This window comes from Sorangiineae bacterium MSr11367, assembly GCA_037157805.1.
GTDB classification, from domain to species: Bacteria; Myxococcota_A; Polyangia; order Polyangiales; family Polyangiaceae; genus Pendulispora; species Pendulispora rubella.
Genome location: CP089983.1, coordinates 1,038,089 through 1,094,843, shown reverse-complemented (window position 1 = coordinate 1,094,843; position 56,755 = coordinate 1,038,089). Strand labels below are relative to the sequence as shown.

The following is a 56,755-nucleotide window of genomic DNA, read 5'->3' as shown; positions in this document are numbered from 1 at the left end:
GCGATAAGGGCACCGATGCTCCCGAACGCGTCGGCCCAGCCCGGTGCGGGGGCACCCGCCATGGAGGCCAGCACGAGGCCGAGCGCCCACTCCACGAGGGCCGCATTCGTATCGGTGCGCCATGCGGCGTGCACGGCGAGGCCGATGGCCGTGAAGGCCATGCACCAGCCGCTGAAGTCGAGCCCGGACCGGGTGGTGCCGTAGGCATCGAGCATCTCGCCGCGGTGGGCGGCCGAAATGCCGTAGAGAATCGTGGCGAGAAAGGGAAAGAGGGCCCGCCGCGCGAGAACGCGCCGCCACCAAGACAACTGCGGCGGAGGTGAGTTCATCATCGGGAGGGTCGTCTTTCTCCCGGCAAGCTTGCCCTAGATCAAGTCTTTTCGCGTAGTATTCGAGCGAAATCGCGAACATGCCGGCGCCGATACGCAATTACCTGGGCCAAAAGCCCGATCGAAGCCTGGTGGCGCTGGGGACCGTGCTCGCGCTCGGTGGGACGGTGCCGCGGCTGGCCCTCGGCGTCGCGGGGGTGACGACCTTGACCGCGGTCGTCCTGACCCTCGTGCTGGCCCGTCTGGAGAGCCACCCACCGCTGGAGCTCATGGCATCGCTGACGGCGAGTGCACTGGCCTGGGGTGCCGGGGTGCTGCTCTCCTTCGCCAGCGCCCTGCAGGCTCTGCGTCGGGACCGCGACGAAGGGATTCGGCAGCTGGCGGGCGCACGGACCGGGGAACGCGCGACGGCGTCGTACCTTTGGGCGCGGGTCGCGGGGCTCGCGGCGGCGCTGTTCGCCATGATTGGCGGCGGGGTGGCGCTCGCGGGCCTGGTGGCGATGCTGGCCGCGCGACACGCGGGGCTCGTGTTCCAATGCGCGCAGTCCACGGTGGCATCGCTCGTGTACGCCGCGGGCTTTGCGGTGACGATGGCCCCCATCGCGATGGCGGTGCTGGGGGCGCGCTCGCGCGCGGGTGGGTACTTCGGGGTGCTCGTTTTGGTGTTCTTGCCCGAGCTGCTCCTCGAGTGGAGCCGCAAGATCCTTCCCGAGCCCTGGGGTGAGCTGGCATCGTTGCCGTCGGCCCTCGCCTCGCTGCGGGGGGCGCTCATGCCGGAGCACGTCGATGCGCTGCGCTTCGTGCGCGCCGCCGTCGTTCTGGGGATCGCCGCGGCCATCGCGCTGGGCTGGCTCGCCTACCAGCTTTCCCGCTTGGACGAGGAGCGTCGATGATCGAGCTCGAGCACGTCCGAGCGCGGGTCGCGCCCATTGGCCTCGGGCCCGTTTCGTTGCGCCTTCCCGCCGGAATTACCGCGCTGCAGGGCACCGCGCAGGACGGGGTCGCGCTGCTCCTCGCCGTGCTCGCGGCGCGCGTGCCCGCGCAGGGCCGCGTGAGCCTGTTCGGGCTGACGCCGCACGACGCACGCCGCGCGATCGCGCACGTGCCGCTCGACGCGGTGTTGCCCGATGCGCTGAGCGTGACGGAAACGCTGGAGCTCGCGCGCACGGTGCGCGGCGATGCGGAGGCCGCACCGGCAGCCGCACGCCTCGCGGAGATGGGACTCGAGGCCCTCGCCCCGCGCCGCGTGCGCAGCTTGGACGCGCGGGAGGTTCGCGCGGTCGCACTGACCGAGGCGCTCACCTCGAAGGTGGTGCGCGTGATCCTCATCGAGGAGCCGTTCGCCACGATGGATGCGCGCACGCTCGCGGTTCTTCCGGGGCTGCTGCGGCGGCGCGCCAAAGAGGGCGCGTGCATCGTCATCGCGACCGCATCGGCACGCGATGCCCGCGACATGGCGGACCAACGGTTCGTCGTTCAGCACGGCGTCGTGGTGGGCGACGCCAGCCTGCGCCAGCCTGCGGAGCTCCACGTCGTCTCGAGCGATGCGCGCATCCTCGCGGGCGCACTCGCACGGGAGACCGCGGTCGCGGAGGTGGTGGCCAGCGATCAGCGGATCATCGTCCGCGGGAGCGATCCCTTGGCATTGGCCCATGCGGTGGCGCAAGCCGTTCTCGCGTCGGGCGTGGAGCTCGATTCGATGCGGCTCGAGCCTTCGCCGCCGGAGGTTGCACCCTGATGCAGGCACTCGCGCAGGTCCCGTTGGCGCGCCTCACGCGCTCGCCGTGGGCGTGGCTTCCCGTGGTCTTTTGGAGCGCCGTGGCCATCGTCGTCGCCTTCGGCGCACGAAGCATGGGTGGAAGCGGCGGTGTCGATCGTGCCCTTCTCGGTGGCTTCGGCAGCGTGGCCGTGCCGCTCCTTTCGTTCGCCATCGTGGGTACCACCGTTTCGAGCGACAGCCTCAAAACGGCCATCCGCCCCGTCGTGGCCTTCGGCGCCTCCCCTGCCCACGCCGTCCTCGCCACCGTGCTCACGAGCATGCTCGCCAGCGCGGTCCTCAGCAGCATCCTGGGCATCGTGGTGGTCCTCGTCGCCGGCAGCGCCCACACGGCCTCCGACCTCGTGTCGGCCTTCTGGATCGGCGCCCTCGGCGGCGCGTGCTACGCGTCGTGGTTCTCCTTCGGCGCCACCTTCGGCCAACGCGGCACCGGCCGCGCCACACTCCTCGTCCTCGACTACGTCTTCGGCGCGAGCTCCGGCGGCACCGTCAGCGCCATCGCACTCGTCACCCCACGCGGCAACGTCCAGAGCCTCCTCGGCGGCGTCTCCCCCAGCGAGGTCTCCCAGCGCACCAGCTCCGTCGCCCTCGTCCTTCTCACCGCCGCCTGCCTACTCTTCACCCTGCGCCGCACCCGCAACGTGTGAACGGAGAGAGAATTCACAGGAAGACGGGAAGACGGGAAGGTTTTTTTGGGATTCCAATTTGCCCAATGGGCGAACTGGAACCCCCCCAAAAAAGTGTTCCGTGATGTCCGTGCCGTAAGTCCTTCCCGTCTTCCCGTCTTCCTGTAAATCCTCTGAGGTCTCTAGCCGGCGAGGGACTTCAAATGCTCGCGGGTTTCGCGGGTGGCGTCGATGAGGCGGCCCTCCAGGACGAAGGAGCCGTCTTCCTGCCGCTTCGAGCCGTGGATCTTCACGCGCACCTTGCCCGTGTCGCCCACCAAGATATCTCCATCGATGCGCGAGCCGGGGGGCGACGGGATGCTCGAGCGAAGCGAGATGGACTCGCCCTCGACGCGGGTGACGCGGGCTTCGCCGCCCTTGGCCCAACGAATGTGCGCGCTCATACGTTTCCTTTGCGGCCGCGGCCAATGGCGGCGCGCGCCTCGCGGTCTGCCGTTTTGCGCGCCATGTCCTGCCGCTTGTCGAGGGTCTTTTTGCCCTTGCCGAGCCCCAGTTCGACCTTCACGAACCCATTCTTGAAGTACAGACGAATGGGCACCAACGTGTACCCGTCGCGCTGGATGCGCTTGCCGATCTGGTCGATCTCGCGCGCGTGCAGCAGCACCTTGCGCGGACGGCGTGGCTCGTGGGGGAAGGCGCTCGCTTGCTCGGTGGGCGCGATGGTCAGCTGCTTCAACCAGAGTTCGCCCCGGTCGACGCTGGCGAAGGCGTCCACCATTTCGACACGGCCGCTGCGGAGTGATTTCACCTCGCCGCCGAGAAGCACGAGCCCGCCTTCGTAGTGGTCCTCGATGGAGTAGTCGAAGAACACTTTCTTGTTCTTCACGATCAGCTTTTCGCCTTTGATTTCGGCGGCTTCTTTTTTCTTGGCCATGACGGGTCATCCACCATCGACGGGCGGAAGTTCGTCTCCCTCATAAGGCAAATGGACGTTGTTGTCGCGCTCGTCGTTGTCGATGTCGAGGCGCGCTTCCACCTTGGCAAGGCGCTCGCGCAGCCGCTCGTTCTGCGCGGCAAGGGCGCGGATCATGTCGCTGATGGGGTCGGGCAGGTTCGCGTGGTCGAGCGCTGCATCGAAGCGATGCTTCGCCGGTACGATGACCCGCGCGGGAACGCCCACCACCGTGGCATCGGCCGGAACGGGGCGGATGACCACGCTGCCCGAGCCAATGCGCGCGAAATCGCCGATCTCGATGGCGCCGAGGATGCACGCGTTCGACCCGACGACGACGTTCTTGCCCAAGGTAGGGTGGCGCTTCTCGTGCGTCAGCATGGTCCCGCCGAGGACCACGCCCTTGTAGAGAAGACAGCCATCGCCGACGACCGCCGTCTCGCCGATGACGACGCCCATCCCATGGTCGATGACCACGCGCCGGCCGATGCGCGCGCCGGGGTGAATCTCGATGCCCGTCATGAAGCGGTTCACGTGGCTGACCGCGCGGCCGCCGAAGTAAAAGCCCGAATCCCAGAGATTGTGCGCGACCCGGTGGAACCACAAAGCGTGGAGCCCCGGGTAGACGAGGATGACCTCGAGCGCCGAGCGGGCGGCCGGATCGTTGTCGCACACGGCCTGGACGTCTTCCCGAATGACGGAAAGCTTGCGCGGAAGGTCTTTCATCCAGCGAACGGCGCGTCGCAGCATCGTGGGAAACATATAGGGCCTTGGCGAGCGCTTCGCACGGGGGAAAAAGCAGCGATCTCTGGCAAAAAGCACGTACTACAGTCTGGCCGGCCCATGAAAACACCGCCCTTCACCTTGCCCGCCCCCCGCCTGAGGAAGTGGACCCTCTCCAACACGCGCTCCGAAGGCAGCTTCCGCGTGTTCGACGTCCTGCACCACGACGTCACCGATGGCAACGGGGCGTCGCGACGCGATGTGTACACGATGGCGTGCCCCGATTGGAGCAACGTCGTGGCCATCACGCCCGACGATCACGTCGTGCTGCTCTGGCAGTACCGCTTTGGAAGCGACGCGCTCGGGCTGGAGGTCCCCGGCGGGGTGATCGAGGCGGACGAAACGCCGGAGGCTGGCGCCCGCCGCGAGCTCCTCGAGGAGACGGGCTACACCGCGAAAGATTGGGCGCTGCTCACCACCGTCGAGCCGAACCCCGCGCTATCGAACAACCGGTGCCACATGTTCGTGGCCCGAGGGGCCGAGCTCACGCACCCCACGGCGTGGGACGAACAAGAGGAGTGCGAGGTGTCCCTCGCGCCGGTCTCGCACATCGCGCAGCTGCTCGACGAAGGCGCAATCACGCACTCCCTCGTCGTGGTCGCACTCGAGCGCTTCCTGCGGTCGCTGCGCTAACTCGATGACGCCAACTCAACGACGACTATGGCGCGCCGGTGCGGTCTTGTCCGGCTCGATCTCGGTGTCATCGTCCGAGGTGAAGATGTCCCGCATCGCGTGCTGCAAGAAGATCCGATTGTCGCCGACACCGAGCGGCAAGCTCGCGCGCCGCAGCTCGAAGGCCAGCGCACCCGCATGCGGGAAGCGGTTGGCCGGCTCCACCTCCAGCGCGCGCGTGAGAATCGCCGCGATGGGCTCGTAGAGCCTCGGCGCTAGCACGTCCATATCCATGTCGCCGGCGCGGACGCGGGCAAAGGCATCTTGGTCGTTGATCGACTCCGGCCAGCGCGGGCCCACGAGCATCTCGCGCAGGATCATCCCGACGGCGAACACGTCGGAGCGCGCATCGGGGCGGCGGCCCTTGGCCACCTCGGGAGAGAGCGTGGCCGCGCGGCGAGCGAACGAGCGGATGTTGCGCACGCCCGATGCGATGCGCGTGGCCTGCGCGAGCCCGAAGTCGGTGATCTTCACTTCACCGTTCCACGAAATGAGAACGTCCCGCGCCGACGGCTCGCCATGGATCAAATTGAGGAGCGCGCCCTCGAGGGTGCGCGCATCGCGGGCGCCGGCGAGGCCTTCGGCGATCTCGGTGACGATGAACAGCGCGAGATCCGGCGGGATTTTCCGCCCGACGCGCGCATACGCATCGATGAAGGCCTCCAACGTGCGACCTTCGATGAGTTCGCTGAGGACCACGGGCGCGTGCCCCTCCATCGTGACCTCGTAGATCGTGGCCACATTGGGATGATTCACCTGCGCCGACTGCTGCAAGGCCTCCAAGATGTCCGGCAGCACCTGCTCTTGCTCGTCGTGCGCCACCGCGTCGATGACCTTCACCGCGACCCGCCGGCGGATGCCCTGCGCCGATTCCAGGACGCCCGAGAGCACGACCGAAGCGTTGCCCCGCCCGAGGCGCTCCCCGAGGAAGACCTGCCGCTCCCCCGGAAGCGCGATCGTGGGCCGGCGCGGCGGATCGCTCTTGGCGTCGGCAGAAGATTTGGCGGGGGGCGAATTCGACCAGGCCATGACGTTCTTTGGAAGGGGCGGCAATTAGGAGGTCGAGAGCGTGGAAAGGTTCGCGGAGGTCGTTTCCTCATGTGGGATGCAACGAGCGAACCGCCGAACGTGCCTGTAGTGTCACATGGTCGTCACGCACAGCCGTTGTGTCTCATTCCAAGGCTCGATGCGGAAACGGCACGAAAGGCTCTGTTTTCGAGAATGGGGGCTGCAGGGAACACGCAATCGTGCGCGTGTTCGCGAGAATGCGCGAGGTGGACCCACGGTGCATCCGGATCCTTTATGATCCGGATTCGGTGATCCAGCGTGAAAGCGGCCACGTTTCGTCCCAGAGTTCATTTCTTCGTGTGCTGCAACCGCCGGGAGAATTCCCCCCTCGGCCCGGGTTGCAGCGCACGGGGCGACGCCGTCTATGCCGCGCTCAAACGACGCGTGCAGCAAGACGGACGGATTCAATCGGTTTGGGTCACACAAACCGGTTGCCTAGGCATCTGTCCGGCCAAAGGGGCCACCGTGGCCGTCTACCCCGAGCAAGCGATCGCGACGGAGGTCGAGCCGGCCGACGTCGATGAGCTTTACGCGGCGGCGGTCGGAAACGGTCGCGTCTGAGCGGCGTTCTTGGAAGAATTGGCCCATGCCCCCTTCGTTGACGCTTCACTTCGACGAGCTCGAGCTCTTGCTGAGCGAGATGGAGAACCTCCAGCGCAAGAAAGTGCTCGACCTCGCGCGCCGACTCAAGCCAGGCGTCGTGTTCGAAGATTTGCAAAATCCGCATGATTTTCCCGAGCTTCAGGACACGGACTGGCACTACGAAGACGGAGTTTTGACGGGCATCAAGAGCGTGCAGACGGCCATTTCGAGGCTGCGAAAGGAGCGCGACGATGGCGAAAAAGCCTAAGGCGCCCGACGGGCCCTTCTCCGGACTGCGCGAACTTCGCGACAAGATGGTGCAGGAGGAGAAGCAAGCGAAGGAGGAGAAGCAGAAAAAGGCCGCGCCAAAGGCCGCGCCGCGCCCGGCATCCTCTTCTTCCGCTTCGGGGCGCTCCAAAGCCCCCTCGAACAACCCCGAGGAGGACGCGCTCGCGTTCCACCGGCTGGTCGCCGGGGTCACGCCGCTCGATCAAACGCGCGGCCGGGTTGCTCGGGCGGCCCACGGCCGCGACGAGCCGAAACAGCCGCGCCCCGACCCGCGCGAAGCCATCCGCCAGGAGGTGGACGAGGTGCACGAGCACTTACGCGCCCTGGTCGAAGGCGGAACGCGCTTCGAGGTGTCCGACGACGGCCGGCACGTGGAAGGACGGCGCATCGACGTGCCCGCGGATTGGGTCCGCCGCCTCCGGCGCGGGTCGCTGCCCATCGATGCGACCCTCGACCTGCACGGCCAGCGGGCGGGTGAAGCGAAAAGCACCCTGGAAGCCTTCCTCCAGACGATGCGCGAGCGCGGCGAGCGGTGCGTGCTCGTCGTACACGGCAAGGGCGAGCACTCACCGGGCGGGCTCGGCGTGCTGCGCGGCGAGATCGGCGCGTGGCTTTCGCAGGGAAGCTCGAGCACGCATGTCGCGGCCTTTGCCAGCGCCCATGAAGAGGATGGTGGCACGGGCGCCGTCTATGTTCTCCTACGCCGGTGAATTTTCATCTACGACATGGCGCAGCGGTGATCTTGGGTGCGGTAGTGCTCTTGGCCGGCTGCGCAGAGACCACGCCCGCCAACGTCGAGCGGCCGACGGTGGCCGAGCCGGGCTCGGACGGCGATACGTTGCTGAGCTTCGACACGAACCATTGGGGTGCGTTCCACTCGAAGCGCTTCGGGCTGACCCTGCCGGTACCCGAGCCCAAAAATTGGGCGGTGGACGATCACTCGCAGCGCGACCTCATGGTGCGGCACCCGAAGACGCGCTCCTTCGTCCAGGTGTACGCCACGACGGAACCGAGCCTGGTCAATCGACAGCGATGCGAGGAGCGGGCGCGCGCGCTCGGCATCGTACCGGAGACGGCGGCGAGCAAAGTCACGGCGCTCAAGACCGTGGAGGACGAGGCGACGGTCGGTCCAGGTGCCTACGACACGCGGATCTGGGTCGCGATCGCGCCCGGTGCCACGGACAAAGATCCCATCGTCGGCCATGTCTTCGCCTTTGGCGGGTATGTGCGAAAATGCCTCTTCTTCCACTTCCAGACCGAGGTGGCCTCGGCCCGTGACGAATCGGCCCTTTCCGCGCGGCTCGCGCTGGTGAGGACCCGCGTGCTCGGCTCCGTTGCGCTGGACGATTTCGACAGTGTTCCGAAGGAGAACGTCCGAAACGTAAAGTAGTGTTTATGATGGGGGAAGTCGTGCACGCACCGCTCGATACCGACGTGGCCATCGAAACGCCCGAACACATCGTTTTTCGGCATCGGGTGGCAGGTCCAGCGCGGCGCGGCCTGGCGTATTTGATCGACGTCTTCGTCTGCTATTTCACGCTGTTCGTCGTGGGCATCGTGGTGCTCTTGGCGTCGGGCGCCGGCGACATCGTCGATCGCATGCAGCATGCACCGCAGACCACCACGGGCATGGGCGTTGGCTTGATGCTCGTGCTCCTGTTCGTGGTGCAGTGGGTCTACTTCGTCGTGTGGGAAGCGTGGAAGGGCACGAGCCTCGGCAAAATGGCCCTGGGGCTGCGCGTGGTCACCACCACGGGGCGGCCCATCGGCTTTGGCGGCGCGGCCTTGCGGAACATCTTGCGCGGGGCCGACGTGCTTCCCATCGGCTACCTCGTGGGCTTCGTCACCATGCTGCTCACATCGCGCTTTCAGCGGCTCGGGGACCTGACGGCGAACACGATGGTCGTCATGGTCGATCGCGCACGCGCCACCGCGCCGGTGCGACTCTGGCCGCCCGCCGAGCCATACGAATTGGCGAGCATTCCCGATCGCGTGGTGCTCGATGCCGAGGAGCGCACGGCCATCGAGCTCTTTCTGCGGCGGCGCGGAACGCTGGGGCCTGCACGCGAGGAGGAACTCGCGGCGATGATGATGGACCCGCTGGCCCGCCGGCACGGGCTCCACCCGCAGGCGCCGGCCGCGGCGGTGCATGGCAGGCCGCCGCCGAGGGCTTCGCGGCTTCTCGCGTTGCTCTACGAGCGCGCGGCCAATGCGGGACGCGGCGAGGCGCCGCCATCGTCACGGCACGAGACGGCCGGAGGGCGGCTTTCGTGGCGCTGACGTCGCACGTCACGGAGGCCGCGTTCGTCGAACGGCGCAACCAAGATTGGGCCGAACTCGAGCGCCTCACCCAGCGCGCCGCGAACAAGAACGTCAGCGCGCTCGAGGTGCAGGAGGTCACGCGCATCTCGCCGCTGTACCGCGACATCTGCGCCGATCTGGCACGCGCCCAAGCTGCCCGCTACAGCGCGCCGCTGGTCGACTACCTGCACGCGCTCACGGCGAGTGCGCACTCGGTGCTGTACGCCCTGCCGCCGCGCCCCCGCTTCACATTTTCGCTACGTGGCAAGAAAAGCGCGCTCCTCGCCTTCCCGCGCGCGGTGCGAGCCCATTGGCCGACCATGCTCTTGGCGGCGTTCCTCTTTTTCGGGCCGTTCCTCTTCGGGGCCATCGCCTCCATCGCGGAGCCGAGCTTCGCCTTCCGCGTGGTGCCCGAGTCGCAGCTTCGCCCGCTGGTCGACGGCTACGCCAAGGGATTTTCCGCCGGGCGCCAGGCCGGCGAAGGCGCCATGATGGCGGGCTTCTACGTGAACAACAACGTGGGCATCGCCCTGCGGTGCTTTGCCACGGGCATCTTCGGGGGCCTGGGGTCCGCTTTTTACTTGGTGCAGAACGGCCTCGCCATTGGCGCCATCCTTGGATACGTGGCCTCGCAAGGCGCCGGCGGCAATCTGCTTCTGTTCATCATCGGCCATAGCGCGTTCGAGCTCGGGGCCATCGTCATCGCCGGCGGGGCGGGCATGTCGCTCGGCTGGTCCATCATCGCGCCGGGCACCAAGACGAGGCTCGCCTCGCTGCAATCGGCGGGGCGCGACGTCGCCGTCATCGTGAGCGGCGCGGCGGTGATGCTCCTCATTGCGGCGGCCATCGAGGCCTTCTGGTCGGCGTCGAGCATGCCAGCCGGCGTCAAAGTGGCCTTCGGCGTGCTCTGGCTCCTGGTGGTGCTCTCGTACATCTTTCTCGCGGGCCAGGGCGAGCCTTGGGAGCGCACATGAGCGATCTCAACGTCCGCGGCGCGCGCGTGGTGTTGCGGCAACGGCAATTCATCGACGTGGTGGACCTGGCCGTGCGCTTCGTCGCGCTTCACGGAAAGCCCTACGCGTGGCTCTCGCTGATGGTGGTGCTGCCATCGTTCCTCGTGACGTGGGCCATCGGCCAGGGCGTCGATTGGGCATGGGCCTGGGTGGCGGTGCTCGGGCTTCTGCCGCTGGCCGGCGCCCCCTTCACCGTGCTTGCATCGCGCCTGATGTTCACCGAGCAGGTGCGCCTGCGCGAGGTGCTCCTGGTCACATTGCACAGCCTGCCGCGGCTCGTGCTCGCGCGCATCCTGCAGACCTTGGCCGTGGGAGCGGCCCTCGTCGTTCTGGTGTTGCCCGCGATCTGGGCGCAGGCGCTCCTGCTCTTTCTTCCCGAGGTCATCCTGCTCGAGCAAAGCGCCTTCTTTTCCGCCGTCACACGCGCCGGGCGCATTGCGCATGCGCAGGTGGGCAACGTGGCGCTGGCGGTGATTCTCCTGGCCCTGTTCGTCGGAGGGACGCCCTTCCTCGCCGACGCCGCGGGCCGCATGGTCCTGGACAACTTGCTCGAGGTGCGTCCCCCCGATCCGCTCACCGTCGCGGGTGGAAGCGCGCTGTCGCTGTTCGGACTCTGGGCAGCGCTGCCCTTCGTCACCACGATCCGTTTCCTCTTTTACATCGACCTGCGCACCCGCACCGAGGGTTGGGACATTCAGACGCGCTTCGCCGCCATCGCCGCGCGCTCGCATCAACAGGAGCAAGGAGTCTCCGTGTGAAGGTGCCCCCCCTCGCCGCGACCCTCGCGTTGCTCGCGTTGCTCGGGGCACCTGCCCACGCAGCGCGTCCTCGCGCGGTGGGCTCCTCGGGCCTGTTGGATCCCGCACGCGCCGAAAAAGACGCGCCCAACGTCCTGCGCGAAAACAATGCATTCTGCAAGGAACCGAGCCGCCCGCTCTCGTTTCGTGCGCGGGCGCTCTGCACCGTGGCCGATCGCATCCCCAATTGCGAGGGATTCACCGCGGCCTGCGCAGCGGAGCATCACGCGGCCATGCCGGAGAAGCCGCCCGAGGACGAGAGCCACTTCCTCGAAGCGCTGAAGAAGATACTCGGGCAAGTGGCCACCGTGGTCATCTGGATCCTGATCGCCGCGGTGATGCTCGCCCTTCTCTTTCCATTGCTGCGCGTGGTGATCCGTTCGCGGAAGGACAAAGCGCTCGCCGACCAGGTGGAGGCACCAAAGCCCACGACGGCCGTGGGGACTCGTCCGCAAGCCGATCTGCTCTCGGAGGACGACGCCGAGGTTCTGCTCCGCCGCGCCGAGGGGCACGCGCAGCAAGGCAACTTCGAGGCGGCGCTGTTCACGTACTTGAACGCGTCGCTGCGCGCCTTGGACAAGCGGGGTGCCATCCGCATCGCGCGCCACCGCACCAACGGCGAGTACGTGCGCGCGTGCAGCGAGACCGAGACGAAGGAGCCGCTCTACGCCATCGTGCGCGACGTCGATCGCGTGCAGTTCGGCGGGGCGCATCCCACACCGGACGTCGTTGCGCGCACGGCCTCGCGGGCCACCGCCATCGTGCGCACCGCCGCGGTCGTCGCATCGACCTTGATGCTCGCGTTGCTCATCGGAGGGTGCAGCCTGCCGCACCACGGCGGGCGCGCGAGCGACCCCGCAGGGCACGAAATTTTGGGCGACCTGCTGCAGCGGCAAGGGGTGACCGTGCGGCCGCTGGGGAGCTCGCTGGCCAGCGTGCCACTTCCAGATCAGGCGCAAGCCGTGCCGCAGACGTACGCGATCCTCGTCGACACGGACCGCACGCCCCTCGAGACGACGACCGAGTTGCACTTGATGCACTGGGTACGCGCCGGCGGGTTTCTCGTGCTCGCGGGCACGCCGCTTCGATGGCCCGACGAGCTGGGCGCGGAGATGGAGACCTCCACGTCGTCCGACATCGAGGTGGATTCGGTGAGCGGGGACGGCGAGGCCCGCACCGATCGCGGGCGGCTCGTTCACCCGGCCGCGATTCGCTTCAAGGAGGCGCTTCCCGTTCGCGTGCAGGTTGCACGCACCGGCGACGGCAAGTGGTACGCCGGCTACCAATCGCTGGACCGCGGACAGATCCTCACCATCGCCAGCAGCGATCTCCTGATGAACGCGCAGCTCGCGCAGCCGGCGAACGCTGCGACCATGGTGTCCATTCTGCGCCACTTGGACCGCGCGGAGCTGCGCCTGGCGCTTCCCCAGGATGGCATCTCACCGCCGTCGAATCCGATCACGGCGCTCGAGCGCTCGGGGCTCGGGCTGGCGCTGTACCATGCGCTCGCGGCGACGTTGGTGCTCTTCGTCGCCGTGGGAATACGCCTTTCCCGCGCGCGTCCGACCCCGCCGCAAACGCGGCGAGCCTTCACGGAGCACATCGAAGCGACAGGCACCTTCTACCACCGCCGTCGTGCGGCGAGCCATGCCCTCGCGGCCTACGCGCGCTACGCGGAGGAGCGCGTGCGTCAACGCCTACCGCGCGGAACGCAGGACGTGGGAGCCTGGCTCGGTCAGCGCTCCGGTGTGAGCGTGGAAGAGTGCACGCAGATCTGGCAGCGCGCCACGAGCGCCCAAACCGCCGCCGTGCCGCACGGCGACGAGCTATTCGTACTCAAGAGACTGAGCGCCATCGTATCTCTCGCGCTGCGACTGGACTAAACAAAGACGGAACCGAATGGACGCCGAGCAATTTCGAAGCACGTACGACCGCATCAGGCAGCAGATGTCCAAGGTCATCGTCGGCCAGGAGGAGCTCGTCCATGGCGTGCTCGTGGCGACGCTCGCGCAAGGGCACGCGCTGGTGGAAGGCGCGCCCGGGCTGGGCAAAACCCTGGTCGCGCGTACCTTGGGGGTGGTGTCGCGATGCGTGTTCAAGCGCATTCAGTTCACGCCCGACTTGATGCCCAGCGACGTGACCGGCTCCTCGGTGTTCGACCGCACCACGGGCAGCTTCACCTTCGTGGCCGGCCCGATTTTCACGCAGCTTCTCCTCGCCGACGAGATCAACCGCGCGCCGGCGAAGACGCAGTCGGCGTTGCTCGAGGCCATGCAGGACCGGCAGGTCACCGTCGATGGACATTCGCGGCCGCTCCCCCTGCCCTTCGTGGTGGTGGCCACGCAGAACCCCGTGGAGTCGCAGGGCACGTACCCGCTCCCCGAGGCGCAGCTCGATCGCTTTCTGGTGAAGCTCACCGTGCTCGATCCGCCGCGTGAGGTGGAGGAGAAGATCGTGCTCTTTCACGCGCGCGGCTTCGACCCGACGGATCTGTCGCGCCTGGAGCCGGTGACCTCGCCCGACGAGCTGCTGAACATGCAGCGCTACGCCGCGCAGGTGCGCGTGGACGAGGCCATCATCGCGTACATCGTCGATCTCGTGCGGCGCACGCGCGAGGATCGGGCCATCGAGCTGGGAGCATCGCCGCGAGCCTCCATCGCGCTGCTCAAGACGGCCCAGGTCATCGCGGCGAGCTCGGGGCGCGACTTCGTGACGCCCGACGACGTGAAGCCCATGATCGCCCCGGTGCTGCGCCACCGCGTGATGCTGCACCCCGATGCGCAGCTCCAAGGTGTGACGGCCGACGATCGCATTCTGGACATCGTGCGCAGTGCACCCGTGCCGCGGGTCGGCTAGACCGCGAGCGCCCGGTGGTTCCGACCCAACGACTCACCGCGCTTCTCTTTTTCATCGCCGCCGTGGCGTTGGTGGCGGGGTTCGTGTCCCAGGTTCGCCCCGCGCTGATGGCGCTGGATGCCGTCGCGGTGGTGGCGGCGCTGCTCGATGCCGCGCTCGCCTTCGGGCGGCGCGTGCAGGCCGAGCGCCAGACGGCGGCGATTTTCTCGGTGGGACGTGCCAACCCGGTGACCATCACCTTGCGCAACCGCAGCGGGCGCACGTTGAGCGGCACCGTGTCCGACGATCCGCTGGACGACTGCGAGACGAAGGATCTGCCGTCGCGGTTTCTTCTGCCGCCGCACGCCGAGGTGCACCTGCGCTACGAGGTGCACCCCACGCGGCGTGGCCCGCGTGACTTTCGCGGGGTGACCGTGCGCTATGGCTCCATCCTCGGCTTGGTGGCGCGCCAAGAGCGCATCGAGCTGCCGGCGCACGTCGATATTTTCCCCGACGTGCACGCGGCGCGTTCGCTGGAGCTCTTGCGCCGCCAAGGTCGGCAGGACGCGCGACTCGGTTCGCTGCGCGTGCGCGGCGGCGACACGGAGTTCGAGCGGCTGCGTCCCTATCAGCGCGGCGACGAGGCGCGGCACATCGACTGGCGCGCCTTCGCGCGGCGCGACGATCCGACGGTGCGGCAGTACCAGGCCGAGTCGAACCAAAACGTGGTCTTCGCGTTGGACGTAGGCCGTGCGATGCGCGGCACGTCGAAGGGTCTCAGCAGCGTCGACCACGCCCTCAACGCGGCGCTTCTCGCGGCGGATGTTGCGCTGCGCGGCGGCGACAAGGCCGGGATGATCGCCTTCGACGATGCGCCGCGCACCTTCGTTCCACCCATGGGAGGCCGCGCAGGGGGCCGAAAGCTCACGCGCGCAACCTATGCGCTGGAGGCGGGCTTCGCGGCCACGGACTACCACGCGGCCATCTCGTTTCTGCAGACGCAGGTGCGGGCGCGTTCGCTGTTCATCCTTTTCACGAACCTGCTCGACCCGCGTTCGGCGAAGGAGCTCGCCTCCGCGGTCCGAGGCCTGCTCCCGCGCCACCTGCCGCTCTGCGTGCTCATGCGCGATCGCGACGTGGAAGATCTCGCGACCGCGCCCGCCGACACGGCGCACGACCTCTATGTGCGCGCCGCCGCCGCCGAAGCCCTCGCGTGGCGCGATGGCCTCATCCGCACCTTGCGAAACTCGGGGGTGCTCGTGCTCGACGTCTTCCCCGACGACGTCACCCCCGAGCTCGTGAAAGGCTACCTAGAAATCAAGGCGCGCCGCCTTCTCTAGCCTTACCTGGGTCCGGGTCGGGCGGCATCTCGCGTGGGTACGACTGGTCGAAGCGTGGAAGCCCGTCCTCGGGGACGTCTTCCCAGGCCGCCTTGTCGACGAAGAAGATGTGGACCGACGGTTTCGCCTCGGGCTCGTCGTCCAAGGTGCCCAAGGTCACGTCGATGAGATCGGGCGCCTTGTCGTCTTCGAAGAAGAGCGACGAGCCACAACGCGAACAGAACGAGCGCCGCACGTGCTCGCTCGAGGCGTACGCGGTGATCGCGTCCGCGCCCGCCACGATGCGCAGGCGTTCCCGCTTCATGCTGGCGTACGTGCCGCAGGCTGCGCCATGGAACTTCCGGCACATGCTGCAATGACAATGTGAACTGCGGCGAATGGGGCCGTCGACTTCATACCGGACGGCGCGGCAAAGACAGCTTCCTAAGTGCATGAAGCCATCTTACCGCGCCTTCGGCGCGAGCTACTTTTGCTACTTCTGCGTGGGCCCGCGCTTGGCCAACAGATCCGCGAAGGTGCCGAACTTGGCCTCTCGCTTCACCTGCTGCCGGTACTGCTGGTAAGCGCTGCGCTCGCTCTCTTCCTGCATCGCGCGGATCGAGAGTTTGATCTCGGAGCGCTTCGGGTCCATCTCGATGACCTTGGCATCGAGCGTGTGACCCGGCGGGAACTGCTTGCGCAGATCGGTACCGCGCGGGGTGCCGGTGCCGCCGGCCGGGATGAAGCCGCGGGCATGACGACCCGTGGCGCCCAGCACGCGCACCGTGAGGCCGCCCGTCTCGATCGAGACGACCTGCACTTTGACGACCTTGTGCAGCTGCACGCGCTGCGGAGCTTCGTCCGCGGCGGGCCCGGTCGGAGCCGGATGCAGGCCGATGCGGTGTGAGCCCGGATCGAGCGAGGCAACCACCACCTCGATCGCATCGCCGACCTTCACCACCTCGCTCGGATGCTCGATGCGCTGAATCGCGAGATCCGCCGTGTGAATGAGGCCGTCGACACCCGGCTCGAGCTCCACGAAGGCGCCGAACGGCTGCAGACGCACCACCTTGCCCGTGTGCCGTGTGCCGAAGGCGTACTTCTCGGCCACTGCGCCCCACGGATCGGGAATGGTCGCGCGGCGCGAGAGCCACACTTTGTGCTTTTCGTCGATGCGAAGGATCTTCACCTCGACCTGGGCACCGACCTTGAAGACGTCCGAAGGCGTGTCACCTCGGTTGTGGCTCATCTCGGTGAGCGGCACCAAGCCTTCGACGCCGCCGATGTCGATGAACGCACCGAATTGAACGACGCTGCGGACCGTACCGGTCACCGTCGTGCCGGGCTGGATCTTCGCGAGGGCTGCCTCGCGCGTGACCTTCGCCTCGGCCTCGAGCAACGCGCGGCGCGAAAGCACCACGTCGCGCCCGCGCTTGCCGTATTGCGTGACGAAGAACGCCAGGCGACGCCCGACCAGCGGATGCAGGTCGGCACCGAGACGCAGGTCCATGTGCGAACCCGGCGCGAAGGCACGAACGCCGTCCACGTCGACCTCGACACCGCCCTTGATGACGCCGGTGACGAGACCGAAAATCTCGTTCTTCTGCTTGAACGCCGCGGCCACCTGCGGCTTGGCCTTGGAGGCGCGCTTCGGATGGTGCGTGAGCACCACGAGCCCGCCGCGGCCGCCGTCGTTGTGCACGACGCCGACGAACGGTGCGCCCGCTTCGAGCACCACGCGCGGTAGCTGAACGACACCCGGCGTACCCGGCTCGCCGCCGCCCTCTCCAGGATCGGCCGATTCGGCCGTGCCGGAAGACTCCGAGGCTGCAGCAGCCTCGCCGCCTTCGACAACGTCGCTTTCCGCAGCAGCAGCCGGCGCTTCCGCACCTTCTGCAACCGGGGCAGCTTCCGCCTCGACCGCGGCAGGAGCGTCGCCTTCCGGCGGACGCGACTGCACGATGCGGCGATGCTCCGCATGGTTTTCACCCGCGCCGTTGGTCAGCGCAGGCTCGGAAGCCTCGGCGCCCGGCTCGGCGGCAGGGGCCGCCTCGGTCCCGGTCGCCTCGCCAGTGGCCTTCGCAGCTTCCTTGGCGGCGTGGTTCGCGGCAGCGGCCGCCTCGGCGGCGTCGGGATCGCGACCGGAGATGATCGCCTCGGCGCGCGCTTCCGCACGACGGGCCTCGTCTTCGATTTGATCGGCCACGTCCTCGGGCAGCAGCAACTCGAGCTTGTCGAAGACGGCCCGGCCCTTCCCGGAGAGGTCGACGAAGATGGCGTCGTCGCTGACCTCGAGGATCTTGCCGAAGACGACGTCGCCCACGTTGAACGCAGGACGCTCGCGCGCTTCTTTGGCAGGGCGATCCTTCTTCGCCTTCTTTTTCTTGTTGTTGTCCTTCTTGGCCCTGTCGCCACCGGGCTTGGCCTCGGCGCCGCCCTCACCGGACTTCGCCTCTTTCGCTTCCACGGCCTCGCCACCTTCGGCGCCTGCCTCGGCGGCTTCGCCATCGGACTCTCCGTCGTCCGCGCCCTCTTCATGGCCTTCGGTGCCGGCAGCGCCGCCACCTGCGGCGGCTTGCCCGCCTGCGGCAGCACCAGGCTTCTTCCGACGACGGCGACGGCGCTTCTTCTTCTCCGGGTTCGAGGCAGCGCCCCCCTCGGGCGATTGCCCGGTGGAAGCACCCTCGCCCGAAGACGAAGCTTCGCTCGCAGAAGCCTCGGGAGCTTCAGCCCCAGGCGAGGCTTCGGAAGCCGCTCCTGAAGAGGGGGTCGAAACAGACGGTGCATCGTTCGGCGAAGCCGATGACGATTCGATAGACGGCGTGCTCGCGTTCACTTTGGGTGCGCTCGAGATATCAGTTTGGGTCTTTCCCGTCGACGACGGGTCAGGCGAATCGATCGGGTTCACAGCGAAGCCTCTGTCCAGAAGGGCGAGCACCATAGCGCACGGACACGCATCGGCCTAGTACCGTCGGCGGTGATCATGCGACAATCGTGCGATTCGTACCGGCGCTCACACCTGAAAGCGTTTCGCCGCTCGCGCCGGAGGCCAATATTGGCTCCGCAGGTCTTACGCCGGGCGGCGCGATGAGGTCGGCGGCGAGCCCGTGGGCAGCTAGCCGATTCTGATAATAAAAGAGCAAACGTGTATCCGCCAAGACGAGATCGCTTCCGCGTGGGGTGATGACTTCGTTCGCGTGGTACCCAGAAAACGCCCGAAGCGCCTCGGCCAGGATAGCCTCTCCTTTCGCCGCACGCACCGTAGGTGCCAGCACTATTTCGCCGCGATCGGCCATTTTTCGAACTTCTCCAACGAGGCGGTCGATATCGTTCGCCATTTCCGCCCGCGGAACGACGACGTCGTCACGATGGCGCAGCAGAGCAAAAATGTCTGCCTTCCCCGACGTCGACCGGAGCTTTTCGAACGCGACGGCCGCGACCAGATGCGTCGCCATCACGACCGTGTCGCGTTTGTAGGCCTCGCAAATGGCTTCGCCAAGCTCGCGCGTGTACTCCGCGTCGCGCGCCACGTCGTGCACCGGGCGATCTTTCACATCGTAGACGTACGTTTTCGCGTCGACGACGCGTCCGCGTGCGTCGAGGCTGCGGCCTAGCTCATCCACGGTATTTCCAAAACAGTCCATGGGGCGGGAAAATCGAATGACGCAGCTCGCATCCATTTTGAGCAGCTTCTGCATGAACGCCGCAATGCGGCCAAAGCGCGTCGACTCGTCGTCGTCGATGATGTAGCGCGATTTTCCTTCTTCCTGAAGGAAGTCGTCGATGAGCGTCTCCGCCTCGAGCGTGAGCAAGTAATTGATGGTCGCTGGCACGAAAAAGACCGGCTGAAGCCTTCCTCGCTCGGCCGAGCGCGCAAAGGCCTCGATGCCCGTGCCGGCCAGGCCGAGCTTCAGTTTTCGCTCCACACCGCCCGAGCGCGAACGGGTGCCGCCAGGAAAGAAAAGACTATGGTAGCCGCGCTCGAGGAGCACACAGGAGTACGTCTTGAGCACGTCTTTGTAGAGCGAGTGCTTTAGCCGTCGGTCGACGCGGTACGCGCCGAGATTGTGCATGAAGAAGCTGAGCACCGGATTGGTGAACAGGTTCTTCCCCGCACCGTAGGTTGCCGGCGGAAGCTGCGAGCGCTCCAGTGCAAAGCCGAACACCACCGAATCGAGGTTCGAGAGGTGCGTGGGGACGTAGACCAACGTTCCAATCGAGGAGAGCGTGCGAATCTGCGCGACGGGCCCCTCGACCAGAATGCGCCCATCGAGCGCGCTCATGTCGCCGACGTGGGCCAATTGGCGAAGCGTGTGCCGCGGCTTGAGCATGGCGCCGAGCACGGGCACCGTCGCGCGCGAGACGACCTTGTACACGCGCGGATCGAAGTTGCCTGCGACGTCCCACGCATAGCGCCGCGCGAGCTCCTCGAGCCGCACGTGCTGCTGATCCTGCGTCCACCGCCCGAGCGACCTGGCCAGCGCGCGCCACTCCACCAGCTCGTCCCCGCCGTTGACACTGAGGCGACGGATCTCGTGGTAGGCCGCGTCGTTGAGCAGGAAAAGCGGATCCTTGGCCGAATCGCACACACGCTTCACCACCTCGTCGACGATGGTCGAGCGCGCGGCGTTGAACCCCATCAGCGGCGTCTGCATGCGTGCAACTCTAGCGTCAATCGAGAGGTACCTTTCGAGTGAATGCGCGGGTCTCACGTTTTTGCCGTGCAAGCACCGCGGCAGCGAGAGGAAACCGGCGGGACCAGAGCGATGTGTGGTCCAGAAAGTCTGGATCGCCATATCTCCTGGCGATCCTGCCGCTGGGGACGGACTAAGGCGCCGGTCTCGCCGGGATAGTCTCGCTGCCGCTGCTCGCCTGCAAACCACGCGCGGGTCCGCCACCATCCATCGACTTTTGCGCTAGGTGATTCTTTCCGTCGGCGCCAACGCAGAGAGCCCCTCTTGTACCTCGGCTACAATCATGGCGGTGAGTTTCGCGTACAGCGCATCGCCTTCTTCGGCTGTGGCCTCGCGGGGCGCGCCGGTGTACGCGCGGTCGATGCCCATTTCGGCGAAGGACGATTTTCCGGCGCGAATGCCGTCGGCCAAGCTAATCGGCACCGCGGGCAGGGTCTTGGCGGCGGGTCGAACGGTCGCAGGCTCCGCGGCCAAGACCAAGGACGTTTCGTAGCGCCCCGCATGGCAGTCGCCGCGCTGGAACTCCTCCGAGAGGGTGCGGGCCCAGCGGCGCGTGAGCGGACACGCCACCGATGCGCGGCCTTGCGGCAGGGCAACGATGGCCGCCCGCACCGCCGCATCGTGCGCGGGCTCGAGGTGGTTGTTCACGAGGCAAACATGCGAGAACCCCTCGCCGAGGAGGCCCTTCGCGATGGCCTCGAGGTACGCCGTGAGCACGGGCGCGGGAATGGACAGGGCGCCGGCAAAGCCATGCGCGTAATCGGTGACGCCGTACGAAACGGGCGGCGCCACGTACGTCGCGATGCCTGCCTGGCGTAGAGCATCCGCCGCGCGACGGGCAGCTTCCTCGCTGATCACCGTGTCGGTGGCGAGCGGCAGGTGCGGGCCGTGCGGCTCGACGCTCCCCACCGGGACGAGAACGCAGGTGGGCGGGCGCGACGTGATGGCGGCCACGTCCTCCGTGGTAAGATCGGCGAGACGCGTGCTCACGAGTCTCCCGGGGACGCCGCGGATCGCTTGGCCGCCTCCATGGCGCGCAAGGCTTTGCGGTCGACCTTGCCGCGATCGTTCTTGGGGACATCGGCGACGAACTCGATGAGGCGCGGGTATTTGTGCTTCGAGAGCCGTCCCTTGGCAAAGTCCTGGAGCTCGTCGGCCAGCGCCTTGGAGGGAGGCGTGCCGTCGCGGACGATGATGAAGGCCTTCGTCTTGAGCAGCCCGTCTTCTTCGACGCCGATGACGGCGGCCAACACGACGGCGGGATGGTGCATGAGGCACTCCTCCACCTCGATGGGCGAAACCCAGAGGCCGCTCACCTTGAGCAGCTCGTCGGCGCGGCCTGCGAAGTACAGGTAGCCTTGCTCGTCGACGCGAAAGAGGTCACCCGTGCGGCACCAGTGGCCGTGAAAGGTGCGGAAGCTCTTGTCGCGGTCGAGGAAATAGCCGTGGGCGACGCTGTCGCCTTTGACCCAGAGGACCCCGATTTCGCCGGGCGCACACGGCGTGGCGCCGGGGCCCTCGGCCTCTTCGGGGAGGATGCGAAGCTCGTAGCCATCGACGACCTTGCCGAGCGAGCCCGGTTTGATGTCGCCGGGGCGGTTCGACGCGTAGATGTGGAACATCTCGGCGGAGCCAATCCCGTCGTAAACGTCGCTGGAAAATCGCTCGAGCCAGCGGGTGAGGAGCGGCTCGGGGAGCGCCTCGCCCGCGGAAAGCGAGAAGCGGATGCTGCTCAAGTCGAGCCCGGGCTTGCCGTCCTTGCGCAAGGTGGCGTCGTGCTCGAGCAATTTTCCCAGCATGGTGGGCACGTTGGTGACCACGGTGGGGCGGTACATGTCGATGGCCTTAACCAGGCTCTCTGGCGTGGGGCGCTCGCTGAAGAGGCCCACGGTGGCCCCGACGGCAAAGGGGAACATGAGGTTCGTGCCGGTGGCGTATCCAAAGTAAAGACGCGACACGCTCACCGTCACGTCGTCGCGCCGGTAGCCCACGGTTCCTTTGGCGTAGACCTCGGTGTTGTACGCAAAGTCGCGGTGCGAGTGCATGTTCGCCTTGGGCTCACCGGTCGAGCCGCTGGTGAACAGCCAAATCGCGGCCTCGTCCCGCGCGATCACCGGCGCGTCTTCGCGCACGCGCACCTCGTCGAGCGCTTCGGCCAAGTCGACGAAAATGGGGCCAGCCGCCCGCGGCAGGGGTGTCTCGGGATCGTCCCCCGTCGCCGCATCGGGCACCACGAAGACGCGCCGCACCTCGTTCACGGTCAGGCCCCGAATCTTCTCCGCCACCTGCGGCACCGTCACGACGGCGGTCGCACGCGTGTAGTCGATCAAGTATGCGATCTGCTCGAACGGCGAGTCGGGGTTGGCCATCGCCACGACACAGCCCGCGCGGAGCACGCCGAAGAACACCCATGCGAAGGGCGGTACGTCCGGCAGGACGATGAGCACACGCTCTCCGCGACGAATGTCCGCGTCGGCCAAGAGCGAGGCCATCTGCTTCGTGCGCTCGGCCACGCGCGCGTAGGTGTACGTTCGCGCACCGAAGCGGATGGCCACCTTGTCGCCCAGGGCCTCCTTCAGCCGATCGAACAGGTAATAGTCCGCAAGGTTGAAGATCTTCGGAAACGTCGGCTTGTCGCTCATGTCGAACCTCGTTACGCCCCGGGCCGAGCTTGCGATGCCGCTCATGAGAGCGTCGCCCGCACGGTGGGGCTCATCGGACCATGGTTGCCCGCCAAGTCGTACGGGCGGATGGCGTAACGGTACACTTGGCCGCCGAGCACGCGCGCATCTTCGTAGCGGGTCGAGCTCCCGCGCACGCTGGCGTGGTGAAGCAAGAGCCCGTCACCTTCGGCGCGCATCACCTGGTAGCCGTAAATGGCCTCGTTGTCCGACGCCGACTTCCATCGGAGGAGCACCCTCCCGTCCTTGCATTCTGCACGCAATTCGGGTCCCGTCTGCGGCCACACCGGCGCGATAACGTCATGACTCTCCGGCGCACGCCCCAGCGCCTTCGGCCAGAGCGTGCACGTCACCTTGCGAAAATTCTCGTCGAGCGCCTTGCAGACGTTGCCGTAAACACATCGCACCACCGTTTCCTCGCGCCCCTCGCGCCACTTGCGCGGCAGATCGGGATCCGCGAGAAGCGCGCGCGCCATGCCCACGAGATCGCCCTTTTCGTGCGCCACGACCCGCTCGGCGAGCTCGCGCGTCGGGATCTTTCCGACGGCCACGACCGGCGTCGTGAGCCCCGCAGCATGCACCGCCGCGCGCACGGCCTCCGCGATGTAGAGGTTCGCGCCATCCGGGTACTGATTGCCCGGCATGCACCGATCGCCGGAGTAGCCCGTGTACGGATAGAGCGGCTCGCCCGGAATGGGCCGCGCGTCTTCGAATTTGCCGCCGGCCGAAAGCGAGAGGTAATCCGCGCCCGCCCCCGCGAGGCGCACGGCAATCGGCCCCGCATCGAGCACCGTGTAGCCGTTGCGGATGCACTCCTCGCCGAGGAAGCGCACGCCCACGGGAAAGTCGTTGCCCACGAGGCTGCGCACGCGCTCCAGCACGCGGACGGGCAGACGCAGGCGGTTCTCCAAGGTGCCGCCGTACTCGTCCTTGCGCGGGTTCACGCGCGAGAGGAAGGACGACAGGGTGTACGCGTGCGCCATGTGCAGTTCGACCCCGTCGAAGCCGCACCGGCGTGCGCGCACCGCCGCCGTGCCGTACGCCTCCACGATGTCGTCGATCTCTTGGTGGGAAAGCATGTCCACCGTTTGGCGCCACCCGGATCGCGAGATCTTCAAGAAATGGATGATCTGCGGGACGACCTTGCTCGGCCCCGCATCGTGGCACAATCGCGCGAGCTCGGTGAGGCCCGGGACGAACTCGTCCGAGCCGATGCGAAGCAACGGACCGCTCTTGGCCGTGTGCACCGCCATGGCCTCCACCACGATGAGGCCCACCTCGCCCTTGGCGAAACGCGCGTAGCGCGTCTTGATGTCCGCGTTGACGACGCCGTCTTCGCCCGAAAGGCGCGTCACCATCGCCGGAAGCACCAGGCGATTGGGCAGAAGCATCGAGCGAATGGGAAAGGGTTGGAACAGCAAGGTTACTTCTCCGCCGCCCCCGCGAGCGCCGAGCCGATGATGAGCTTTTGGATCTCGGTGGTGCCCTCGTAAATGCGCAATGCGCGGATTTCGCGGTAGAGGCGCTCCACCACGCAGTCCAACGTGACCCCCAGGCCGCCGTGGAGCTGCACCGCGCGATCGATGATGCGCTGCGCGGCCTCGGTGGCGAACATCTTGGCCATGGCCACCGCCGTGGGGTCGCGCGAATCAGGGTTTTCGTCTTTGAGCCACGCCGCGCGAAAGACGAGCAGGCGCGCTGCATCGAGCTCCGTCGCCATTTCGGCGAGGGCGGCCTGCGTCAGTTGGAAATCGGCCAAGCGCTGCCCGAATTGCTGACGCCCGCGCACGTGCGCGATCGCCTCGTCGAGCGCGCGTGCGGCCATGCCGTTGGCGGCGGCCCCGACGGACGTGCGAAACACGCCCAGGGTTCCCAACGCGAGGCGCATTCCATGGCCGACCTCGCCCACGAGCGCGCCCGCGGGCACGCGACAGTTCTGCATGCGAAGACGCCCCAGCGGGTGGTCCACGCTCATGTGCACGGGCGAAAGCTCGAGCCCCGGCGCATCGGCCTCGACGACGAAGGCGCTGATGCCCTTCTTGGAGCCCGCCGGATCGGCATTGGCGAACACGATGTAGTGCCGCGCAATGCCCACGTTGGAGATGAAGACCTTCTCGCCGTCGAGGCGCCAGGCATCACCCTCGCGGCGCGCGGTGGTGCGCATCGAGGCGACATCGCTTCCCGCCTCGGGCTCGGTCAGCGCAAACGCGGCCACGCGCTCCCCAGAGAGGACCTCCGCGAGAACGCGTTCGCGATCGGGGAACGCTGGCGAGGACACGATGGGGAACGAGCCGAGCCCCTGGACCGCGAAGATGGAATCGGCCAGGGGCGAGCGGTACGCGAGCGACTCGCGCACGATGCAGAGTGCCCGCACGCTCACCGGCGCGGCCAGATGGTGCAAGTAGCCGAGCTTGCCGAGGTGCGGAACGACGTCTTTGGGGACGTGCAACGCGGGCGCGTCCCCTTCGACGAAGTCCGCGTGGCAACGCTCTCCCAGCCGAAGGTGCTCCGGCGTGAAGAACATCGGCAGATCGAAGGTGGACGGCTTCATGGTTCCTATTTGGCCTGCCAAGGTTGGCTTGCACCGGCGAACGTGGGCGGCGTCTTCTTCTGCCACGCGTCGAACGCCGTGCGAAAATCCGGGTGCTGCATGCAGATGGCCTGCACCTGCGCCTCGGCCTCGATGGCCGCGTCGAGCGGCATGGTGTGCTCGCTCTCGAGCATCTGCTTGGTCATCGCGTGCGCGAACGCCGGGCCGGAGGCGAGCCTCCGCGCGAGCTGCTGCGCCTCGGGAAGACACTCTTCGGGGGTGACGACCCGGTTTGCCAGGCCGATGCGCAACGCGTGCTCGGCAGGAACGATGTCGCCGGTGAAGAGCAGCTCGCTCGCATGCCCGAGGCCCACCACGCGCGGGAGCAGGTACGCGGCGCCCATGTCCGCGCCGCAGAGCCCCACCTGCGGAAAGATGAACCCGAAGCGCGCCTTCTCGCTGCAGATGCGGATGTCGCTCGCGAGGGCGATGACCGCACCTGCCCCGACGGCGACGCCGTTCACCGCGGCGATGACCGGCCGGCGCAGTTTGCGGATGTTCGCGATGAGCCGCCCGGTGGTGCGCGTGAAGGCGACGAGGCCCTGCATGTCGCGCGCGAAGAGCTCGCCGATGATGTCGTCGACGTCGCCGCCGGAGCAGAATGCGCGCCCTTCGCCGGTGAGCACCACGGCGCGGATCTCGTCGTGCGCGTTCATCTCGTCGAGGGTGTCGGCGAGCTCGCGGTACACGTCGAAGGTGAGCGCATTGAATCGATCGGGGCGCGACAACGTCAGGGTCGCCACGCCGTCTTCGAGGGCGTAACGAAATGTCTCGGGGGCTATCGCCTTCATGGCTATTCCTTGGTGCCGTTGCGCGATTCGGGCCGCGCGGTCTGCGTGGTCGCCAACGATTGGCGAAGCTTGCCCAGCAGCCGCCGCATTTCGCGGCGCTCCGCCGGATCGAGCGCGGAGAGAAGCTCGCCCACGTGCGCCGCGTGCAGCGGCACCAGTTCGGCGAGCAGCTCGCGCCCCTTGCGCGTGAGAAAGACGCGCGACAGGCGGCGATCGTTCGGGTCCGCACGGCGCACGACGACGCCATCGCGTTCCGCCCGATCGACCAGCCCGGTGAGGTTGCCGGCCGTCACCAAGAGGCGACGGCTCAGCGCGGCGAGGGTTTGGCCGTCCTCATGCTCGAGACTGGCCAGCAGATCGAACCGCGGCAGGGTGATCTGCCCGTCCAGCCGCCGCCGCATCTCGACCAGCATGCGATTGTGGCAGTCGAGCAGGCGCACCCACAGGCTCACGTCCCGTGCGCCCGCCGATAACTTTGGAGCCGCGGTCGTCATGGCCGCGCGACCTCACTTCGGAAGCGAGGCGACGCCCTCGATCTCCACGAGTGCGCCCGGCTCGAGCAGGCCCGAGACCTTCACCAGGCTCATCGCCGGGTAGTAGTTGCCCATGCGGGCACGCCAGCCATCACCGATGGCGCCACGCGCAGCTCGGTACGCGTCGAGATCGGTCACGAAGGCGAGAAGCTTCACGATGTGCTCCGTACCGCCGCCCGCCTCGCGCACGACCGCGATGACGTTGTCGAGCGCCTGCAGAAACTGCACGGCGAAGTCGGAGCTGACGATGTGCGCGTCCGAATCCCAACCGATTTGGCCCGAGATGAACAGCAGTTTTCCTTCGGCGACGATGCCGTTCGCATACCCGCGCGGCCGGGGAAAATGCGTGGGGCTGACAACCTTGTGTCCTTCGCTCATGACGTTACCTCGAGCCTTGGGCCGTAGTTGCGGCGCGCACGAGGCCCGCCGATGGATGTGCAGTGAAATGCTGCCGAGAATGTATAGATGTAAAGGATTCGCGGGACAAGCCGCGAAGCCGATCCGTCACTCGGCCCCATCACTCGACGAGGATCTGCACCGCGTACGCGCCCTCGCCTGAACCGACGCTCACTGTCACCTGCGCATCGTCGGCCGCCTTGAAACAGAGGTTGCCGTCTTCCGGTGCGACCAAGCGCGGCTCTTCGGTGCGTGATTCCCAAGCCACCGCACCGGTGGAATCCGTCACCACGACCACGAGGCTCTTCACCGTCGGTGCCGCCGCGGCCACCACGCGGTAGCAGCGCCCGGACTCGGCCTTGAGCTTGATGTTCTGCGCGGGCGCGCCCGGCGTCTGCGTTCCCGCCGTGGGCCCAGCCACCGCGCGCATTTTTTCGCTGCACGACTTGGCGACCTTCTGCACCTGCGTCGCCAGATCGCCCGAGCCCGTGCCCAGAGCATCGCGGCAGCCCGCCGCCGCGGGCACGGACTTCTTCTCGGCCTTGCGCGAGCCATATTGGAATGGCGGCGGCATGGTGGCCATCGGCACGCTCGACGCGGCATATGGATAGCGCTGGGCGCTCGGAGCGGCCGCACTCGCCCCCGCATCGACGGAACTCGGTGGCGGGCTCACGGCCAACTTGGGCTCACCGCCACACGCGGTGCACGCGGCCGTCACCGCGAAGACAAGCACGGCGGAAGAAGTGGAAAAGCGAGCGATCACAGCCAACGGTCGTACCACAAAGTGCTAAGAGGCACGCCGTGAAGCTCGTGACCATCCACCCGGAGCACCCCGATCCGGGGGACATCGACGCCGCTGCGCGGATTCTCGGCGCCGGAGGCCTGGTCGCGTTCCCCACGGAGACGGTGTACGGCCTGGGGGCGCGCGGGCTGGATCCCGACGCTGTGGGCCGCATCTTTCGGGCAAAGGGCCGCCCGCGAAGCCACCCCCTCATTCTGCACGTGCTCGGTGAGGACGAAGCGCGCGAGCTCGCCCTCGGCTGGAACGAGCGCACCGCCGAGCTGGCGCGCGCGTTTTGGCCCGGGCCGCTGACCCTGGTCGTCGACCGCGCGCCCCATGTTCCGGCAGAGGCCGCAGGCGGCGGTGCGAGCATCGCCCTGCGTGCCCCGATTCATCCCGTCGCGCGCGCGCTCATCGCGCGACTCGGCGAGCCCATCGCTGCCCCCAGCGCGAACCGGTACCAGACGATCTCGCCGACCGCCGCTGCCCACGTGGTGAAGTCCCTCGGCGATGCCGTGGACATGGTCCTCGACGGCGGCGCCTGTCCCGGCGGCATCGAGTCCACCGTGGTCGACGTTCGCGGCCCACGCCCCGTGGTGTTGCGCCCCGGCGGCATCGACCTCCCCACGTTGCGCTCCGTCGTCCGCGACATCGAGATGCACGTCGCCTCCGACGTAGCCCAAAACGCCGCGCGTCCTTCCCCCGGCATGGACGCTCGCCACTACGCCCCGCGCGGCCGCATTCTTCTCGCCGACGGCCCCGCGCACCTGGCCCACCTTGCCCGCGAACACCGTGGCAGTGCCCTCGCCATCGTCGCGCACTCCGACGAAGCGCGCTCGCTCGCGCACCACGTTCTGCCCGGCGACCCCAAAGGCTACGAGCGCGCGCTCTTCACGACGCTCCACGCCTGCGACGACGCGAACGCGCAAATCATCCTCATCGAGTCGCCGCCCCACGACGAGCGCTGGCTCGCCATCCACGACCGCCTCCGCCGCGCAGCATCTACTTAGTGCCAGCTTCGTCTTCCTGATCCGGCGGTAGCCAAAGTTCAGCCAACGGGATCTCCAATCCCGGGAACGTTTCGGACCGAAAGACTTCGTCGTCCGCAAGAGAGGCCATGGCCACGTAGTGGCCGTCCTTCAGAACGAACTGTTGGAATGTGTGCTTGATGGGGTGCACGATCCAATATTCCGGCACGCCGATATCGGCGTACCAATTGAACTTCTTGACGCGATCGTAGTTCGAGCTGCCCGGCGAGATGACCTCCACCGCCAGGTCGGGACGGCCGATGGACAGACCGCGCGATTGCTGCCGGTTCGGATTGTCCTTCATGAAGAATTGAAGGTCCGGCATGACCCCGCGTTTGTTCGTGATCCGAACCTTGTAGCCAGACGCGAGGACGGGGCCCTCACGCCGCGATTTTACCCACGCCTTTAGGTAATAGATCAGCTCTGCAACCGTGTACTCGTGTTCTATCCCCGGCATGCCCTCGATCTCCACGAACTCGCCATCGATCAGTTCGCGGCGGTCGTCGTCATCGAGATCGAGGAACTCTTCCCACGTGTGAGGCCCTTCGGTCCGTCCGATGTTGCCGGCGTAATCCATAGCGGAATTATGAGTCATGCCGGAATCGATTGCACCCCGGATGCCGATCGAGAATCCCCGAAATTCCCGCACGAATCAAAACCCAGCCCCTGTCCCGGACAGTTTCCGCCCTGTCCCGGACAGGCCCGTTATTCGTGGCGCAGCGCTTCGATCGGATCCAGCTTCGCGGCGCGGCGGGCGGGGAAGAAGCCGAAGGCGATGCCGATGATGGCGCTGGTGATGAGGCTCACGGCGAGGGAAAGGCCGCTCACGCTCATGCTCCAGCCGAGGGCGCGGCCGATGCCGGCGACGCAGAGGGCGCCCACGCCGGCGCCCGCGAGGCCGCCGAAGCAGGAAAGCACGATGGCCTCGATGAGGAACTGCAGCAGAATGTCGCCCTCGCGCGCGCCGATGGCCATGCGAATACCGATCTCACGCGTGCGCTCGGTCACGCTCACCAGCATGATGTTCATGATGCCGATGCCGCCCACGAGCAGACTGATCGCCGCCGCCGAAATGAGCAGCACGGTCAGCACGGTGAAGATCGTTCCCTGGATCTCTTGAATCTGCTTCTGCGTGCGCGTGTCGAAATCCGCCTGCGCGCCATCGCGGATGCGGTGACGCTGGCGCAAAATCTCGGTCACCTGCTCCACGGCGCGGTCGGTCGTATCGGCCGACGTCGCCGTCATGGTCAGCATTTGCACCGTCCCCGGCGGCATGCGCGCAAACCTTGAACGCACGCCGCCGAGCGGCGTCGCGACCACGTCGTCTTGGTCGGCACCGAACAGATCGCCCTTGGGCGCGAGCACACCCGAAATGCGGTACGGGTAGTTGCCCACGCGAATCACCTGCCCCACGGGATCCTCGCTGCCGAACAGGCGAGACTTCACCGTTTGGCCAATCACGCAGACCTTCGATTTGAGTAGAGCGTCGCTGTCGGTCCATGGACCGCCCGACGAGAAGGTCCAATTGTGCACGGAGAACCATTGCGCCATGACGCCGTTGATCGTGGTCGAGTAGCTGCTGTCCCCGTTGGACACCTGCACGCGCGTGGTGATGGTCGGCGAGACGCGGTCCACGCTGACCGATTCGCGCAGGATGGCCCGCGCATCGTCCTCGGTGATGCGCCCCGTCACCGTGCGGCTCCGCGCACCCGACGCGGCGGTGCTCCTCGGAAAGAGGAAGATCAGGTTCGAGCCCAGTGTATCGAGCTGCCGGCTCACCGCGTCGCGTGCGCCCGTGCCCAGCGAGGTCACGATCACCACGGCCGCGACGCCGATGAGAATGCCCAACACGGTGAGCGTCGCCCGCATCAAATTGCGGCGAATGGCCCGCATGGCCAGCTTCACCGGGACGATGGCCCGGCCAACGGGAGCGAAGACTCGTGCGACGATGCTCATCGCCTCATTCCGTCCGGAGCGCGTCGATGGGATCCATCTTCGCCGCTCGCCGCGCGGGTAAAAAGCCAAAGCAGATGCCGATGGTGCCGCTCGTGACCAAGGCCACCACCAGCGCCGGCACACTGGGAACGACGCGCCAATCGAGCGCGTACCCCAACCCGAAGGCTGCCAGCATCCCCAGCACGATCCCGGCGATGCCGCCGATTAAACTGAGCACCACCGCCTCCACCAGAAATTGAGTCAATATGTCGTTTTCGCGCGCGCCGATGGACATACGAATACCGATTTCGCGCGTGCGCTCGGAAACGCTGACCAGCATGATGTTCATCACGCCCACGCCGCCGACCACCAGGCTCACGCCGGCCACGCCGAGCAGCAGCAGGGAGAGCACCGCCGCGATGGCGCCTTCCATCCGCTTCAATTCATCCTGAGAGGCAATCTTGAAATCATCCTCGGCGCCCTCGGGAAGCCGATGGCGCGCCCGCAAGATGGCGGTGATCTGCGAGATGGCGCGGGACGTCGTTTCCTCCGACGAGGCGCTGGCCAAGATCTGATCGACCTTGCCACCGTACGAGAACGATACGCGCGCGCGGTAGCTGCCGATGGGCATCATGATGCGATCGTCCTGATCGTCGCCGAAGGCCGAATTCCCTTTCGGCGCCAGCAGCCCCAGCACGGTGTACGGAGCGCGCCCGACGCGAACGGTGCGCCCCACGGGGTCTTCGCCGTGGAATAGCTTGTTGGCCACCGTCTGACCGATCACGCACACCTTCGTCTTCAGCAGCTCGTCGCTCTCCGTCCAAAATGCGCCGCGCGCAATTTGGAATTTCCGTACTTTGAAATACGGCAACGTCGTCCCGACGATCATCGTATTGATATTTTGATCGGCATAAACGACTTGCGACTCCGTATTACTGAACGAGGTCACGCCCGCCAGGCTCACGGCCTCGCGGTCCAAGGACTTCACGTCGTTGTCGGTGAGGCGCACGTTGGTGCGCTTCTGGCCGCCGTGTTGCGAGGGGCGCGCGGAGATGAAGATCGCGTTGCTGGCGAAGCTATCGAGCTGCCCGCCCACCTTTTCGCTCGCCGCCGTGGCCAACGCGGTGACGGTCACCACCGCCGAGACGCCGATCAAAATGCCCAGCACGGTCAGCGCGGAGCGCGTCTTGTTGCGCCCCAACGCGGTCATGGCCAAGCGGAACGCGTTGAGGAGGGTGCGATTCTTCATGGGACGGAGGCGCTCTTTCGCACCCCGCGTCCGCCGATGAACTTCGTGACGAACGACGACCCCATGAGGGTGAGGAGCAAGTAGCGCAAGAGCACGAGGGCCACCGCCGAGAGAATCATGCCCGCCGCCAGCGCCCAGGGCACCTGCCCCGGCGTGACCCAGCTCTCGAAACGCGACGGAGGAATCTTCGGAAAGACCAGCCAGCCCGCGAGGAAGGCCATGAGCGCGCTCGTGGCCAAGGTGTAATAGAGCGCCAGACGCGCGCGCTGGTCACCGCTCAGCGGGTGGCCAAGCTTCTTCGCGCTGTAACGAGAGCCGACCAGGGCCTCGCCGACGACGCCGAGGACCAGCGGAATGAGCGGCCCCACCTGCCCCAGCACGACGGCGTCGTAGAGCGACCCCAAGCCCGCACCTGCGAGGAGCCCGACGGCCATCGCGAGGCCCGCCGCACGCGGAACCGGTTCCTTGCGCGCAAGCCGGCGCCCGAGATCGAACACGTCGAGCTGGCGCTCCCCCTGCGCCACCGCTTCCTGAGGCGGCGGCAGCTCGGCCAACATCTTCGCCGCGTTGGTCGGCGACTCCTGCCGGGTGTCGCTTTCGATGCGCCCGTCGCGCACCAACAGGACGCGCGAGGCGCACGCGGCGATGTCGTGCTCGTGCGTGACGAGGATGATCGTGATGCCGCGCTCGCGATTGAGCCGCTGCAAGAGCGCCAGCACTTCATAGCTGGTGCGTGTGTCGAGGTTACCCGTCGGCTCGTCCGCCAGGAGCAACGGCGGGTCGGTCACCAACGCGCGCGCAATGGCGACGCGCTGCTGTTGACCGCCGGAGAGCTGATTCGGTGTATGGTACATGCGCTGCGCGAGGTTGACCGCCTCGAGCGCCTTCGTCGCCCGGGCTTTGCGCTCGGCCGCGGGAACGCCGCGGTACTGCAGCGGAAGCTCCACGTTCTCCAGCGCCGTGGTGCGCGACAGCAGGTTGAAGCCCTGGAAGATGAACCCAATGAGCCGGTTGCGCACGATGGCGCGCCCGTCGTTCGTGCGCCCGCCAACGTCGAGACCCCCGAGCTTGTACGTGCCGCGGGTGGGCCGATCCAGGCAGCCGAGGATGTTCATCATCGTCGACTTGCCCGAGCCGCTGGTGCCGACGATGGCGACGAACTCGCCCTGCTCGATGGTGACCGACACATCACGCAACGCACGCACGAGCCCCGCTTCGGAGCGATACTCTTTGCTGACGCGTGCGAGCTCGAGAAGCGCTTCGCCCACTAGAACGGACCACCCTTCTTCTTCGAGAAATCAAGCTCGTCGGTCACCACTTTGGTGTCCGCCTTGAGGGACGGATCGGTCACCTCGGTGACGATGCCGTCGCTCGCGCCGATGGCGATGACCTTCGGCTCCGCCTTCTCCTCGCCCGGCTTGTCGCTGGTGATGACGAAGACGCGGCCCGTGCCCTTGGCCAGCGGCGCCTCGGGCGGCTGCGCGATCGGCTTGCCGTCGGCACCGAGCGGCGGCGAAGGACGGTAGCGGAGCGCCGCGTTCGGAATGCGCACCACGCTCTTGGCTTCGCGCGTGCGGATCGTGATGGTCGCCGTCATGCCGGGACGGAGCTTCTCGTCCGGGTTGGCCACCTCGACGACGGCCGAGTACGTGACGACGCCCGCTTGGTTGTTCGGGCTGAAACGAACCTGCTGCACGATACCGTGGAACGACTCACCGGGGAACGCGTCCACCACGGCGTCGGCATCCATCTGCTCCTTGAGGCGGCCCACGTCGGCCTCGTCGATGTCGGCCAGCACGCGCATCTTTCGCAGGTCTTGTGCGATGACGAAGAGCGTCGGCGATTGGTAGCTCGCGATGACCATCGCGCCGGGATCCGTCGAGCGCGTGACCACCACGCCGTCAACCGGCGAGAAAATTTTCGTGTAGCCGACGTTGGTCTTCTGCGCCTGCAGCTGCGCTTCACCCATGCCCACGGTCGCGCGGGCGGATTCTTCCGTAGCCTTCGCGGCATCGTACGCGCCGCGGGCGGTCTCGAGGGCGGCTCTGGTTGCGAGGCTCTGCTCGTAGAGGCGCTTCGTGCGCTCGTAGGAGAGGCGCGCCTCGACGGTATGCGCCTTCGCGCTGGCGACTTGCGCGCGCTGCGAGACCACGTTCGCCTGACCTTGCGCGACCTGCGTGCCGTACACGGCCGCGTCGATTTCGGCGAGCACGTCGCCCTTCTTCACCTGCGAGTTGTAATCGACGAAGACCTGGCTCACGCGGCCGTTGACCTGCGCACCCACGTTGACCTGAAGAACCGGTTGGACCGCGCCGGTTGCCTGAACCTTCTCGAACACGTCACCGACGGTTGCGGCAGCGGTAACGTACTTCGCCGGTGGCAGCGGACGATGCTTCGCCCGCCACACGAGCCCGGCCGTGATGGCGAGCACGAACACACCCGCCAAGACACCACGACGCAACCAGAGCCGGCCACCCTCTTCCGAGGCGAGTGCCTGGGCCAACTCCTCGGTCATCGGGGCCATTTTGGTCGTCCGCGCGGACTCCGGGTCGAATAACGAATTGCTCATGGCGGCGGTAGGGTTCCTAAGGATGGTAGGGGAGACTGAACAGACTCAGCCACATTCGGCGACAGCACACACATCGCGTGTGTTCCACGTTCCCGAAGTATTGTTCACCCGAAACGTCCCTTTTATTTCATTTGCATGAAGAAGCGTGTGGGCCCCCATTTAAATGATGCGCGACCGAGAAAAAAATCGCGCACATGTGCTCCACACATCCAGAAAACTGCTTCAATAACGCAATTTTCTCCTCATCCAAAGTCGCACCGCTTCTCTTTGTCGAAAGGCCGTGCACGCGTTATCGTTCCATTGTTCTCGCATCGGAAATCCGTATGACCCAATCCGTGAAGCAAGGGTTCTCGGCTCTACGATTTTGAGATCACGACAACGCATGGGAAAGCCTTCCGATCGAGATCTCGTCGAACGCGCCCGTCTGGGAGACGTGGCAGCATTCGGCCAGTTGGTGCGCCGCCATCAACCGCGCATCCACCGGCTTGCCGTCCATATGCTGCGTGAAGATTCCGAGGCGGAGGATGTCGCGCAGGAAACATTCGTGCGCGCGTTCCACGCCCTCGCACGCTTCGACGGCCGGAGTGAACCGTACACGTGGTTCTACCGCATCGCCGTCAACCTCTCGCTGAACGCCCTGCGCTCGCGCCGCACGTCGCGCGTGTCGGGCGACTCCATGGACCCGCGCCTCGAGGGCGTAATGACCGAGCGCCGCCCAAGCGCGATGGCCGATCCGCCGGGCGATGCTGCACGCAAAGAGCTGTACGCTGCGCTTTGCGAAGGCATCGACACCTTGAGCGATACGCTCCGTACGACGTTGATCCTCGTGTGCATCGATGGACGGTCGCATGAAGATGCGGCGAAGATCCTCGGCGCCCCCGAGGGCACCATCGCGTGGCGCGTGCACGAAGCCCGTCGCAAATTGCGCGAGTTCATGTCCGCGCGGGGCTTCGATCTCGAGGGAGAGGTGGCGTGACAGGCGGTAAAATCGACGGCGTCGACGACGCCGTGATCGCGGAAGCCCTGGCCGAGTGGCCGAGCCCCGTACGCTCTTCCGGTTCCTGGGACGCTGCGGCTGAACGACTTCTCGCGCGCATCCACGATCCTGCATCGAAGGCGAGCCTCACGGCACCGGCATGGCAGGAAGCTGCCGCGGCGATTCTCGAGGCGGAAGCGCCCGCGTCGTCCGACGGCTTCGATGCCGATTGGGACGTTGGGCCCGATGAGAGGGGGGGGCCCGATGAGAGGGAGCCCGATGAGAGCGCGCCCGTCGAGAGCGTGCAAACGGGGCCGGTGATGGGGCCACCCCGCCTCGGCGATGACGATCTTTTCGCGGCGCCGCTGCCGCTGGAGTCCGAAGAGCCCGAGGAGCACGTTCCGCTGCTCGATCTGCCGGAGCGCCGCTCGGGCAGTGTCTCGCCGCCCATGGCGGGTCGCTCCGATACGGAACTCGCGTCCCTCGCGGTGGAGTCCGAGCATGCGCCGCCGTCGGTGGAGTTTGCCCCGACGGAGCCGGCGCTGGTGGCCTCCACGCCGGTGCTGGCCCCCGTGCCCCTCGTGCCCCTTCCGCTCGTGGAAGAGGTCCCCGTGTCGACCTTGCGCGCGTCCACGCGGCCGCCGCCGGTCTCGCCGGTCTCGCCAATCGTGCCCGCCGCGCTGGAAGGATCGGCCGCGTCGGTGGCGCAGGCCGCGAGCGTGACACCGCCGCCGATGGCGGCGATCGATCCTTTGCCGCCTTCGTCGAAGCGAAGCCCCCGCCAGCGCGCCGCGTTTCTGGGTGGACTCGGCGCGATGGCCGCTGCGGCATGCGTCTTTGCGCTCGTGAAGACGCGAGCCCCCGAGCCAACGGCCGCGGCGCCGAACGTCGCGACCGCGACGGCCGAGCCCGAGCCTGCACCGCCGGCGCCGGCGGCCGCGATTGTGGGGGCCCCTGCCACGGAGAGCCCAAGCGAAGCTCCCGCCGCGGAGCCGGTGGCGCAACAGCAGGTACCAGCCCATCCGGAGAAGAAGTCCACCTCGCGACCCATCGCGAGCAGCAAGAAGCCGGTCGCGAACACCAAGGGGGCCAAGAAAGAGGTCGCCCCCGCCTCCGGTGATCCGCTGATGCGCGTCGCGGCCGCTCCGACGGACTCGACGGGTGCCGTCCCGCAGAAGCCATCCAATGGCGCGGTTCAGGCTGCCTTGAGCAATGTGTTGCCCAGGGCACGGGCATGCCTCCGGGGTGACGATGGCGTTTCTCGCGTCACGTTGACCTTCGATTCGACCGGCAAGGTTCAGTCGAGCAGCTTGGCCGGCCCAGCCGCGAAAAAGCCCGCCGAGGCCTGCATCAAGTCCGCGCTGAGCAAAATGAAATTGCCCCCCTTCGCGGAGCCGAAATTCTCGGCCATTGTCACGGTCCGGGCGCCCTGATACAGAGCGGGTTGACAGAGCCGCGTCGAAAAACCATAGTGCGCGGCCACTTCTTCACGAGAGGTCATCGTTCCATGGTTTCGTCTACCCAGCAGTTCGAGCGCATTCGCAAGCGCAAAGCTACCACCAACGGCAAGCGCAACAAGCGTGAGCGCCGTGCTCTTGGCACGCCGAAATTCGCCGTCCATCCCGCGGGATACGACGCGAACGCCCCCGACGCGAAGAAGAGCTGAAGGCCTTCCGGCCTCGCTCGCCGATCCAAGTGATCAGGCGCTTCAGGCGTAAGAGCTCGAAATAGTCAAAACCACGCCCGAACGGATGTTCGGGCGTGGTTTCTTTGTTTTGTCGCCTGAAACCCGTCAGCTGGCGACGGTGGCGACGGCTTCCGCTTCGGTCGTCGTGGCGCGCAAGCGGTATTGGCGCGGCGACGTCTGCGTCCAGCGACGAAAGGCCCGGAAGAACGAACCCACGTCGACGAACCCGAGACGCATGGCGATCTCGCGCAGTGGACAATCGGCCTCCAGCACCAACTGACATGCGAGCTCGCGGCGGGTGTCATCGACCTCCTGCGTAAAGCTCGTTCCCACACGGTGCAGCCGGCGCTGCAGGGTCCGTGTGCTCATGCCCAACCGCCTTGCGGCGTGTTTCATCTCCGGTGTACCGCTGGCGAAGACGCCACGAAGATAGCTCCGGAGTGGACTGAGCAAATCTTCGCTCGATAGAGGCTCGTCGAGCAGATAACTGCCCGATGGCCGTTCCGTCGAATGCGGCACGACCTCCGACGACTCGGTGGGGGAGAAGCTGGCTGGCCCCCCTACCTCCAAGTCCTGCGGAAGAAGTGCGTCAGCAGGGATCCATCGAATGGCGATACCATCGCCCTCGCGGCTCCCATCGTCGATCTCGAACGTTAGATCGGGAAACGCCGCACGCAGCGTGACGACCATTCGTTCTACTAATTGGCTATGAAGCTCGCTCGTCAATAGAACCTCCCTACGTGGGGGGTGGTAACTGCTAGAGCCGTGCCTCGCCGGATTTCGCACCGCGCGACGGGGCTCCCAAGCGAGGGCTTCCGAGAAAATCGCGCGCGGCACGGTCCAGGTAAAAACGTTCGGCCCGCCCACGTGGGATCCGCCCTGAGTCAGGGTGATCCAGTTGATCCCGTGCATTCGATCCACCCGTGGACTCGGAATCGTGCACACTCCCAAGTATCACCCCGTGACGAGTGCAGCTTACAAGCACATGGGAAATGCCAACTCACTCAGCCGCAATGAGCTCTTGCCTGCGTGGCGTACGGATGACCGATAGCCACCGCAGAGCGCTGCCGCCAATGATCATGACGACGCAGACCAGAAGCAACGTGGTGACGGAGATATTGATGTATCCGTTCGTGCGGGTTGCCGCGTTTGTCGTCATTGGCAGATAAAGTGTGAAGATACTTTGCACACCTGCCGTGATGGTCGTGGTGGCCACGAAGACGAGCGGCAGCGCCGTAACCAAGGCATATACGCGGCGTTTGGCGTCGCGCAGTAGAATGGTGGTGCCAACGGCAAGAGCGCAACAAGCGAGAAGCTGATTGGCCACGCCGAACATCGGCCAGAGCGTGGAGATGGTGCCGGTGAGAATGAAATACGTCCAACCTCCGACGATAATGAGCGTCGCCAGGATGCCGCCCGCCATATTCTGTTTACCACTCTCCGAGCGCACGCCCAGTTCGGGCCGGATGCGCCCGAGGAACTCCTGCATCAGGAATCGTCCGATGCGCGTGCCCGTGTCGATGGTCGTCAGGATGAACAACGCCTCGAACATGATGGCAAAGTGGTACCAATAGGACAGCAAGGTGCTCATGCCGGGCAGGCCGCTGAAGACGCGGGCCATGCCCACGGCGAGCGACACGCCACCGCCCGTGCGCGCGGCCACGACCTCGCCGGCGCTTTGCGAAAGGCCGGGGAGCTCTTTGACGTGAAGACCGAGTCGCGCAAAATCGGAATCGTCGAGCGTGGTCGCACGCGGGGCGGCCGGGTCGACGTGGTACCCCAATGCCGCCAGCGCGGGATTGGAGAGCGCCAGCACCTTGGAGGCTGGTAGCTTTTTGCCCTCGAGGGAACCAACCGACGCGCCCGCGCCAAGGCCCAGGAGCCCCCGATCGTGCTCATTGAATTGCACGCCCGCCGCCTCGAGCTCTGCCCGCGAACGCGCGAGCCCCTCGTTCTGGGTCGCGCTCGACGCCACCACGGCAATCTTCGGGTCCGTGTTGATGGCCACATAATCTTCCGGCGGCATGACACACGCCGCAATGAGCGCCGTAATGCCGACCAGGCCCTCCATGAGCATGGCGCCGTAGCCGATCATGCGACAATCGGTCTCTTGATTGACCATTTTGGGCGTGGTGCCGCTGCCCACCAACGCGTGAAAGCCGCTGATCGCGCCACACGCAATGGTGATGAACACGAAGGGAAAGAGCGGGCCTTTGAGGATTGGCCCACCGCCCGACGCCCATTGCGTCACGCCCGGCATTTGAATGGGCGGATTGACGATGATGACGCCGAAGACCAAAAGCAGAATGGTGCCGATCTTGAGGTAGCTCGAAAGGTAATCGCGCGGGCAGAGGAGCAGCCACACCGGCAAGACGCTGGCGATGAATCCATAGGCCCCCATGCCGAGGGTGAGCGTCGTGCGCGAGAACTTGAGGTGCTCGGCAAACGACGAATCGCCCACGGTCTTGCCGAGGACGAGCGCGAGAAAGAGGAGCACCACGCCGAAGAGCGAGGCCTCGCGGATGCCGCGCGTGCTTCCCCCGCGCACCTTGTAGATGTAGATGCCCATGGCGAACGCAATCGGGATCGAGGAGCTCACAGTGAAGACGCCCCACGCGCTTTCGGCCAGGGCGCCGACGACCACGTTACCGAGGCCCGCAAGGGCGATGACGATGATGAAGAGGATGGCGACCGCGGTGACCGTGCCCAGGGTGGGCCCCAGTTCGTCGCGCGCAATCTCCGCAAGGCTCTTACCTTTGCGGCGCGTGCTGGCCACCAGGATGATGAAATCGTGCACGGCGCCCGCGAGAACGACGCCGAAGAGGATCCAGAGGAAACCGGGATAGAAACCGAATTGCGCCGCCAGAACGGGTCCGATCAGCGGACCCGCGCCCGTAATGGCCGCAAAATGGTGACCAAAAAGCACCCAACGGTTGGTCGGGTGAAAGTTGTGGCCATCGTTGAACTGATGCGCCGGCGTGACGAAGGCCGCGTCGAGGCACAGGACCTTTGCCGCGAGAAATGCTGAGTAGTAGCGATACGCAATCGCAAGAACCGCAAGGGCTCCGAGCATCCAAAGGGCAGCATGGTGCATGGTGGATAATTCTTACCACGGGGGCAAAACGCCCTTGTGCGTCAAAGCGCGCTCGAATGAACGGCACGCGCCGCGCAGGATACTCACGGTGGGGCGCGCAACTGCTCAGATGCAAAGCAGGGAAAACTTAGACCTACACACGTAGCCGCCTCGGCGGCAAAGGGCTGGCATATGCGACTCGGAGCGACCATCTTTTCGTTGGGACTCGTAGCGGTGGTGGGTGCATCCGCACTCGGGGCGGGCTGCAGCAACAGCGACGAGGCAAAGGACAGAGGCGATGGGGGCGACGGCGGTCCCATTCAGGCCGATCCTGCGCCCTACGGGCTCGATACGCGCCCCAGCAACACCACGTGCAAAGCCCCCGCGCGCCCGCCCAGCACGGCCTCGGTCAAGTTGCAGCAGGTCTTCGCCAACGTGGACGTGGGCAATCCCATGATGATGGCGCAGCTCCCGGGCGACGGTTCGCGATGGTTCGTCGCGGAGCGAAACGGGAAAATCCTGAGCTTCCCGGTGCAAAATCCGCCCAACACGCCGCGCGAGGATTTGAATATCGAGAATCAGATTACCGATTTGGGAAGCGAGGGAGGGCTTTTGGGACTCGCCTTTCATCCCAAGTTCGCGCAAAACGGATTCGTCTATCTTTCGTATACGACCGGCACCGACGAAGCCATCGTTTCCACCATCAAGCGATTCACCAGCGCGGCCAAGAATGGAACGGCATTCGCTGCGCAATCGGACGTACTCTCATTCAATCAAGAGCGGGCGGGAAATCACAAGGGCGGATGCGTCCAGTTCGGACCTGACGGGTTCCTTTACGCCTCGTTCGGCGACGGCGGTGGTGGCGGCGACCAATTCAAGCACGGGCAGGATACGAATACGGCGACGCCGTCGTGGTTCGCCAAGGTGCTGCGCATCGATATCGACCATGGCAATCCGTACGCCATTCCGAGCGACAATCCCTTCGCGAACGATACGACGGAAAAGAAGAAAGAGATTTATGCGCACGGCTTCCGCAATCCGTTCCGATTTTCGTTCGACATCGGAAAGCCAGGGCGCGAGGGTACCGGGGAACTCTGGCTCGGCGACGTCGGTCAGGACAATTGGGAGGAGATCGACAAAGTTCGCAAAGGTGGAAATTACGGGTGGTCCATCAAAGAAGGGACGCATTGTTTCCCGCCCAATACGACCAATTGCTCCAGCGCGGGCCTCATCGACCCCGTGTACGACTACCCGCAGCCCAATGGCAATGCGCGCGCAGTGACCGGCGGGCGCGTCTACCGCGGAAAGGCCATTCCCGAGTTGGTGGGGAAGTACGTATTCGCGGATTCGTCGTCGGGCGAGGTCTGGACCCTGAGCTTCGATCCGACGACCGGAAAGCCCGTCATCGTCAAGATCAACGACTCGGGCACCGGCGGAACGTTCACGTCGGTGGCCGAGGACGCGGACGGGGAGCTTTACCTCACCGCGCTGGGGAACAAGATTTACAAGGTCGTGCCCAATGTGAAGCCGCCGGCGTCGACCTTCCCGCAGAAGCTTTCGCAAACGGGGTGCGTCGATCCGGCCAATCCGCAGAATCCCGCGTCGGGACTCATTCCGTACGGCGTCAACAGCCCGCTCTGGTCCGACGGCGCGGAAAAGGAGCGGTACGTCGCGCTTCCGGATAACGAGAAGATTCACGTCAATGCCGACGGTGATTTCGATCTTCCCAAGGGCACCGTGCTCGTGAAGACGTTCTCCATCGGCGGAAAGCGCATCGAGACGCGGTTGTTCATGCGCCATGACGACGGCGATTGGGGCGGGTATTCCTACGAGTGGAACGACGAGCAGACCGACGCGACGTTGCTCGCGTCGAACAAGTCGAAGCCGGTGGGCAGCCAGACCTGGTACTACCCGAGTCGCTCCGATTGCGTGTCGTGCCACTCCACGGCGGCGGGGCGCTCGCTCGGTTTGGAGCTGGGCCAGCTCAATGGTGACTTCGTGTACGTCTCCACGAAGCGGCTTTCCAATCAGCTCGCAACGTTCGACCACATCGGGCTGTTCGACGCGCCACTCGGGGGCGCACCGGAGACGCTGGCGAAGTTCCCCAAGCCCACCGGCGACGGCAACCTCGGCGATCGCGCGTCGGCGTATCTGCACGCGAACTGCTCCTTCTGCCACCGGCCCAACGGCATCGGCGGCGGCGGAACCGACTTCCGCTATGCGACGACCTTACCCAACCGCAAAGCATGCAACGCCAATCCGGAAAACGGCAACATGGGCATCACCGGCGCAAAGATCATCGCCCCCGGAGCCCCCGAGAAATCACTGGTCTCGGTGCGGGTGCACACCCTCGACACCTCGAAGCGCATGCCCCCCCTGGCCACCAGCCTCGTCGACGACCAAGGCTCGAAAGTCCTCGACGACTGGATCCGCGCCCTCACGAGCTGCACCCCCACCGACGCCGGCCCCTGAGAAAGAGAGAGAATTCACAGGAAGACGGGAAGACAGGAAGGGATTTGATATTGGGAAAAACGGGAAGAACGGAAAGCCCTCTTAAACCTTCCCGTCTTCCCGTCTTCCTGTGAATTCTCCTTCTTCTAGAGATGCAGGACGCCTTCGGCGGCGATGACGCCGCGGCCGGCGAGGCGGACGTCGGTGCCCTTGACCGAGATTTCGAGCTTGCTGGGGCGGCCCATGGCGTAGCCCTGTTCGATGATCACGACGGAGCCGTCGGCGACGATGGTCCTTGCCACGAGTTGTGCGGCAAGGGGGCCGGCGGCGGTTCCGGTGGCGGAGTCCTCGACGATGCCCGCGGTCGGGTTGAAGAAGCGGGCGTACGCCGTCGAGGTCGAGTCGACGGGATCGAGCGCGAAGACGTAGCAGCCCTCGCCCCCGACCTGGCGGAGCACGGAGCGAAGCTTCTCCGAATCCGGACGCACGCGGTCGACGATGCGGCGCTCGCGCAGGGGAACGAGGAAGTGCCCCGCGCCCGTGGAAACGACCTGCGGCGGGAGGCGCCGAACATCGATGTCGTCATCCTCGATGCCCAGAGCCTCGGCCAGCGCCCGCGTCTCGATCAGGGTCGCACCGAAGGCGGGGACCGAGTGCTTCATCACGATGCGCTGCACCTTGCCCGCGTCGTAGGTGACGTCCACCGGCAGGACTTCGTCGCCGATCTCCTGCTGAAACGTGGTGCGCGTCCCTCCATCTTTCCCTGGCTGGACGAAACCGCCCGCCGCGAGAAGCCACCACGCCCCCAGTGCGTTGTGCCCCGCGCCGAAGACCTCCGTGCCGGGTGCGGTGAATGAACGCAGCCGATACGTCGCCCCCGGGCGCGTGGGCTTCAAGATGAACGTCGTTTCGGCCTGGTTGAACTCCCCCGCGATGCGCTTCATCGTGGCTTCATCGAGCGCGTCGGCATCGAGGACCACGGAAAGCGGATTTCCCTCTAGGGGTGCAGAGGCGAAGACATCGACCCAGTAGAACTTCATATCCATCCCGGATACGTAGGGCTCGTCTTCGTATTATCAAGTTATACCGACAACGTGCCCGCCGTCAGCCGGGCGGCCAGGCCAGGGGTCGCCCGCCCAAGACGTGCAAGTGCAGGTGAAAGACGCTCTGGCCCGCGTTTTCACCGTTGTTCACCACGAGGCGGTAGCCGTCTTCCAGCTTCAACGTCTCGGCGACGTGACGGCCGGCGAGCATCACCTGCCCGAGCACGTTCACGTCCTCCTCCGTCGCCTCGCCGATGCCGACGATGTGCTTGCGCGGGATCACCAGCACGTGCGTTGGCGCCATCGGACGGATGTCGTGGAACGCCAAAACATGCTCGTTCTCGTACGCGAGCTTCGCCGGCACTTTTCCTTCAACGATGTTGCAAAATAGGCAGCCCATGGCCGCGAGCATACCTGCCTAGGAGGCAGTCGGCGCAAGCTTCATCATGAAGAGTACGGGCCAGCCCAAGTATTTCGCCGCGCGCGGCACGCTCGAGGCCAGCTCTTCGCCGACGGCGTGTTCGGAAAGATGCGCGACGCGAAGCCCCGCCGCGAGCGCAGCCATCACGTAGTCGCTGATCACGTTCGGGCTGCTTTCCGGGCGCGTTTCCTGGCCCGTCGCGGGATCCGTGAAGCGCGCCTGCACACCGCGCAGCATCATCGCCGGGTGCATCACCGAGACGACGATGAAGCCGTCGTGCTTGCAGATGCGCCCGAGCTCGCGGAACAACGCGTCGAGGCTCGCCGTCGGCACGTGGTCGAGCACGAGGCAGTTGATCACGCGGTCCATGCTGCGGTCGGCGAGAGGGAGCGGCTTCGAGATGTCGTGCAGCACGAACGCGATGTCGCCGACGGCCGCCTTGGCCTTGGCGCGCCCGATCATGCCCTCCGAAAAATCGAGGGCGGTCACACGCGCTCGTTCGGCCGCCAGGCGCACGGCATGGCGACCCGTTCCGCAGCCCACGTCCGCGACGGACAGGCCGCGGACGTCGCCGAGGTGCCTTCGTACCTCGGGTTCCTCCAGCAAAATGAGCGGATTTTGCTCGGTGTCGTAAATCTCGGCCCAGAGATCGTACCCGTCTCGCGTCGATACAATGCGCGGCGTCGCGCCCGGTGTCGTACTCATGCCGGACATTATATTCAATAATGCGAATGGATGTAAATAGAGCTCCCCAACGCGCCTGCCCGCTAAGCTAGGGCCCGTGCGTACGCATCCTTTTGGTTTGCCTGGTTTGACGGGCTTGGCGCTCTTCGTGGGGCTCGTGGCCGGACTCGGTCTCTCGTTGCCGCTTGCGCGCGGGCAAGCGCGCAATCCGACCATCGGCGTGAACGAGATCAAGGAAGGGATGAAAGGCTACGGCCTTACCGTCTTCCGCGGGACCGTGCCGGAGCGCTTCGACGTGGAGGTCGTGGGCGTGCTGCACAACTTTCGGCCGTCTCAGGATCTCATCCTGATCAAGACGCCCCACCCGCGTTTGAACATCACGCGCAACGTGAAGGGCATGAGCGGGAGCCCGATCTACCTCGACGGCGGAAGGCTCGCCGGCGCGTACGCCTACAGCCTTTCCAATTTTCAGGCGGAGCCCGTGGCCGGCGTCACGCCGATTGCGCCCATGCTGACGGAGATGCAGCGCCCCATCCCGCCGGGCTTCTGGCCGAGCGATCGACGAGGGCCCCTGCCCGCGGCGCCGCAACCGGCGTCCCCGCGACGGGCCTCGCTCGATTCGAACGGCTTCGAGGGCGCGCCCGGCGGCTACAGCCTGCTCGCGCACGCCGAGCAAATGGCCAAGCGGGTGGCGCGCGATCGCTCGGGGCCGGTGCCCACGGGGACGCCGCTTCTCATGGCCGGCGTGGGCGATCGCGCGGCGCAACTCGCGCGCAAGCTGTTCGAGCCACTGGGGCTCGAACCGATGGCGGCCGGCGGCGGCCAAAGCCCGCGAGCCGATGCGCCGCAACACTACGTCGACGGCGGCGCCATCGGCGTGCAGCTCACCAGCGGCGACGTCTCGATGATGGGCCTCGGGACGGTCACGCACGTGCAGGGCAACAAGCTCGTCGCCTTCGGGCACCCCATGTTCAACGCCGGCGATAGCGCTTTGCCGACGGCGATCGGGAGCGTGCTCTGGATTTACGCCAGCGAGCAACACAGCTTCAAGGTCGGCGAGGCGGTGCGCCCGCTCGGGGCGCTGGTGCAAGATCGCCAGAGCGCCATCGTCATCGACGAGAAGCAGTCCGGGCCCACCTTCCCGGTGCGGGTCGAGGTGAAGGGCGTGGAGGTCGCACCGCGCAAGGTGTGGAACAGCGACGTCGTGGAAGAGAAGTTCATGAGCCCCAGCCTCATGGCCACCGTCTTTGGCTCGGTGGTGGAGGCCACCATCAGCGAGCGGCGCGACGTCACGTGGCAACTGCACTCCAAGGTGAGCATCAAGAACCACGGCACCATCGAGTTGGACGACTTCGGCGTGGCCGTCGGCGGCTTGCCCGAGGCCGGTGAATGGGCGGCCTCCCGCGCCGTTCGCGCGGTGGGCGATGTGCTCAACAACCCGTGGGAGCCCGCCCGCATCGAGCGCGTCGAGTCGACGCTGAATGTGCAGTATACACGCGACTTGTGGCGCCTGCGCGGGGTCGAGCTCCTCGACGACGAGGTGGACGCCGGGCAGCGCGCGCGCATCACTCTGCATTTGAGCCCGTTCGCGGGGCCGGACGCGGTGCGCACCATCGAGGTGACCATGGCGCCCGAGCTCGCGGGGCGCGAGGTCGAGCTGGAGATCGTGCCCGGCTACGAGGTGACGCCGGAGCTGTCCGCGCCGGAGAACCTGACGCAGCTCATTGCCAACGAGCCGCGCCAGAGCGTGATGCCCAAGAGCGTCGTGGTCCAATACCGCGTGCCCTCGCAGGGCGTGACCTACCGCGGCCACGTCGCCGCGCGCCTACCCGACTTCGCCCTGGACGCGCTCCGCCCCACGCACGCCAGCGTGGGCCCCGATCCGTTCAACAGCTACGTGCGGACGGTCATCCCGATGGATCGGTACATCGATGGGCGTGACCGCGTGAAGGTGAAAGTCCGCGAGAACCTCCGGTGATGAAGCGCGCGCTCGCACTCGGTGCATTCCTGGTCGGCGCCCTTCTCGGCACCGCGTGCGGCAAGGCCCCCGGCACGAGCGCGCCCACCCCCGACTCGTGCGACGGGCGCCGCGAGACGGCGCAAAAGCAGGTGCAGGATACTATCGAGTACCACCTGCAGTGCTCGACGGACAACGATTGCACGCAGGTACCGTTCGCGACCCTCTGCTTCGACTCGTGCACCCGCGCCGTGAACACCCAAGGCGTCTCCGCCGTTCGCGAGGCCGTCGCACGCGTCGACCAGACGGTGTGCGCCACCTATGAGCAGGATCACTGTCCGCTCATCCACCCACCCTGCCTTCCGGCCACCGCGATCTGCAAACACGGCTACTGCCGTTGAGGAGATTTGCCGCGTACGGGCGGTACCGTGGCAAGCTGCCACAGGCATCGCGCGAGCGACGGAACGCGAATTCATCGAGAAATCGCTGGATAGAATGGGCACGGCGGCTGCACATGCGGTGACGCCCCCATGACTTCCTCGAGCGTGTTGCAGCCATCTCCTCCCTTCGTCGTCGGCATTGGCGCGTCGGCGGGTGGACTCGAAGCACTCGAGCGCTTCTTCGATTGCCTGCCCAACGATACGAACATGGCGTTCGTCGTCGTGCAGCACCTATCGCCCGACTTCAAGAGCTTGATGGACGAGCTCTTGGCCCGGCACACCGAGCTGCCCATCTGTCTGGTCGAAGATGGGATGACGATCGAACCGAACCACGTCTACCTCATCCCGCCCAAGAAAGAGATGATCATCTCGGGCGGCAAACTCCTGCTCAGCGAGCGCGATCGCCAACAGGAGCTGACCTTGCCCATCGACGTCTTCTTCCGTTCCCTCGCGCAAGACTGCCGCGAGCGCGCGGTCGCCATCGTCCTGTCGGGCGGAGGGACGGATGGCTCGCGGGGCATCCGCGACGTGTTCGACTCGGGTGGCTTGGTCATCGTGCAGGACGAGGAGAGCGCACAGTTCGACGGCATGCCTCGGACCGCGCGGGATGCCGGCGTGGCGCATTGGGTGCTCGCCCCCGGCGAGATGCCGCGCGTCCTTTTGGAGCACGCCGCGCGTCCGAAGGGTCATCCGCTTTCGCCCGAGCCGTCGCCGAGCAGTCTCCAATCCGTGTATCGGCTGCTGGAGCAAGAATTCGCCATCGACTTCACGCACTACAAACCGAGCACGGTGACCCGGCGCATCGAGCGGCGCTTGCAACTCGCGCGCGCCGAGCACCTGGATGGCTATTTGGAGCGACTCAAACGCGAGCGGTCGGAGCTCGACATCCTCTACCGCGATCTCCTCATCGGGGTGACGCGGTTCTTCCGCAACGAGGAGGCGTTCGAGGTCCTGGAAAAGCGGGTCCTGCCCGAGATGCTGCGCCGCGGGCCGCAAGATGCGCCGTTTCGCGTGTGGGTCGCCGGCTGCGCGACCGGAGAGGAAGCCTACTCGCTGGCCATCCTGCTTCACGAGCTCGCGAGCCGCGCCGGCAACCGGCCGGTGAAAATCTTCGCCACCGACGTGCACGCGGGCTCCCTCGAGATCGCCGCGCGCGGGATGTACGACGAAGAAGCGGTCAAGAACGTCGCGCCCGCGCGCCTCGAGCGCTATTTTTTGCCGCGTGGAAAAGGCTTCCAGATCGTGCCGGAGATCCGGCAGATGCTGGTCTTCGCCCAGCACAACGTCATCAAGGATGCGCCCTTCACCCGCGTCGATCTGGTGAGCTGCCGCAACATGCTCATCTACCTGCAGCCGGCGGCGCAGCAAAAGGTGCTGAGCCTCTTTCACTTCGGATTGAACCGAGGGGGCGTCGTGTTCCTGGGCCCCAGCGAATCGCCGGGGGCGTTGGTGCACGACTTTCAGCCCATCGATCGGTACTGGCGCATTTTTCAGAAGTACAGCGACGTGCGCATCCCCGTGGAAGCGCGCCTCAAGCCCGCGAGGTTCGCCGATACGTCGTCCCTGGCCCCCACCTCGTCGGTGCCGGGCTTCGGCCGTCAATCGTTCTCGCACTTGCTCGGTACGTACGATGCGCTGCTCGAAGCGTTCATGCCTCCGAGCCTGCTCGTGAACGAGCGCGGGGAGTTGCTCCACGCCTTCTCCGGGGCGAGCCGTTTTTTGGCGCGCCGCGATGGCCGGCAGGCGCTCGACATCCTGGAGATCGTCGGCCCCGAGCTGAAGATGGTGCTCGTGGGCGGATTGAAACGCGCGCTGCAGGAAACGTCGCCCATCGTCTTCAAGGGCGTGCGCATCGACGACGCGCAGGGGCTGCACAAGGTCACCCTGCGCCCGATCCGCGGCCGGGCGGGGAGCCTGCCCAACGTGCTCATCTCCTTCGAGGCGGCGGAAGGGCTGCTCGAACACGTGCCGCGCTCGATGGAGATCGACATGGGGCGCGTCTCCGAGGCGCACCTGGCCGCGATGGAGGCGGAGCTCTCCTCGACGAAGGAAAACCTGCAGTCGGCCATCGAGGAGCTCGAGACGAGCAACGAGGAGCTGCAGGCGGCGAACGAAGAGCTGCTCGCCTCCAACGAGGAGCTCCAGAGCACGAACGAAGAACTGCAGAGCGTGAACGAGGAGCTTTACACGGTCAACGCCGAGTACCAGCGCAAAATCTCCGAGCTGACCGAGCTCACGAACGACATGGATAACCTGCTGGCCAGCACCGACGTGGGGGCCATCTTTCTCGATCGCGATCTCAAGGTGCGCAAGTTCACCCCGCAGATCGCCGAAAAGTTCCATCTGTTGCCGCAAGACGCGGGCCGCTCGATCGAGACGTTCAAGCACACCATCGATCACCCGGGGCTCATCGCGGACCTGAAACACGTGCTGGCCACCGGCGAACGCATCGAGCGCGATCTCACGACCCATCACGACAACGCATTCTTCTTGCGCATCCTCCCCTACCGCGCGAAGGGCACCGTCGATGGCGTGGTGCTCACGCTCATCGACGTGACCGGCCTGAAAATGGCGGAGGACGCGCTCTTTCACGAGCGCTACCTGCTCAACAGCCTGCTCGGTGGCGTGGCCGACGCGATTTACTTCAAGGACGCCAGCGGGCGGTTCATCCGCGCGAATCGGCCCGTGCAGGCCTTCGGGGCACCGGGCCGAGACGACGAGGTGTTGCGCAGCGGCCAGGCGCAGCACGAACAGCTCGAGCGCCACGTGCGCGACGACGGCGGCGAGGGCTGGGATCGCGCAACCCGGCTTCCCTTGCGCGATCGCCAGGAGCGCATCGTCGGGGTCATCGGCATCTTCCGCGATGTGACCGAACAGAAGCGCGCCGAGGAGAAGATCCGCGAGGCGGTGCGACGGCGCGACCAGTTCCTGGCCATGCTCTCGCACGAGCTGCGCAATCCGCTGGGAGCCATCGTCATCTCGACCGCGCTGCTGAAGGAGACGCCCGCCGAGGACGAGGCGCGGGTAAGGCTCATGCAGATCCTCGAGCGGCAGTCGCAGCAGATGGCGCGCCTTCTCGACGATCTCCTGGAGGCGAGCCGCGTGACACAGAACAAAATCGAGCTGCGCAAACAAGTCGTCGATTTGCGTGCGTCCGTGCGGGACGCGGCGGATGCCGTGCGCAGCATGATGGACGCGCACGAGCTGCAGTTCGACGTGCAAATCGATCCCCAGGCGATGGGCGTCTACGGCGATCCGACACGCCTGCAGCAGATCCAGGTGAACCTCCTGAGCAACGCGGCGAAGTACACGCCGCGCGGAGGGCACGTGGTGCTCGAGGCGAAGGCGGATACCGAGCACGCGGTCATCCGGGTTCGCGACGACGGCGTCGGGATTGCCAAGGAGGTGCTCGACACGGTGTTCGAGTTGTTCGTGCAGTCGAAGCGCACGTTGGACCGCTCCGAGGGAGGGCTGGGGCTCGGCCTCACCCTGGTGCGCTCCCTGGTCGACATGCACGGCGGCACCGTGGCCGCGATCAGCGATGGCGAGGGCAAAGGCGCCGAATTCGTCGTCCGGCTTCCCCTCGTCCGCGAGCCGGTGGACAAGGCGCAACGCACGCGCCAAACGGCAGCGCGCTCACCGCGAGGCTCGCGGGTGGTGGTCGTCGAGGACAACACCGACAGCCGCGACATGCTGTGCACCCTGCTGAAGCACGCGGGCTTCGAGTGCCGGACGGCGCACGATGGGCCGAGCGGCATGGCCCTCATCGAGAACATGAAGCCGGACGTCGCGATCATCGACCTGGGGCTTCCCGGCATGAACGGCTTCGAGCTCGCACGCCGTCTCCGCCGTGCGAAACTCTCGCTCTATTTGGTCGCGCTCACCGGCTATGGGCAATCCGCCGATCGCATGGCCGCGCTCGACGCCGGGTTCGACGAGCACGTCGTCAAACCCGTCCACGCGGATGCGCTGCTCGCGCTCTTGAAGGGCGCGCGCGGCGTCAGTCGTTCTGCATCAGCCCCTTGATCTGCCCCGAGGGAAGCAGCTTCACCTGGCGAGCGGCCGGCACCTTGGGCAGGCCGGGCATGGTCATCATGTCGCCGGTAAGCGGCACGATGAAGCCGGCACCCGCGCTCAGACGCACCTCGCGCACGCTGATCACGAAGTCGCGCGGGCGGCCGTACACCGTGGGATCGTCGGTCAGGGAGAGCTGCGTCTTGGCCATGCACACCGGGAGCTTGTCGTAGCCGAGCTCCTTGATGCGCTTCAGATCTTTCTCCGACGACCCGACGAAGACGACGTCCTTGGCCCCGTAGATGGTGCGGGCGATCTTGCGGATCTTCTCCTGCGGCGCGTCCTCGAGCTCGTAGACGTACTTGGGCTTGGGCGGATCCGCATCGGTGGCATCGACCACCTCGGTCACCACACGCGCGAGGTCGAGCGAGCCCTCGCCGCCCCGGCCGAAGCCTTCGCTGCGGGCCATGCGCGCGCCGAGTTTGCCCGCAGCCTGCTCGACCAGCGCGAGCTCCTCCTCGATGTCGTTGGGGAAGACGTTGATGGCCACGATGGGCGTGAGCCCGTACGCTCCCGCATTTTCGATGTGCTTCTCGAGGTGTGCGAGGCCCTTCTGCAGCGCATCGCGATTGGGCTCGCCCGAGCTCTTCACCGGCGCGCCGCCGTGCATCTTGAGCGCGCGGAGGGTCGCCACCAAAACGACGGCACGAGGCCACACACCGGCGATGCGCGCCTTGATGTTGAGGAATTTCTCGCCGCCGAGGTCGAACCCGAAGCCCGCCTCGGTGATGGCGTAGTCCCCCGTCTTGATGGCCAGCTGCGTGGCGAGCACGCTGTTGCAGCCGTGGGCGATGTTGCCAAACGGCCCCGCGTGCACGAACGCCGGGCCGCCCTCGAGGGTCTGCACCAGGTTCGGCTTGAGCGCGTCGCGCAGGACGGCGCACATCGCCGACGACGCGCCGACTTGCCCCGCGGTGATGGTCTTGCCGTCGTAGCTCGAGCCCACCACGATGCGCGAGAGGCGCTGCTCGAGGTCGGCGTAGTCGCGCGCCAGGGACAAAATGGCCATGATTTCGCTGGCCGCGGTGATGTCGAACCGCTCCTCTCGCACTTTGCCGTGCGACTTGCCGCCTAGGCCGATGATGCACCGACGCAGGAAGCGATCGTTCATGTCGAGCGCCCGCCCCCACGTGATGGTGCGCGGATCGATCTCCCCCGCGCCCTCGAAGGTGTCGCGGAAGTAGACGGCGTTGTCGACGAGGGCGCTGAGCAGGTTGTGCGCCGTGGTGATGGCGTGGATGTCGCCGGTGAAGTGCAGGTTGATCTCGTCGGCCGGAGTGAGCGACGCCTTGCCGCCGCCGGTGCCACCGCCTTTGACGCCGAAGACCGGTCCGAGCGACGGCTCGCGCAGTGCGAGCACGGCGCGCTTACCGAGGCGGCGCATGCCCATGGCCAGCGCGATCGACGTGGTGGTCTTCCCCTCCCCGGCCGGCGTCGGGTTGATCGCCGTGACCAGGATCAAGCGCCCGGCATTGCGGGAACCGGGCCGAGAGGCCACGTCGAGCGCGATCTTCGCTTTGGTTTTGCCATACGGCTCGATGTCGTCCGCTTCGAGTCCGAGTTCGGCCGCAACTTCCGAGATGGGGCGAGGGGAAAAATTCGTCATGGCGGGACGAACTTTACCCGTAGCGCGTCTCGAAGAGGGCACGAATCGCGGGGAACTCATGCATCATCGCCAAGGTGTGCGCAGCGTGGTCCTCGGCGTACCCGTTGCCGATCATCAAGTCGACGTCCTTGCTCACGCCCTCCGCTCCAAGGGCGGCTTTGGTGAAGCTCGTCGACATGGCGAAGAAGTAGACGATGCCGCGGTCACGCGTGGCCATCACCGCGGCCATCTCGGTGTCGGGCACGTTGACGCAAGAGAACGTGACGTCGACCTCGCGACCGTCGTTCGCCTCGAGCACCGCACGCCGCACGGCGACGGGATCGCGCGCGTCGATGGTGAGCACCGTGTCGCAGATGCCCAGCGCGCGCAGTTCGTCGGCGTAACGCGGGTAGCTTTCCACGGCGATGACGCGGCGCGCGCCCTTCGAGGCGCCGAGCCTGCGGCGGGCCTCGGCCGCACAGAGGATGCCGCTTTTGCCACCGCCGCCCAGAACGAGCACGGAGCTCATCTCCGGCTTCACGAGCCGCGCGACTTGGGGTGCCGCACCCGCGACATCGAGCACGGCGAGCGCGAGGCGCTCCGGCATCTCGCTCGGCAACTTCACGAGGCTCCCGCTCTCGAACAACACCGCCTGCCCCGTCACGTCCAACTGCGCGCTCTCCGCGCGCACCGCGGTGATTCCATCGAGGCGGAGCGGCGTGAGGGAGAGCGACACCAACGTCGCCACGCGATCGCCGACGGCGAGGCCTTCGTGCACGCGCGCGACGCGTCCATCCGCCGTCGGTGCGATCTGAGCCACCCGACCGAGAAGCATCCCGCCCGAACCGGTGACGGGGTTGTGCTGCTTCCCTCGCGTCGCGACCGTCTCCATCACTTTTTGCCCAACGAGGCCGCCACCTACATCCGAGGTCGGATGTCCGGAAGTACCCGCCTCTTCCATTTGCCGAAAGCTCGCGGCATCAATGTTGAGTGTCTCCACGTCGATGAGGATTTCGCCGTGGAAGAGTCGGGAAAAATCGTTGTCAATTCGCCACGCTGGCTGCGGTAGAGCCCCCGCCGGCTCAAGCGTTCGATGGGTGCCAAATCGGTCACCTTCGGGCAGCACAGGGACGGATTTGTATGGCTGAGGCGGCTGGACAAAAACGGGGGGACGAGAAGTCATTTCGCGCTCGACTTGACCAGGTTTGCGAGGACTCGTTACTCTTTTTTTTCCGAAGACGATCCTCGCCTCGGAATCCCCCGCGCCGCGGATTCCCGCGGTTGCACCCAGTGGCGCATAGTCGCGCGTGGCAAACCTTCTGTCGACTCCCCCTAGCATGCAAGATCCGTCACCGAAGGCGGCTGCTCCGACGACCCTGCGACCCGGGCGGGCGTATGTCCTTCGGTTCATCAGCGGGAAGTACCAAGGGGGGGAATTCCCCGTCGTTCCCGACAAGCAGATCATCGTCGGTCGCTCGAGCGATCTCGACATGGTGCTCGTCGAGGACATGGTCAGCCGCAAGCACGCGAAGATTCACATGCAGTCGGATCAGATCTGGATCGAAGATCTGGGATCGACCAACGGCACGTTCGTCAACGGTGAGAAGATCAAGCGCGCCCGCCTGAAAGAAGGCGACCGCGTTCTCATCGGAACGAGCATCCTCAAGCTGATTGCGGGCGAGAGCACGCGCGACAGCACGGCGGACGCAAAGCGCGAGCTGGAGCACGTGGCGGCGCAACGCCGTACGAGCCAGGCGCGGACGATGTCCGGCAGCATCGAGGAAGTTCCGCTGCCCGACCTGCTTCAACTTTTCGGCACCTCGAAGAAGAGCGGCGTGCTCGTCATCCGGACGGACGACGACATCGGTCGGATCTTCATGCGCAAGGGCAACATCTACTACGCCGTCATCAACGACCTGGATGACGTGCCCGCGCTCAAGAGCATCTACCGCATGCTCACCTGGCAAAAGGGTCTCTTCGATCTCGATCCGCCGGACGATCGTGAGTACGCCGGCGAGATCGACGTGAGCGTCCAAGAGATCCTCATGGAGGGTCTGCGCCAGCTCGACGAGTTCAATCGCATCCGCGACGACCTGCCCGATCTCAACGCGCGCTTGTCGCTGCTTTCGCCGCTCGTTCCGCCGCTGCGCGATTTGAAACCGATGGAGCTCGACGCGCTGCAGCTCGCGCTCAACTACGGTCACCTCGAGACCGTGATGAACAAGAGCCAGTCGACGGATCTCGAGACGGTGCAAGCCGTGTTGAAGCTGCTCAAGGGCGGCTACCTGAAGACGGAATAAGCGACTCGATCGCGCCCCTTCGTGCTGGGGCTGCGGTCGAGTTCGTTTACTGGAATTTAACTTGTCATACGGCCAGCAAGTTTCATCATGGGACGCGTGGACCGTCGCACGCAGGCAGAACGCAGCACGGAATCGCGAAAAAAGCTGATCGACGCGGCGATTCACCTGCTGGCGACGCGTGGCTACGCGGGCACCACGCTGGCGGAGATCGGTCAGCTGGCGGGTCTCAGCCGCGGCATGGTCACGCACCACTTCGGCACGAAGGAGGCGTGTGTCGAGGCCGTGGTGGGGGCAATCCACTCGGGGATGCTGGGGGCCGTGCAGGAGGGCATGGGGGGCCGGCGCGGGGTGTCCGCGCTGGATGCCTTGGTCGACGTGTACTTCGCGCTGTTGCGCGGGCAAAGCGCGGGCGCACGGGCGATGTTCATCGTGCGCACGGAGGCGGTGGCCACGGTGCCGCGGATCCGAGAGCTGATCGCGGAGAACAACGAGGCGCTCCGTCGCTTCATCACGACGAGGCTCGCCGAGGGCATCTCCGACGGCGAGATGGACGCGCAGCTCGATCCCGACGTCACGGCGGTTCTCGTCGAAGGCGTTCTGCGCGGGTCGGGCGCGCAATGGCTGATCGATCCGCAGCGGGTCGACCTGGATGCCGCCGGCACGGCGCTCAAACGAATCTTCCGCGCGCGATGCCCGTGAGCATTCGCATTGGAGGGAACCATGCGTGACAATCAATCGAGTTCGACCGCCATCGGCGTGGCCAGGCAACGTGCCGCGCATCAATTGTTCGATCGTCCGTTGGTCTTCGAAGATCCCCTCGCCGTTCGGCTGACGGGAAGCGAGGACGAGTTGCTGGACTTCACGCGTACTGACGAGGGCGAGACGAAACTGCTCCGCGCCTTCCTCGCCGCGCGAAGCCGCTACACCGAGGAGGCCTTCGAGGCCGCCTTCGCGCGCGGCGTGCGCCAATACGTGGTGCTCGGCGCGGGGTTCGACACCTTCGCGTACCGTCACAGGCTCGACGCGCTGCGCGTGTTCGAGGTGGATCACCCCGCGACGCAGGCGAGAAAGCGCGAGCTGCTCGGCCACGCGGGGATCGAGGTGCCGGCGTCATTGACGTACGTCCCCGTCGACTTCGAGAAGGACACGTTGCGCGCGTCGCTGGTGGCGAACGGCTTCCGCTTCGACGAACCTGCGTTCTTCTCGTGGCTCGGGGTCACGATGTACCTCACGCACGCCGCCATCCTGGACACCCTAGGGATGATCCACCAAGGCGCGCGCGGTTCGGAGGTGGTGTTCGACTACCAGATCGATCCCGCCTACCTCGGCGAACGCGATCGCGCCGTCGTGGCCGCCCTCACCGCGCGCGTGGCCAAGCTCGGCGAACCATGGATCTCGCATTTCCTGCCCGAGTCCCTCATGCAAGAACTCCGCACGATGGGCTTCCGCCACGTCGAATCCATCGGGCCACAGGT

General features: G+C 66.3%; 52 protein-coding genes and 1 pseudogene (2 of these 53 cut by a window edge). 25 read left to right on the top strand and 28 right to left on the bottom strand.

Features of this window, described 5'->3' with window-relative positions; genetic code table 11:
- A protein-coding gene (locus LVJ94_04770) for a hypothetical protein (GenBank protein ID WXB06557.1) crosses the window boundary here: on the bottom strand, nucleotides 1-332 show its start. The gene continues 2,074 nt to the left of window position 1, outside the view; only the first 332 of its 2,406 coding nucleotides appear in the window; it begins with the start codon at nucleotides 330-332; its stop codon lies beyond the left edge, outside the window.
- Nucleotides 333-409: 77 nt separating this feature from the next.
- Here LVJ94_04770 and LVJ94_04765 point away from each other — a divergent pair, with 77 nt between their 5' ends.
- From LVJ94_04765 to LVJ94_04755, 3 genes are read left to right on the top strand one after another with little or no spacing between them, the layout of a single operon-like run.
- On the top strand, nucleotides 410-1,222 hold the full coding sequence (locus LVJ94_04765) for a hypothetical protein (GenBank protein WXB06556.1): 813 nt from the start codon (nucleotides 410-412) through the stop codon (nucleotides 1,220-1,222).
- Nucleotides 1,219-2,067, top strand: coding sequence for a hypothetical protein (locus tag LVJ94_04760; GenBank protein WXB06555.1), 849 nt, complete (start codon nucleotides 1,219-1,221; stop codon nucleotides 2,065-2,067). The genes LVJ94_04765 and LVJ94_04760 overlap by 4 nt, the downstream gene beginning before the upstream one ends.
- Complete coding sequence (locus LVJ94_04755; GenBank protein ID WXB06554.1) at nucleotides 2,067-2,753, top strand: hypothetical protein; 687 nt, start codon at nucleotides 2,067-2,069, stop codon at nucleotides 2,751-2,753. The genes LVJ94_04760 and LVJ94_04755 overlap by 1 nt, the downstream gene beginning before the upstream one ends.
- 161 nt (nucleotides 2,754-2,914) lie before the next feature.
- Here the strand turns inward: LVJ94_04755 and LVJ94_04750 are convergent, their stop codons facing one another.
- The 3 genes from LVJ94_04750 to cysE are packed head-to-tail and all read right to left on the bottom strand — an operon-like array spanning nucleotide 2,915 to nucleotide 4,434.
- Nucleotides 2,915-3,175, bottom strand: coding sequence for a hypothetical protein (locus tag LVJ94_04750; protein ID WXB06553.1), 261 nt, complete (start codon nucleotides 3,173-3,175; stop codon nucleotides 2,915-2,917).
- Nucleotides 3,172-3,666, bottom strand: a complete 495-nt coding sequence (gene smpB / locus LVJ94_04745; protein WXB06552.1) for an SsrA-binding protein SmpB — start codon at nucleotides 3,664-3,666, stop codon at nucleotides 3,172-3,174. The genes LVJ94_04750 and smpB overlap by 4 nt, the downstream gene beginning before the upstream one ends.
- A gap of 6 nt (nucleotides 3,667-3,672) precedes the next feature.
- Nucleotides 3,673-4,434, bottom strand: coding sequence for a serine O-acetyltransferase (gene cysE / locus LVJ94_04740; GenBank protein ID WXB06551.1), 762 nt, complete (start codon nucleotides 4,432-4,434; stop codon nucleotides 3,673-3,675).
- A gap of 93 nt (nucleotides 4,435-4,527) precedes the next feature.
- Here cysE and LVJ94_04735 point away from each other — a divergent pair, with 93 nt between their 5' ends.
- The gene (locus LVJ94_04735; GenBank protein WXB06550.1) at nucleotides 4,528-5,100 is read left to right on the top strand and encodes an NUDIX hydrolase; all 573 of its coding nucleotides are present in this window, start codon (nucleotides 4,528-4,530) and stop codon (nucleotides 5,098-5,100) included.
- A gap of 15 nt (nucleotides 5,101-5,115) precedes the next feature.
- Here the strand turns inward: LVJ94_04735 and LVJ94_04730 are convergent, their stop codons facing one another.
- Nucleotides 5,116-6,168, bottom strand: coding sequence for a protein kinase (locus tag LVJ94_04730; protein ID WXB06549.1), 1,053 nt, complete (start codon nucleotides 6,166-6,168; stop codon nucleotides 5,116-5,118).
- Between the two features lie 297 nt (nucleotides 6,169-6,465).
- Here LVJ94_04730 and LVJ94_04725 point away from each other — a divergent pair, with 297 nt between their 5' ends.
- Genes LVJ94_04725 through LVJ94_04680 form a run of 10 tightly spaced genes read left to right on the top strand, consistent with a single transcriptional unit; the run spans nucleotide 6,466 to nucleotide 15,363 of the window.
- Entirely contained in the window at nucleotides 6,466-6,768 is a 303-nt protein-coding gene (locus tag LVJ94_04725; protein WXB06548.1) for a (2Fe-2S) ferredoxin domain-containing protein, read from the top strand.
- Nucleotides 6,769-6,793: 25 nt separating this feature from the next.
- Nucleotides 6,794-7,057 (top strand): hypothetical protein, encoded by a 264-nt coding sequence (locus LVJ94_04720; protein WXB06547.1) that lies wholly within the window; start codon nucleotides 6,794-6,796, stop codon nucleotides 7,055-7,057.
- Entirely contained in the window at nucleotides 7,041-7,787 is a 747-nt protein-coding gene (locus LVJ94_04715; protein WXB06546.1) for a Smr/MutS family protein, read from the top strand. Before LVJ94_04720 ends, LVJ94_04715 begins: the two co-directional genes overlap by 17 nt.
- Entirely contained in the window at nucleotides 7,784-8,467 is a 684-nt protein-coding gene (locus tag LVJ94_04710; GenBank protein ID WXB06545.1) for a hypothetical protein, read from the top strand. Before LVJ94_04715 ends, LVJ94_04710 begins: the two co-directional genes overlap by 4 nt.
- 5 nt (nucleotides 8,468-8,472) lie before the next feature.
- Nucleotides 8,473-9,357, top strand: coding sequence for an RDD family protein (locus LVJ94_04705; protein WXB06544.1), 885 nt, complete (start codon nucleotides 8,473-8,475; stop codon nucleotides 9,355-9,357).
- Complete coding sequence (locus LVJ94_04700; protein WXB06543.1) at nucleotides 9,348-10,352, top strand: stage II sporulation protein M; 1,005 nt, start codon at nucleotides 9,348-9,350, stop codon at nucleotides 10,350-10,352. Before LVJ94_04705 ends, LVJ94_04700 begins: the two co-directional genes overlap by 10 nt.
- Nucleotides 10,349-11,149: a hypothetical protein gene (locus LVJ94_04695; protein WXB06542.1), complete on the top strand. Its 801-nt coding sequence runs from the start codon at nucleotides 10,349-10,351 to the stop codon at nucleotides 11,147-11,149. The genes LVJ94_04700 and LVJ94_04695 overlap by 4 nt, the downstream gene beginning before the upstream one ends.
- Nucleotides 11,146-13,071: a hypothetical protein gene (locus LVJ94_04690; GenBank protein WXB06541.1), complete on the top strand. Its 1,926-nt coding sequence runs from the start codon at nucleotides 11,146-11,148 to the stop codon at nucleotides 13,069-13,071. Before LVJ94_04695 ends, LVJ94_04690 begins: the two co-directional genes overlap by 4 nt.
- A 16-nt stretch (nucleotides 13,072-13,087) precedes the next feature.
- On the top strand, nucleotides 13,088-14,044 hold the full coding sequence (locus LVJ94_04685) for a MoxR family ATPase (GenBank protein WXB06540.1): 957 nt from the start codon (nucleotides 13,088-13,090) through the stop codon (nucleotides 14,042-14,044).
- Between the two features lie 14 nt (nucleotides 14,045-14,058).
- Nucleotides 14,059-15,363, top strand: a complete 1,305-nt coding sequence (locus tag LVJ94_04680) for a DUF58 domain-containing protein (GenBank protein WXB06539.1) — start codon at nucleotides 14,059-14,061, stop codon at nucleotides 15,361-15,363.
- Here the strand turns inward: LVJ94_04680 and LVJ94_04675 are convergent.
- From LVJ94_04675 to LVJ94_04625, 11 genes are all read right to left on the bottom strand, one after another.
- The gene (locus LVJ94_04675; protein WXB06538.1) at nucleotides 15,341-15,667 is read right to left on the bottom strand and encodes a GFA family protein; all 327 of its coding nucleotides are present in this window, start codon (nucleotides 15,665-15,667) and stop codon (nucleotides 15,341-15,343) included. The genes LVJ94_04680 and LVJ94_04675 overlap by 23 nt on opposite strands.
- A gap of 168 nt (nucleotides 15,668-15,835) precedes the next feature.
- Complete coding sequence (locus LVJ94_04670) at nucleotides 15,836-17,809, bottom strand: S1 RNA-binding domain-containing protein (protein ID WXB06537.1); 1,974 nt, start codon at nucleotides 17,807-17,809, stop codon at nucleotides 15,836-15,838.
- 514 nt (nucleotides 17,810-18,323) lie between these two features.
- A complete protein-coding gene (locus LVJ94_04665; GenBank protein ID WXB06536.1) occupies nucleotides 18,324-19,997 on the bottom strand; it encodes a 1-acyl-sn-glycerol-3-phosphate acyltransferase in 1,674 nt (557 codons plus the stop codon).
- A gap of 261 nt (nucleotides 19,998-20,258) precedes the next feature.
- Nucleotides 20,259-21,026 carry a creatininase family protein gene (locus LVJ94_04660; protein WXB06535.1) on the bottom strand — a complete coding sequence of 256 codons (768 nt, stop codon included), beginning with the start codon at nucleotides 21,024-21,026 and terminating at the stop codon, nucleotides 20,259-20,261.
- Complete coding sequence (locus LVJ94_04655) at nucleotides 21,023-22,678, bottom strand: benzoate-CoA ligase family protein (protein WXB06534.1); 1,656 nt, start codon at nucleotides 22,676-22,678, stop codon at nucleotides 21,023-21,025. The genes LVJ94_04660 and LVJ94_04655 overlap by 4 nt, the downstream gene beginning before the upstream one ends.
- A gap of 41 nt (nucleotides 22,679-22,719) precedes the next feature.
- On the bottom strand, nucleotides 22,720-24,138 hold the full coding sequence (locus tag LVJ94_04650) for an NADH:flavin oxidoreductase (protein ID WXB06533.1): 1,419 nt from the start codon (nucleotides 24,136-24,138) through the stop codon (nucleotides 22,720-22,722).
- Between the two features lie 2 nt (nucleotides 24,139-24,140).
- Nucleotides 24,141-25,268 (bottom strand): acyl-CoA dehydrogenase, encoded by a 1,128-nt coding sequence (locus LVJ94_04645; GenBank protein ID WXB06532.1) that lies wholly within the window; start codon nucleotides 25,266-25,268, stop codon nucleotides 24,141-24,143.
- A 5-nt stretch (nucleotides 25,269-25,273) separates the two neighbouring features.
- Entirely contained in the window at nucleotides 25,274-26,098 is an 825-nt protein-coding gene (locus tag LVJ94_04640) for an enoyl-CoA hydratase family protein (GenBank protein WXB06531.1), read from the bottom strand.
- A 2-nt stretch (nucleotides 26,099-26,100) separates the two neighbouring features.
- Nucleotides 26,101-26,592 (bottom strand): MarR family transcriptional regulator, encoded by a 492-nt coding sequence (locus tag LVJ94_04635; protein ID WXB06530.1) that lies wholly within the window; start codon nucleotides 26,590-26,592, stop codon nucleotides 26,101-26,103.
- A 12-nt stretch (nucleotides 26,593-26,604) separates the two neighbouring features.
- Nucleotides 26,605-27,009, bottom strand: coding sequence for a RidA family protein (locus LVJ94_04630; protein ID WXB06529.1), 405 nt, complete (start codon nucleotides 27,007-27,009; stop codon nucleotides 26,605-26,607).
- 139 nt (nucleotides 27,010-27,148) lie between these two features.
- The gene (locus tag LVJ94_04625; protein ID WXB06528.1) at nucleotides 27,149-27,760 is read right to left on the bottom strand and encodes a hypothetical protein; all 612 of its coding nucleotides are present in this window, start codon (nucleotides 27,758-27,760) and stop codon (nucleotides 27,149-27,151) included.
- A 68-nt stretch (nucleotides 27,761-27,828) separates the two neighbouring features.
- Between LVJ94_04625 and LVJ94_04620 the strand changes: the two genes are divergently transcribed.
- Nucleotides 27,829-28,818, top strand: a complete 990-nt coding sequence (locus LVJ94_04620) for a threonylcarbamoyl-AMP synthase (protein WXB06527.1) — start codon at nucleotides 27,829-27,831, stop codon at nucleotides 28,816-28,818.
- Here LVJ94_04620 and LVJ94_04615 read toward each other — a convergent pair.
- The 5 genes and pseudogenes from LVJ94_04615 to LVJ94_04595 form a co-directional block, all read right to left on the bottom strand.
- Nucleotides 28,811-29,485, bottom strand: coding sequence for a Uma2 family endonuclease (locus LVJ94_04615; GenBank protein ID WXB06526.1), 675 nt, complete (start codon nucleotides 29,483-29,485; stop codon nucleotides 28,811-28,813). The genes LVJ94_04620 and LVJ94_04615 overlap by 8 nt on opposite strands.
- Before the next feature lie 56 nt (nucleotides 29,486-29,541).
- Nucleotides 29,542-30,792 (bottom strand): ABC transporter permease, encoded by a 1,251-nt coding sequence (locus tag LVJ94_04610; GenBank protein WXB06525.1) that lies wholly within the window; start codon nucleotides 30,790-30,792, stop codon nucleotides 29,542-29,544.
- A 4-nt stretch (nucleotides 30,793-30,796) separates the two neighbouring features.
- Nucleotides 30,797-32,020, bottom strand: coding sequence for an ABC transporter permease (locus LVJ94_04605; GenBank protein ID WXB06524.1), 1,224 nt, complete (start codon nucleotides 32,018-32,020; stop codon nucleotides 30,797-30,799).
- A gap of 581 nt (nucleotides 32,021-32,601) precedes the next feature.
- Nucleotides 32,602-33,225 (bottom strand): annotated as a pseudogene (locus LVJ94_04600) (ABC transporter ATP-binding protein).
- A 62-nt stretch (nucleotides 33,226-33,287) separates the two neighbouring features.
- Complete coding sequence (locus LVJ94_04595) at nucleotides 33,288-34,589, bottom strand: efflux RND transporter periplasmic adaptor subunit (protein WXB06523.1); 1,302 nt, start codon at nucleotides 34,587-34,589, stop codon at nucleotides 33,288-33,290.
- Nucleotides 34,590-34,971: 382 nt separating this feature from the next.
- Here LVJ94_04595 and LVJ94_04590 point away from each other — a divergent pair, with 382 nt between their 5' ends.
- The 3 genes from LVJ94_04590 (at nucleotide 34,972) to LVJ94_04580 (ending at nucleotide 37,231) form a co-directional block, all read left to right on the top strand.
- Nucleotides 34,972-35,565, top strand: coding sequence for a sigma-70 family RNA polymerase sigma factor (locus LVJ94_04590; protein ID WXB06522.1), 594 nt, complete (start codon nucleotides 34,972-34,974; stop codon nucleotides 35,563-35,565).
- A complete protein-coding gene (locus LVJ94_04585) occupies nucleotides 35,562-36,998 on the top strand; it encodes a hypothetical protein (GenBank protein ID WXB06521.1) in 1,437 nt (478 codons plus the stop codon). The genes LVJ94_04590 and LVJ94_04585 overlap by 4 nt, the downstream gene beginning before the upstream one ends.
- A 74-nt stretch (nucleotides 36,999-37,072) precedes the next feature.
- Complete coding sequence (locus LVJ94_04580) at nucleotides 37,073-37,231, top strand: hypothetical protein (protein WXB06520.1); 159 nt, start codon at nucleotides 37,073-37,075, stop codon at nucleotides 37,229-37,231.
- A 126-nt stretch (nucleotides 37,232-37,357) separates the two neighbouring features.
- Here LVJ94_04580 and LVJ94_04575 read toward each other — a convergent pair whose 3' ends face one another.
- Nucleotides 37,358-37,978, bottom strand: coding sequence for a helix-turn-helix domain-containing protein (locus LVJ94_04575; GenBank protein ID WXB06519.1), 621 nt, complete (start codon nucleotides 37,976-37,978; stop codon nucleotides 37,358-37,360).
- Between the two features lie 274 nt (nucleotides 37,979-38,252).
- Nucleotides 38,253-40,346 (bottom strand): carbon starvation protein A, encoded by a 2,094-nt coding sequence (locus LVJ94_04570; protein ID WXB06518.1) that lies wholly within the window; start codon nucleotides 40,344-40,346, stop codon nucleotides 38,253-38,255.
- Between the two features lie 171 nt (nucleotides 40,347-40,517).
- On the opposite strand from LVJ94_04570, the gene LVJ94_04565 reads away from it, so the two are divergent.
- Complete coding sequence (locus LVJ94_04565; GenBank protein WXB06517.1) at nucleotides 40,518-42,797, top strand: PQQ-dependent sugar dehydrogenase; 2,280 nt, start codon at nucleotides 40,518-40,520, stop codon at nucleotides 42,795-42,797.
- A 125-nt stretch (nucleotides 42,798-42,922) separates the two neighbouring features.
- On the opposite strand, the gene LVJ94_04560 is transcribed toward LVJ94_04565, so the two are convergent.
- Genes LVJ94_04560 through LVJ94_04550 form a run of 3 tightly spaced genes read right to left on the bottom strand, consistent with a single transcriptional unit; the run spans nucleotide 42,923 to nucleotide 44,945 of the window.
- A complete protein-coding gene (locus LVJ94_04560) occupies nucleotides 42,923-43,822 on the bottom strand; it encodes a PhzF family phenazine biosynthesis protein (protein ID WXB06516.1) in 900 nt (299 codons plus the stop codon).
- A gap of 58 nt (nucleotides 43,823-43,880) precedes the next feature.
- Complete coding sequence (locus LVJ94_04555) at nucleotides 43,881-44,219, bottom strand: histidine triad nucleotide-binding protein (GenBank protein WXB06515.1); 339 nt, start codon at nucleotides 44,217-44,219, stop codon at nucleotides 43,881-43,883.
- Nucleotides 44,220-44,237: 18 nt separating this feature from the next.
- On the bottom strand, nucleotides 44,238-44,945 hold the full coding sequence (locus LVJ94_04550; protein WXB06514.1) for a class I SAM-dependent methyltransferase: 708 nt from the start codon (nucleotides 44,943-44,945) through the stop codon (nucleotides 44,238-44,240).
- Nucleotides 44,946-45,021: 76 nt separating this feature from the next.
- Here LVJ94_04550 and LVJ94_04545 point away from each other — a divergent pair, with 76 nt between their 5' ends.
- The 3 genes from LVJ94_04545 (at nucleotide 45,022) to LVJ94_04535 (ending at nucleotide 51,347) form a co-directional block, all read left to right on the top strand.
- Nucleotides 45,022-46,902, top strand: coding sequence for a hypothetical protein (locus LVJ94_04545; protein ID WXB06513.1), 1,881 nt, complete (start codon nucleotides 45,022-45,024; stop codon nucleotides 46,900-46,902).
- A complete protein-coding gene (locus LVJ94_04540) occupies nucleotides 46,902-47,282 on the top strand; it encodes a hypothetical protein (GenBank protein WXB06512.1) in 381 nt (126 codons plus the stop codon). The genes LVJ94_04545 and LVJ94_04540 overlap by 1 nt, the downstream gene beginning before the upstream one ends.
- A 129-nt stretch (nucleotides 47,283-47,411) precedes the next feature.
- On the top strand, nucleotides 47,412-51,347 hold the full coding sequence (locus LVJ94_04535) for a response regulator (protein WXB06511.1): 3,936 nt from the start codon (nucleotides 47,412-47,414) through the stop codon (nucleotides 51,345-51,347).
- On the opposite strand, the gene LVJ94_04530 is transcribed toward LVJ94_04535, so the two are convergent.
- Nucleotides 51,322-53,001: a formate--tetrahydrofolate ligase gene (locus LVJ94_04530; protein WXB06510.1), complete on the bottom strand. Its 1,680-nt coding sequence runs from the start codon at nucleotides 52,999-53,001 to the stop codon at nucleotides 51,322-51,324. The two genes, LVJ94_04535 and LVJ94_04530, sit on opposite strands and share 26 nt — an antisense overlap.
- 13 nt (nucleotides 53,002-53,014) lie before the next feature.
- The gene (locus LVJ94_04525) at nucleotides 53,015-53,872 is read right to left on the bottom strand and encodes an L-erythro-3,5-diaminohexanoate dehydrogenase (GenBank protein WXB06509.1); all 858 of its coding nucleotides are present in this window, start codon (nucleotides 53,870-53,872) and stop codon (nucleotides 53,015-53,017) included.
- Nucleotides 53,873-54,317: 445 nt separating this feature from the next.
- Between LVJ94_04525 and LVJ94_04520 the strand changes: the two genes are divergently transcribed.
- The 3 genes from LVJ94_04520 to LVJ94_04510 form a co-directional block, all read left to right on the top strand.
- Entirely contained in the window at nucleotides 54,318-55,280 is a 963-nt protein-coding gene (locus tag LVJ94_04520; GenBank protein ID WXB06508.1) for a DUF4388 domain-containing protein, read from the top strand.
- 87 nt (nucleotides 55,281-55,367) lie between these two features.
- Complete coding sequence (locus tag LVJ94_04515; GenBank protein ID WXB06507.1) at nucleotides 55,368-55,979, top strand: TetR family transcriptional regulator; 612 nt, start codon at nucleotides 55,368-55,370, stop codon at nucleotides 55,977-55,979.
- A gap of 21 nt (nucleotides 55,980-56,000) precedes the next feature.
- Nucleotides 56,001-56,755, top strand: the 5' portion of a protein-coding gene (locus LVJ94_04510) for a class I SAM-dependent methyltransferase (protein ID WXB06506.1). 82 nt of this gene lie beyond the right edge of the window; 755 of the gene's 837 nt are visible here — the first part of the coding sequence; its start codon is at nucleotides 56,001-56,003; its stop codon lies beyond the right edge, outside the window.

Excerpts from the sequence above, each read along its gene's own strand:
- LVJ94_04765 (WXB06556.1), top strand. The coding sequence starts at position 410 with ATGCCGGCGCCGATACGCAATTACCTGGGCCAAAAGCCCGATCGAAGC.
- LVJ94_04760 (WXB06555.1), top strand. The coding sequence starts at position 1,219 with ATGATCGAGCTCGAGCACGTCCGAGCGCGGGTCGCGCCCATTGGCCTC.
- LVJ94_04755 (WXB06554.1), top strand. The coding sequence starts at position 2,067 with ATGCAGGCACTCGCGCAGGTCCCGTTGGCGCGCCTCACGCGCTCGCCG.
- LVJ94_04750 (WXB06553.1), bottom strand. The coding sequence starts at position 3,175 with ATGAGCGCGCACATTCGTTGGGCCAAGGGCGGCGAAGCCCGCGTCACC.
- smpB (WXB06552.1), bottom strand. The coding sequence starts at position 3,666 with ATGGCCAAGAAAAAAGAAGCCGCCGAAATCAAAGGCGAAAAGCTGATC.
- cysE (WXB06551.1), bottom strand. The coding sequence starts at position 4,434 with ATGCTGCGACGCGCCGTTCGCTGGATGAAAGACCTTCCGCGCAAGCTT.
- LVJ94_04735 (WXB06550.1), top strand. The coding sequence starts at position 4,528 with ATGAAAACACCGCCCTTCACCTTGCCCGCCCCCCGCCTGAGGAAGTGG.
- LVJ94_04730 (WXB06549.1), bottom strand. The coding sequence starts at position 6,168 with ATGGCCTGGTCGAATTCGCCCCCCGCCAAATCTTCTGCCGACGCCAAG.
- LVJ94_04720 (WXB06547.1), top strand. The coding sequence starts at position 6,794 with ATGCCCCCTTCGTTGACGCTTCACTTCGACGAGCTCGAGCTCTTGCTG.
- LVJ94_04715 (WXB06546.1), top strand. The coding sequence starts at position 7,041 with ATGGCGAAAAAGCCTAAGGCGCCCGACGGGCCCTTCTCCGGACTGCGC.
- LVJ94_04705 (WXB06544.1), top strand. The coding sequence starts at position 8,473 with ATGATGGGGGAAGTCGTGCACGCACCGCTCGATACCGACGTGGCCATC.
- LVJ94_04695 (WXB06542.1), top strand. The coding sequence starts at position 10,349 with ATGAGCGATCTCAACGTCCGCGGCGCGCGCGTGGTGTTGCGGCAACGG.
- LVJ94_04685 (WXB06540.1), top strand. The coding sequence starts at position 13,088 with ATGGACGCCGAGCAATTTCGAAGCACGTACGACCGCATCAGGCAGCAG.
- LVJ94_04675 (WXB06538.1), bottom strand. The coding sequence starts at position 15,667 with ATGAAGCGGGAACGCCTGCGCATCGTGGCGGGCGCGGACGCGATCACC.
- LVJ94_04665 (WXB06536.1), bottom strand. The coding sequence starts at position 19,997 with ATGCAGACGCCGCTGATGGGGTTCAACGCCGCGCGCTCGACCATCGTC.
- LVJ94_04655 (WXB06534.1), bottom strand. The coding sequence starts at position 22,678 with ATGAGCGACAAGCCGACGTTTCCGAAGATCTTCAACCTTGCGGACTAT.
- LVJ94_04645 (WXB06532.1), bottom strand. The coding sequence starts at position 25,268 with ATGAAGCCGTCCACCTTCGATCTGCCGATGTTCTTCACGCCGGAGCAC.
- LVJ94_04640 (WXB06531.1), bottom strand. The coding sequence starts at position 26,098 with ATGAAGGCGATAGCCCCCGAGACATTTCGTTACGCCCTCGAAGACGGC.
- LVJ94_04635 (WXB06530.1), bottom strand. The coding sequence starts at position 26,592 with ATGACGACCGCGGCTCCAAAGTTATCGGCGGGCGCACGGGACGTGAGC.
- LVJ94_04630 (WXB06529.1), bottom strand. The coding sequence starts at position 27,009 with ATGAGCGAAGGACACAAGGTTGTCAGCCCCACGCATTTTCCCCGGCCG.
- LVJ94_04610 (WXB06525.1), bottom strand. The coding sequence starts at position 30,792 with ATGAGCATCGTCGCACGAGTCTTCGCTCCCGTTGGCCGGGCCATCGTC.
- LVJ94_04605 (WXB06524.1), bottom strand. The coding sequence starts at position 32,020 with ATGAAGAATCGCACCCTCCTCAACGCGTTCCGCTTGGCCATGACCGCG.
- LVJ94_04595 (WXB06523.1), bottom strand. The coding sequence starts at position 34,589 with ATGAGCAATTCGTTATTCGACCCGGAGTCCGCGCGGACGACCAAAATG.
- LVJ94_04590 (WXB06522.1), top strand. The coding sequence starts at position 34,972 with ATGGGAAAGCCTTCCGATCGAGATCTCGTCGAACGCGCCCGTCTGGGA.
- LVJ94_04580 (WXB06520.1), top strand. The coding sequence starts at position 37,073 with ATGGTTTCGTCTACCCAGCAGTTCGAGCGCATTCGCAAGCGCAAAGCT.
- LVJ94_04570 (WXB06518.1), bottom strand. The coding sequence starts at position 40,346 with ATGCACCATGCTGCCCTTTGGATGCTCGGAGCCCTTGCGGTTCTTGCG.
- LVJ94_04565 (WXB06517.1), top strand. The coding sequence starts at position 40,518 with ATGCGACTCGGAGCGACCATCTTTTCGTTGGGACTCGTAGCGGTGGTG.
- LVJ94_04560 (WXB06516.1), bottom strand. The coding sequence starts at position 43,822 with ATGGATATGAAGTTCTACTGGGTCGATGTCTTCGCCTCTGCACCCCTA.
- LVJ94_04555 (WXB06515.1), bottom strand. The coding sequence starts at position 44,219 with ATGGGCTGCCTATTTTGCAACATCGTTGAAGGAAAAGTGCCGGCGAAG.
- LVJ94_04550 (WXB06514.1), bottom strand. The coding sequence starts at position 44,945 with ATGAGTACGACACCGGGCGCGACGCCGCGCATTGTATCGACGCGAGAC.
- LVJ94_04540 (WXB06512.1), top strand. The coding sequence starts at position 46,902 with ATGAAGCGCGCGCTCGCACTCGGTGCATTCCTGGTCGGCGCCCTTCTC.
- LVJ94_04535 (WXB06511.1), top strand. The coding sequence starts at position 47,412 with ATGACTTCCTCGAGCGTGTTGCAGCCATCTCCTCCCTTCGTCGTCGGC.
- LVJ94_04530 (WXB06510.1), bottom strand. The coding sequence starts at position 53,001 with ATGACGAATTTTTCCCCTCGCCCCATCTCGGAAGTTGCGGCCGAACTC.
- LVJ94_04525 (WXB06509.1), bottom strand. The coding sequence starts at position 53,872 with ATGGAGACGGTCGCGACGCGAGGGAAGCAGCACAACCCCGTCACCGGT.
- LVJ94_04520 (WXB06508.1), top strand. The coding sequence starts at position 54,318 with ATGCAAGATCCGTCACCGAAGGCGGCTGCTCCGACGACCCTGCGACCC.
- LVJ94_04515 (WXB06507.1), top strand. The coding sequence starts at position 55,368 with ATGGGACGCGTGGACCGTCGCACGCAGGCAGAACGCAGCACGGAATCG.